Origin of the sequence: Sutterella seckii, assembly GCF_009183815.1 — a bacterium.
GTDB lineage: Bacteria > Pseudomonadota > Gammaproteobacteria > Burkholderiales > Burkholderiaceae_F > Sutterella > Sutterella seckii.
Genome location: NZ_WEHX01000011.1, coordinates 1 through 41446 on the forward strand (window position 1 = coordinate 1; position 41446 = coordinate 41446).

Annotated in this window: 33 protein-coding genes and 2 pseudogenes; 15 read left to right on the forward strand and 20 right to left on the reverse strand. The window is 60.2% G+C overall.

Annotated elements, in window-relative coordinates; translation table 11 throughout:
* Positions 1-185: 185 nt before the first annotated feature.
* The 11 genes and pseudogenes from GBM95_RS03335 to GBM95_RS03375 all read right to left on the reverse strand — a co-directional run bounded on the left by GBM95_RS03335 (position 186) and on the right by GBM95_RS03375 (position 9708).
* A complete protein-coding gene (locus GBM95_RS03335; RefSeq protein ID WP_152157786.1) occupies positions 186-623 on the reverse strand; it encodes a MarR family winged helix-turn-helix transcriptional regulator in 438 nt (145 codons plus the stop codon).
* Between the two features lie 204 nt (positions 624-827).
* Positions 828-1373, reverse strand: a complete 546-nt coding sequence (rbr, locus tag GBM95_RS03340) for a rubrerythrin (protein ID WP_152157787.1) — start codon at positions 1371-1373, stop codon at positions 828-830.
* Positions 1374-1616: 243 nt separating this feature from the next.
* A complete protein-coding gene (locus GBM95_RS03345; protein WP_152157788.1) occupies positions 1617-2504 on the reverse strand; it encodes an AraC family transcriptional regulator in 888 nt (295 codons plus the stop codon).
* Between the two features lie 49 nt (positions 2505-2553).
* Entirely contained in the window at positions 2554-3126 is a 573-nt protein-coding gene (locus GBM95_RS12540) for an MFS transporter (RefSeq protein ID WP_226963135.1), read from the reverse strand.
* Between the two features lie 43 nt (positions 3127-3169).
* The gene (locus tag GBM95_RS12545) at positions 3170-3772 is read right to left on the reverse strand and encodes an MFS transporter (RefSeq protein WP_226963136.1); all 603 of its coding nucleotides are present in this window, start codon (positions 3770-3772) and stop codon (positions 3170-3172) included.
* 607 nt (positions 3773-4379) lie between these two features.
* Positions 4380-6044, reverse strand: a complete 1665-nt coding sequence (fadK, locus tag GBM95_RS03355; RefSeq protein ID WP_152157789.1) for a medium-chain fatty-acid--CoA ligase — start codon at positions 6042-6044, stop codon at positions 4380-4382.
* A 158-nt stretch (positions 6045-6202) separates the two neighbouring features.
* A complete protein-coding gene (locus GBM95_RS03360) occupies positions 6203-6514 on the reverse strand; it encodes a 4Fe-4S dicluster domain-containing protein (protein WP_152157790.1) in 312 nt (103 codons plus the stop codon).
* Positions 6511-7806 (reverse strand): FAD-dependent oxidoreductase, encoded by a 1296-nt coding sequence (locus GBM95_RS03365; protein WP_152157791.1) that lies wholly within the window; start codon positions 7804-7806, stop codon positions 6511-6513. Before GBM95_RS03365 ends, GBM95_RS03360 begins: the two co-directional genes overlap by 4 nt.
* Before the next feature lie 181 nt (positions 7807-7987).
* Positions 7988-8452 (reverse strand): FAD-binding protein, encoded by a 465-nt coding sequence (locus GBM95_RS13140; RefSeq protein ID WP_226963138.1) that lies wholly within the window; start codon positions 8450-8452, stop codon positions 7988-7990.
* A gap of 26 nt (positions 8453-8478) precedes the next feature.
* Positions 8479-8916 (reverse strand): annotated as a pseudogene (locus tag GBM95_RS13145) (electron transfer flavoprotein subunit alpha); the annotation flags it as partial.
* Positions 8917-8943: 27 nt separating this feature from the next.
* Complete coding sequence (locus GBM95_RS03375; RefSeq protein WP_152157792.1) at positions 8944-9708, reverse strand: electron transfer flavoprotein; 765 nt, start codon at positions 9706-9708, stop codon at positions 8944-8946.
* Between the two features lie 1486 nt (positions 9709-11194).
* On the opposite strand from GBM95_RS03375, the gene GBM95_RS03380 reads away from it, so the two are divergent.
* The 6 genes from GBM95_RS03380 (at position 11195) to GBM95_RS03405 (ending at position 18077) form a co-directional block, all read left to right on the forward strand.
* Entirely contained in the window at positions 11195-12442 is a 1248-nt protein-coding gene (locus GBM95_RS03380; protein WP_152157793.1) for an MFS transporter, read from the forward strand.
* A 173-nt stretch (positions 12443-12615) separates the two neighbouring features.
* Positions 12616-13479, forward strand: coding sequence for a quinate/shikimate dehydrogenase (ydiB, locus tag GBM95_RS03385; protein WP_152157794.1), 864 nt, complete (start codon positions 12616-12618; stop codon positions 13477-13479).
* A gap of 108 nt (positions 13480-13587) precedes the next feature.
* Positions 13588-14346 carry a type I 3-dehydroquinate dehydratase gene (aroD, locus tag GBM95_RS03390; protein WP_152157795.1) on the forward strand — a complete coding sequence of 253 codons (759 nt, stop codon included), beginning with the start codon at positions 13588-13590 and terminating at the stop codon, positions 14344-14346.
* Between the two features lie 253 nt (positions 14347-14599).
* Complete coding sequence (locus tag GBM95_RS03395) at positions 14600-16192, forward strand: acyl CoA:acetate/3-ketoacid CoA transferase (protein WP_152157796.1); 1593 nt, start codon at positions 14600-14602, stop codon at positions 16190-16192.
* 47 nt (positions 16193-16239) lie between these two features.
* Positions 16240-17394, forward strand: coding sequence for an acyl-CoA dehydrogenase (locus GBM95_RS03400; RefSeq protein ID WP_226963137.1), 1155 nt, complete (start codon positions 16240-16242; stop codon positions 17392-17394).
* 266 nt (positions 17395-17660) lie between these two features.
* Positions 17661-18077, forward strand: a complete 417-nt coding sequence (locus GBM95_RS03405; protein WP_152157797.1) for a DoxX family protein — start codon at positions 17661-17663, stop codon at positions 18075-18077.
* Between the two features lie 138 nt (positions 18078-18215).
* On the opposite strand, the gene GBM95_RS03410 is transcribed toward GBM95_RS03405, so the two are convergent.
* Positions 18216-20081, reverse strand: coding sequence for a C69 family dipeptidase (locus GBM95_RS03410; RefSeq protein ID WP_152157798.1), 1866 nt, complete (start codon positions 20079-20081; stop codon positions 18216-18218).
* Positions 20082-20614: 533 nt separating this feature from the next.
* Between GBM95_RS03410 and GBM95_RS03415 the strand changes: the two genes are divergently transcribed.
* The 5 genes from GBM95_RS03415 to GBM95_RS12950 all read left to right on the forward strand — a co-directional run bounded on the left by GBM95_RS03415 (position 20615) and on the right by GBM95_RS12950 (position 26930).
* Positions 20615-22765 (forward strand): sensor histidine kinase, encoded by a 2151-nt coding sequence (locus tag GBM95_RS03415; RefSeq protein ID WP_152157799.1) that lies wholly within the window; start codon positions 20615-20617, stop codon positions 22763-22765.
* Between the two features lie 45 nt (positions 22766-22810).
* Complete coding sequence (locus tag GBM95_RS03420; protein ID WP_152157800.1) at positions 22811-23557, forward strand: response regulator transcription factor; 747 nt, start codon at positions 22811-22813, stop codon at positions 23555-23557.
* Positions 23558-23815: 258 nt separating this feature from the next.
* Positions 23816-25219, forward strand: coding sequence for an FAD-dependent oxidoreductase (locus GBM95_RS03425; protein ID WP_264298070.1), 1404 nt, complete (start codon positions 23816-23818; stop codon positions 25217-25219).
* A 294-nt stretch (positions 25220-25513) separates the two neighbouring features.
* Positions 25514-26773, forward strand: a complete 1260-nt coding sequence (locus GBM95_RS03430) for a hypothetical protein (protein ID WP_152157802.1) — start codon at positions 25514-25516, stop codon at positions 26771-26773.
* Between the two features lie 34 nt (positions 26774-26807).
* Positions 26808-26930, forward strand: a complete 123-nt coding sequence (locus tag GBM95_RS12950; RefSeq protein ID WP_264298071.1) for a hypothetical protein — start codon at positions 26808-26810, stop codon at positions 26928-26930.
* Positions 26931-27112: 182 nt separating this feature from the next.
* Here GBM95_RS12950 and GBM95_RS03435 read toward each other — a convergent pair whose 3' ends face one another.
* The 6 genes and pseudogenes from GBM95_RS03435 to GBM95_RS03455 form a co-directional block, all read right to left on the reverse strand.
* Complete coding sequence (locus tag GBM95_RS03435) at positions 27113-28912, reverse strand: FAD-dependent oxidoreductase (RefSeq protein ID WP_152157803.1); 1800 nt, start codon at positions 28910-28912, stop codon at positions 27113-27115.
* Positions 28913-28991: 79 nt separating this feature from the next.
* On the reverse strand, positions 28992-29912 hold the full coding sequence (gene aroD / locus GBM95_RS03440) for a type I 3-dehydroquinate dehydratase (protein ID WP_152157804.1): 921 nt from the start codon (positions 29910-29912) through the stop codon (positions 28992-28994).
* Between the two features lie 170 nt (positions 29913-30082).
* Positions 30083-31552 (reverse strand): FAD-dependent oxidoreductase, encoded by a 1470-nt coding sequence (locus tag GBM95_RS03445; protein WP_152157805.1) that lies wholly within the window; start codon positions 31550-31552, stop codon positions 30083-30085.
* A complete protein-coding gene (locus GBM95_RS12955) occupies positions 31545-31724 on the reverse strand; it encodes a response regulator transcription factor (protein ID WP_319643761.1) in 180 nt (59 codons plus the stop codon). The genes GBM95_RS03445 and GBM95_RS12955 overlap by 8 nt, the downstream gene beginning before the upstream one ends.
* A 161-nt stretch (positions 31725-31885) precedes the next feature.
* Positions 31886-32173 (reverse strand): annotated as a pseudogene (locus GBM95_RS12960) (response regulator transcription factor); the annotation flags it as partial.
* A 14-nt stretch (positions 32174-32187) separates the two neighbouring features.
* Positions 32188-34140 carry a sensor histidine kinase gene (locus GBM95_RS03455; protein WP_193222559.1) on the reverse strand — a complete coding sequence of 651 codons (1953 nt, stop codon included), beginning with the start codon at positions 34138-34140 and terminating at the stop codon, positions 32188-32190.
* Between the two features lie 220 nt (positions 34141-34360).
* Between GBM95_RS03455 and GBM95_RS03460 the strand changes: the two genes are divergently transcribed.
* The 3 genes from GBM95_RS03460 to GBM95_RS03470 are packed head-to-tail and all read left to right on the forward strand — an operon-like array spanning position 34361 to position 37326.
* Complete coding sequence (locus GBM95_RS03460) at positions 34361-35215, forward strand: aldo/keto reductase (RefSeq protein ID WP_152157807.1); 855 nt, start codon at positions 34361-34363, stop codon at positions 35213-35215.
* Between the two features lie 36 nt (positions 35216-35251).
* Complete coding sequence (locus GBM95_RS03465) at positions 35252-36241, forward strand: AraC family transcriptional regulator (RefSeq protein WP_152157808.1); 990 nt, start codon at positions 35252-35254, stop codon at positions 36239-36241.
* A 14-nt stretch (positions 36242-36255) separates the two neighbouring features.
* The gene (locus GBM95_RS03470; RefSeq protein WP_152157809.1) at positions 36256-37326 is read left to right on the forward strand and encodes an alpha/beta hydrolase; all 1071 of its coding nucleotides are present in this window, start codon (positions 36256-36258) and stop codon (positions 37324-37326) included.
* A 127-nt stretch (positions 37327-37453) separates the two neighbouring features.
* Here the strand turns inward: GBM95_RS03470 and GBM95_RS03475 are convergent, their stop codons facing one another.
* Both GBM95_RS03475 and GBM95_RS03480 read right to left on the reverse strand, forming a co-directional pair.
* Complete coding sequence (locus GBM95_RS03475) at positions 37454-38614, reverse strand: porin (protein ID WP_152157810.1); 1161 nt, start codon at positions 38612-38614, stop codon at positions 37454-37456.
* Positions 38615-39020: 406 nt separating this feature from the next.
* The gene (locus tag GBM95_RS03480) at positions 39021-39569 is read right to left on the reverse strand and encodes a hypothetical protein (RefSeq protein WP_152157811.1); all 549 of its coding nucleotides are present in this window, start codon (positions 39567-39569) and stop codon (positions 39021-39023) included.
* A gap of 198 nt (positions 39570-39767) precedes the next feature.
* Here GBM95_RS03480 and GBM95_RS03485 point away from each other — a divergent pair, with 198 nt between their 5' ends.
* A complete protein-coding gene (locus GBM95_RS03485) occupies positions 39768-41291 on the forward strand; it encodes an FAD-dependent oxidoreductase (protein WP_152157812.1) in 1524 nt (507 codons plus the stop codon).
* Positions 41292-41446 lie beyond the last annotated feature (155 nt).

Here is a 41446-nt window from a genome sequence, read left to right on the forward strand (position 1 = left end):
ATAAACTGCCAATTTTTAGACTGTAAACAACCGAATTTATGTGTTGGGTCCGGATTTTCCGGTTGCAGTCATAAAAATTGGCACTTGCTCAGACCTTCCCTAGAAAAAATTCCGGGATGCTTTCAGAAAAAAACATGCCGGGCAAGCAGCACCCGGGGCCGGTTCCCTGCTTTGTCAAAACAAAGCTAGTCCGCGGCCGTACGCATGCCGGCCGCGCACTTTCTGAGGAGCTTCTCGAGCGCGTCGGCTTCCTCATCCGTGAGGCCGGCGCAGATGTCGTCGGTAAGCTTCTCGGAAATCTCCATCATCATGGGCTTGAGCGCCCTGCCCTTTGGCGTGAGGCAGATGACGCTCGCGCGGGCATCGTCGGGACAAACCTGCTTCACAATGTAGCCCTGCTTCTCGAGGCGGTCCGCCATGACGCTCGTCGTCGACTTCGTGCGGCGGATTTTCTGCGCAATCGCCGTGAGGCTCTGACCTTCCTCGGCAAAGAGCACCATGAAGATGTCGCCGCAGCTCGTCGTCAGCTCATCGAGCCCTTCGGCCTTCATGCGCTGAAGGAGATTCCTGCGTCCTTCTTCATGAATGCGGGCGGCAAGGGAAAGAATGGCTCTCTGATGCATTTCTAAAAATATCCTTCGAAGGAACACTGCGGCGCGGAGTGCTTCCCGCCCAATCACGAAATCAATCTTCCTTTATAGCAAAAAGAATTCCGAATTCGTGTGAGACTTTTCCCGGGCTTGAGGCTTTGCGGCCTCGGCGGGCAGGGAAACGAAAGGAAATCGTCTGCGCCCGCCGGGAAGATCCGCGCTCAGCTTTAAAGCGGATTAATAGTTTTCCGCACGGACCTGCTGATAGGACTGCGGATGCGCGCAGACCGGGCAGACTTCAGGCGCCTTTTTGCCCATCACGAGGTGGCCGCAGACGCGGCACTGCCACATCACTTCCTCGCTCTTCTCGAAGACCTGCTGCATCTCGATGTTTTTGAGGAGCTTGAGGAACCGCGCCTCGTGGGCCTTTTCAATCGCGCCAACGGCACGGAACTGGTAGGCGAGCGCGGGGAAGCCGTCGGCCTCGGCCTGCTTCGCAAAGGTCTCGTACATGTCGCTCCACTCGTAGTTCTCGCCCTCGGCCGCTGCCTTGAGGTTTTCCGTCGTCGTGCCGACGCCGTCGTTCAGATGCTTGAACCAGAGCTTCGCATGCTGCTTCTCGTTTTCCGCCGTTTCCTCAAAGATCTCGGCGATCTGCTGGAAGCCTTCCTTGCGGGCGACGGCCGCAAAGTACGTGTACTTGTTGCGGGCCATGGACTCGCCGGCGAAGGCGGCTTCGAGGTTCTTTTCGGTCTGGGTGCCGGAGAATTTCGTCTTGGTCATTCGGGGTCTCGTAGATGAATGATTGAGAACCGCCGACCGTCTGGAGACGGAGAGCGGTTTTTCCTGGGATCTGCGGTCGAAGCGGACTTGAAGTCTCTTTTTTCGGACCGCAGCCGAATGATAGATGCAAACTGGCGTCCGATCACAGGACGGAAACGGCAGTTTATTGCCGGACCGAAGCCATGAATGGACGATATTGAGCATCTCCCCGATGAACTAGGCCTGCGGGCACTGGCCGGCCGCTTATTCCTCCTTCGCCCCGTCCTCTTCGTCGTGCTGGTGGTTGAACTTCTTCCGGTACTCCGTGGGCGAGCAGCCGACGTGCCTGAGGAAAAGCTTCGAGAAGTGGTAGGTGTTCTCGTAGCCTACCTTCCAGGCGATCTGATTCAGGCTTTCCGAGGTCGTCGTGAGCGCGAACTTCGCTTCCGTAATGCGCCGCTGAATCACGTAGTTGATGGGCGAGATCCCGTATTCCTTCGCAAACTCATGCGCGATGTAGCTTACGCTCGCGCGGAACTTCTTCGAAAGCGACTCAAGCGTGATCTTTTCCTTGTAGTTCTCGTTGAGATACACGAGCACTTCGCGGATCAAGAGGTTCCTTAATTTCTTGTCTTTCGAGAATTGATTGGCGAGCCGGAAGTTCTCGTAAAAGAGGACGGTAAGCACCGTCGCAAAGGCATTGGCCACTTCCGGAACAAGGACGCTTTCGGCAGAGAGAAGCGCATCCATTTCGCGGAAGATGGCGCCGATCGTGGCGGCGCCCTCCGTCACCTTCGCAACGGGGAGCATGCCCGGAAGCAGCACATGGTCGAGCTCGTCGCGCTCGCGGAATTTGAAGCCGTAGACCGCGCAGGTGTACGTGGTCGCCGGATCCGAATCATCCGAAGCGACCATATGAAAGTTTCCCTTCTCGAGCGCAATGATGTCGCCCGCATGCGCCGTGTACTTGTTGGCATTGACCATGAGCTGCACGGTGCCCTTCTCGACCCACACGAGCTCGGTTTCGTTGTCGTGCATGTGGTAGCCCGACGCCCAGTGCGGGTCGTCGCTCAGCACGTAGCGGGATATTTTCGGAAGCTTGTCTCCCTCGAAGTGCAGGTGTTCTGATGGTTCGAAGTACTTTTGAAACATATCGATATCCTGTCTGAAAGAGAGAGTGTGAAGCTCCGAAGATTGAGCGTCAGGCGGCCTCGCTTTCAATGAGCGCTTCCGCCCGGCGGCTTCGCCAGGCAATGAAGCAGGCAAGCACGACGCCGACTGCGGCTATGACGACATCAAAGCGGAAGATGGAGAGAATGGAATCGTTTCTCGCAATCCAGGCCGTGATCAGCGGAATCGTGAAGTTGGAAATGCTGCCCGCACTATAGTAGATGCCCGTGGCTTTCCCCTTGGCAGACGGAAACTGAGCGGCCAGAAGCGTGAGGCCGAGCTGCAGGACGCCGCCCGCCGCAAAGAATCCGAAGACGAAGGCGAAAATCGTGACAAAGAGTGAAGTGGGCCAGAGCGTCACGACAAGAAACGAGAGGAAGCTCATGAACGTGCAGATGAGGAGCATCTCGCGGGGCTTCAGGAACGTCTTGAGGGCGAGCGACGAGAGAAAGACGCCGCAGATCGAGCCCGTCGTATAGATGGAAAGAAGCTGGAGCGACGATTCGAAATTCATGCCGGCAACCTGTTCGCCGTACTGCGCGAGCCACTGGCTCACGAGGTAGAAGGTCGCCATGGCGACGTAGCCGAAAAGCGTATAGCTCACGAAATCGGGGATCGCAATGCTTTCGGACCCATCCTTCGCGTCGTCATTCTTCCCGCCCGCGGCATGGGCCCTCTTCCGGAGCCCCGCCGGCTGCGAGGGGCGCCATGCGGAAGAGAATGATGAAGTTGACGGCGAGCACTGCCGCCGCAGCGATGAAGGACCAGCCGTACCAGAGGTTCAAAGCAGCAAGAACGCTCACGACGAGCGGCAGCACGAACTGGCCGGAGGCCACGAAGGCCTTGATGAGAATGACCGCAAGCCCGGGCGAGTCGGGAAAGAGCTCCATGAGCTTCGGGTAGGTGCCGGCGTCGAGAAGGCTGTTGGCGCAGCCCGCGAGGAAGCCGAAAACGTAGGCAATCGTGAGGTCGCGCGTGAAGAGATGCCCGATGAAGAAGGCCATGTAGACGGCGATGCCCCCGAGCACGAAGGGCTTTCTGCCCCAGCGGTCAGAGAGCGTTCCCGCGATGTAGAGAAGCGCGAAGCGGCCGAGGCCGAGAGATGAAATGACCACCGAAACGCCCGCCGCATCGGTACTCCACTGCACCTCGAGCGAATGCATGTTGAGGCTGATGATCAGCACGCCGATGCCGTGCACCATGTAGTTGAGGTACAGGCAAAAAGCGGTGAAGTACCGGCTGACTGGCATTCCTTACTCCCTAATTCATCCTTGGAGATTTCCTGGGGGGCCTCTCTTTCCATCGGATGCAGGAAGCGCTCGCGTCTTCAGAATTCCGGTCGAACGAAGCAGAATAGTTATGAAGGAGAAATACGCATGCTCTAAGTCAGACGCATCTCGTCCCAGCCAGATAATTCTCGGGAATTAAGCCCTTTCCCAACACCTCCGACCTTGCAAATCCGAAAAATTATTCTGCACAAAAATACCTACTTCGGAATGCATGAAAAATGTTGCCGGCTCGCCATTAATGAGTGATAAAAATTAGGGAAAATGAATTAGTTAAAAAGAACGACCTGAAGCCTCTCCGGGCGTTTCCCGGAAATGGTGCGCGATTATCGTGCAGGGACCCGGGACAATTCGGCTTTACGCCCCAAGCAGTCTGCACAACCCATGCATGGGCTTTGCATCCGGCGCCTTTTTTTGCTCCCGGGCGAATCGGAACCATAGAAAAAAACAGGCACCCGATGCGCCTCAAAGGAGTGAAAAGACGCAGCGGGTGCCTCAGACGATCCCGGAAGCATTCCGGTTTCAGGAGAGAAAAGAATCGGTACTTATTTGCTCGGAGCGGCGCTCCCGCTCAGTCGGAAGCCATGCCTTTACTGAGGCGCGCAATGATGTCGCGCTTTAATTCAAACTTGCGCACCTTGCCCGAGGCGGTGCGCGGGAGTTCCGGGACGACGACGAGATATTCCGGGAACTTGTATTTGGCGACGCGGCGGGCGTCGAAGAAGGCGACGATGTCCCGGAGCGCGAGCTTCAGGGCGCCGGGCTTTTCCACCACATAGGCGCAGGTGCGCTCGCCCAAACGGTCGTCGGGCATCGCCACCACTGCCGCCGCTTTGATCGACGGATGCTCCATCAGGATGTCCTCGACCTCGCGGCTCGAGATGTTCTCGCCGCCCCGCACGATGATGTCCTTCCGGCGGCCGGTGATCTTGATGTAGCTTCCGGTATCGTCCGTGCGGCAGAGGTCGCCCGAGTAGTACCAGCCGTCGGCGTCGAGCGCCCGGGCGGTGATTTCGGGCTCGCCCAGGTACCCCACGAACACATTGGGGCCGCGCGAAGCCTCCTCGCCCTCTGCTCCCGCCGGCACCTCATGGTGCTCGGCGTCGACCACGCGGATTTCAACCCCCGGCACGGCGCAGCCGTCGGTAAGTTCCGTGTGCGCGCGCGTGTCGTCGGGCTTCACGACCGAATGGGGAGAACTTTCGGTGGAGCCGTAAACCGAGAAGAGCCGGATGCCTAATGTCCTGCATTCGCTGAAGATTTTGGGCGGGATCGTCGTTCCGCCGCAGAGGAAGAAGCGAAGCGACGAAAGATCGCGCGGCTCCTTCCTGATTTCGGCAAGGATGTCGTAGACGAAGGGCGTGGCGCCGAGAACGCAGGTAATCCGCTCGCCCTCGATGAGGTCGAGGCATGCGTCCGCCTTGAAGATGTCGAGGAGCACGGATTCGCCGCCGAGAATGAAGGGCAGCGTCACGCCGTGAAGAAACCCCGTGGCGTGCCCCAGCGGCGCGGGCATGAGGAAGCTGTCGAGCCAGGAAAGCCCGAGCCTCGCGGCATAGGCGCGCTCGCTCGCGAGAATGTTGTTGTGGGTGAGCATGACGCCCTTCGGGAGTCCCTCGGTCCCGGAGGTAAAGAGCACGGCGGCGAGATCGTCGCCCGAGGTCTTCGCCTCCTCGTCGAGCGGTTCGCTCTTTTCGAGGATTTCCGAGAGGACTGCAACCTTTTCGTCGCCCCCGAGCCCCTCAGGGAGGCCTTCGAGCTTGTCGACCGCGACCACGGCCGCGAGCTGCGGGAGCGTCTTCGCGAGCCGCGCCATCATTTCAACGGGCTTCACTTTCTTGAAGGCGGTGGGCGTGAAGACCGCGCGGATCTCGCACTTTTCAAGCGCCCAGGAGAGCTCCGCCTCGCGCCACGAGGGAAGAATCGGCACCGTCACGGCGCCGAGCTTGAGGCAGGCAATGTAGGCCGCCGTGAATTCGCACCAGCCCGGAAGATCAATCGCCACGCCGTCGCCCCGGCCGATCCCCTTTGCCTTAAGCCAAGCGGCAAGGCGGGACGCCTGGTCGTCAAACTCCCGGTAGGTGAATGCCGCGCCGTGGTTGTCGCGGACCGCGCGGCGGTCCGGGCAAGCCAGAACCGCGTGCCGCCACCAGTCGGCAAGCGAGGCGTCGCCCCAGAATCCTTCCTTGCGGTAAAGCTCGCGCCTTTCCGGGCTGATGTGATACTGAGCATGCATGACCGGACTCTCTTCTTGATGCGTATGAGGGTTGAGAATGAAATATCGGGAGGGGAAAAAGAGGAGAGACCTCCTCAAAAGCGCTGCCGCAGGCAGGGTTTTCGAAGGACTGTCTCTCCTTGATCAGGGCAGGGAATGAATCGTCGCTGCTTTCGGCATCAGCCGAAGCGGAACTCAACCCCGAAGGTGCCCTGCGGGAATTCCCACTTCTTCAGAATGGTTTCGCCGCAAAGCACGCGGCAGGTGCCGCATTCGAGACAGCCCGCGCAGTCGAACTGCAGGTTCCCTTCGGCGTCCTCCTTGTAGAGGTTCGCCGGGCAGGCCTTGACGAGCTTTCTGAATTCGCGCCGATCCTCTTCGGTGACGATGTCCTTCAACACAATGTGCGCGTTCCCTTCGTCGACGAAGAATTTGTCCGTCGAGAGCTTCGCGTCGACATTGACCGGAGCCGTTTCTTTCTCTTGCGTCATAGCGCTTTCCCCCAGCCGTAGCCGTCCTTGATGAGATTCCAGGCGCCCGCCTGCTTGACGTGCTTCCAGAGCATGGAGCGCACGGGCGGCACGGGGCTCCCGTCGATGCGGAAGAGGTCGCGCATGATGCCGGCGACGAGTTCCGGATAAACCGTAAAGAGCCGCGGATTTTCAATGAGATGCGGCACGTCCTGGTACTGCTTCATGTCGCGGATGACGAAGCTCTTTTCGAGTTCCGTCTGGTAGGAGGCGAGGCCCGCAGCGGAGAAGTCGCCCTTTTCCTTGGCGGCGATGACCGCCCGGCCCGCGAGTTCGCCCGACGTCACGGCAAGGTCCATGCCGCGAACGATGAAGCCTAAGTTGATGCAGAGGCCCGCAGCGTCGCCCGTGATCATCACGCCGTCGCCGGCGAGCTTCTTCGGGACCATCGCGTAGCCGCCTTCGGGAACCATGTGCCCGGAGTATTCGACGATCTTTCCGCCCTCAATGAGAGGCTTCACGGAAGGATGGTTCTTGAGGTCCTCGAGCATCTGCGGAACGGTCTTTCCGGCCTTTTCGATTTCGCCGAGACCGCAGACGATGCCGAGGGACACCGTGTCCTCGTTCGTGTAGATGATGCCGCCGCCCATGAGGCCGTCGGAGCAGGAGCCCGCGAAGAGCCAGGCGACGCCTTCGTCGCCCGTGAGGCCGAAGCGGTCCTCAATCACCTTCTTCGGAAGCTCGATCACTTCCTTCGCGCTCACCGCGTACTGATGCGGCGTGTATTCGGGGAGCATGCCGATCGACTTCGCGAGGAGCGAATTGACGCCGTCGGCGAGAATCACGACGTTCGCCTCAAGCTCGTCCTCGCCCGCCTGCACGCCCGTGATGCGGCCCGATTCATCCTGAAGGAGGCGGTCGACGCGGATGCCGGGAATGAACTGGGCGCCCGCTTCCTCGGCCTTCGACGCAAGCCACTGGTCGAACTTGCCGCGGAGCACCGTATAGGACTCGGCTTCAGGGGTTTTGGGAGCTGCAGAGTGATAGTCGAGCGTAACCGTATCTTCCTCCGTCATGAAGGAGATTTTCTCGCGGGTCACGCGGCGCTCGACCGGGGCTTCCTTGGCAAAGCCCGGGATCACGCGCTCGAGGCTGTGCGCATAGAGGCGCCCGCCCGTCATGTTCTTGCTGCCGGGGTAGTTGCCGCGCTCAATGACGAGAACATCGAGCCCGGCTTTGGCCATGACGTAGGCGGCGGTGGAGCCGGCGATGCCGGCGCCGACCACGATGGCGTCAAATTTTTCTTCGGACATGGTTCTTCTGGAGGGGACCCGGGGTACTGCGGCGGGCTGAGCCGAAAGGAGCAATGTGCCCGAGCCCGCCGCACGTTTGGGCCCTACTCGAGGGAAAGGAGGAGTAAAGGGGAAAAGCGGCTGCGTCCGGCCGGATCCGAGGAGAAAGCCCCGGCCGGACGCTCTACTTCAGTGAGACGCCTCAGGAGAGCGCCTTGGTGAGTTCGGGGAGAACCTTGTAGATGTCGCCCACGATGCCGTAGTCGCAGTAGTTGAAGATCGGCGCGTTCTTGTCCTTGTTGACCGCAATGATCGTGCCGCAGTCGTTGACGCCGACCATGTGCTGAATCTGACCGGAGATGCCGAGCGCAACGTAGACGTCGCCCTTGAGGAGCACGCCCGAAACGCCGATGTAGCGTTCGCGCTCCATCCAGTGTTCGCCTTCGGCGATCGGACGCGAGCACCCGACTTCGGCGCCGATCGCCTTCGCGAGCGCGTCGGCAAGCGCGAGATCCGCTTCCTTGGCGATGCCGCGGCCGACGCCGACACGCGCTTCGCCTTCGTGAGGTCGACGGCGCTCTGGGCCTTGGCGCGGCGTTCCTTCACCACGAGGGCGTTGGCGGGCGCGACGTAGGCAACCTTCGTGACGGCGAGGTCGGCGGAGGATTCGGCAGCTTCAGGCGCAAAGACGCCGCCCGAAACCGTGACCACCGCATTGGCGGAGAGAACCTTTTCGGTGCCGACCGCGAGGCCGCCGTAGGTGCAGAACGTAACGCGCAGGCCGTCGGCGGCAGGATTCAGGGAAAGCGCGTCGTTGACGAGGGCGGCGCCGAGCTTCTGAGAAAGCGCGGCGGCAAAGGCCTTGGAGCGCTTCGTCACGTCGAGAAGAACGAGATTGCCTTCGCCCGCAATGACGGCGGCGAGGCTCGCGGCGTAGTTTTCAACGCAGCTCTCGGCGGCGACGTCGAGGTTGTAGACCGCATCCGGGCCGGAGGCGCGCAACGCCTGGACGCCCGCTTCGGAAACGACGACGGCATTCACCTTCGCGCCCGTCTTCTTCGCGCCGGTAATGAGATCGGCATAACGGTCAGCCGCATCAGCGAAGACCCAAACAGTATTGATCTGCTTCATGATGTTTTTCTCCTGCGATGCGCTGGATTAGTTGAAAAGGCCCTTGATCTTCTGAGCGAACTCGGCGACGACTTCAGGCGAATCGCCTTCGACGACGTCGTGAGCGCGCTGCTTCGTCGGCGGAACGACGACCGATTCGAGCTCTGCGACCGGAGCCGGAGCGCTCCAGGAGACATCGGCCGCGCCGAGCGCCTTCGTGGGCTTCCTGCCGGCGCCGAGAATGGCCTTCATGGTCGGGATGCGCGGCGTATTGATGTCGCTCGTCACGCAGACGGCTGCGGGGAGCGGGAGCTCGATCACCTCGACTTCGTTTTCAAGCGAACGTTCAACGAGAACCTTGTCGCCCGCCTTTTCAATCTTGCTCACGGCATTGACGCAGGGGATGCCGAGAAGGCCCGCGGTGAGAAGACCCACCTGCTGGGCGTAAAGGTCGCCCGAGCCTTCGCCGAAGACGAGGAGATCAAAGCCGGTCGTCTTCACGGCAGCGGCGATCGCGGAGGCCGTGACGTCGGGGAGCGCCCCTTCAAAGGCCGCGTCCTTCACGAGAACGAGTTCGGAGGGACCGCGGGAAAGGACGTCCTTTCTGAGCTTCGTATTCTCAAGATACTTGCCGCCCACGGAGAGGGCGGTGACCGTGTCGCCGTCGGCGGCGAGGACAACGCCGGCTTCGATGCCGTTCAGGTCGAACTGACTGATCTTCGCTTCGGCGCGATCAAAATTCAGCTTGCTGTCGGGCGTCACGACGATGTCTTGCTCTTCCGGCACAACCTTGAAGCAAGTAACGATATGCATAATGACTCCTTCGTTATTTGATGTGTGCATGAGGGCCGGCTGGGTATATATCTGAAAATATGTCAGAGACCTTTTCAGCGGTCATGCGGAATATCAGGAATAAAGATCTGGAATGAGCGCTTTTATTCGTTCTTTCGAATTAAGTCCCTCAAGCTGTGCACATATTGCCGGCTTAATTAAAAAGCCGCGAGATGGTTACTTGCTTTTCATTTAAATAATTATGCAGAGCCCGGCGGGGTCCATATATAACCCTGGGCCGATAAATCTTTCCTCAGCCCTTATTCCGCATGGGATTAAGGCGCTTTTTCGAGGGGCATGCTGAAGGTCTCCTTTGTCTGCCAGATCGTTCAGAAGACTTTCGCCGCTATTCGGCGCCTCAAAAAGCCCGGCGAATCGCCCCGGGAGATCAGATGAATCGATGATTATTCATAAAATTCATGTCATTGCCATCCATGCGGAGGACTCCTCACCCTCCCCGGCGACGCCATTCCGAGGCGTCCGCATCCCCTGCATTTCCGGTTCCGGGAAGCGCCCGCAGCAAGATTGATCACCCTGCCTGCAGGATTATTGAAGGCCCGCGGGAGCCTTTCGGGATGCGTACGGCAAGGAGATTTCAGAACACAATTCAATGTTTTATAAGAAATAATTGATCTGCTCCGCGAGGAAGCCCACTGAGATTTCCGCTTCCCGGCCCATGTGCGGCGCTCTTTTGGAAAGCTTTCTCTGCTTTTCCGGATGCCGCTATCGACCCCGGAACGCTTTTTTCCCCGCTCCCCGGACAATGAGATGCAGCTTTGTTGAAAACACCCTTTTCGAGGGCAGGGAGGCTCGCCCGGATTCTCCGGCGGCGGCTCCCCTTATATATAGGGCGGCGCCCGGACCGCATCTTCTTGAGCGGCCCTTCAGGCGCCGTCATCAACGATCATTCTCTATTTTTCAATGAATTAGGCCAATGTGAGCGATCGCTCGCCTCTGCGCGGAAAGCGCACCGGCCGGCGTCCGCGCCCCTGGTTCAGCACCCTCATTTCCGCCCTTCCGGAAGCCCCTCAAAAAGGCCTTCCGACCCAGCTTCCGGGGTCGGGGAAAGCGAAAAATTCTGCAGCCCATGCAGGATTGTCCCGGCGGAGAAGCAAAAAACCACTGTTCAGTCATCCGGGCTTTTTGAGTTTCCCGAAAGCATTTTCCCCAATCATCAGAGAGATATCGCTTTTAGGCACCAAACGAAAAGCGTCGGGTCCCTGCATCATTCTTGAGAATTAAAACACCAAATTGCATTCGTTTTCATTCGCCCGCTTTCGATAATGACTCTCGTCCAATGGAACTAAATCGATAGTTGCAGACAGCAAAATAAATCAGTCAAGTTCCTGCCGGAGAAAGTTTCTAATTCAGAAATATTTTTATTTCTCCTGACAGCTGCTTCACGATTAAAAGCAAATATTAAAAAAGATTTTTTAATGCCTGCAGCTTTCTCAACCGGAGAAAACCCATGAGTCAATCACCAGCCGGGCCGTCGAAAGGCACGTCCTTCATGCTCGCAGCGATAGGCATTTACCTGAGCTACTTCCTGCACGGCGCGAGCGTCATCGCGCTTGCGCAGAACATGACTTCTCTTGCCGAGAAGTTCGCCACCGACAGCGCAGGCATCGCCTACCTGATTTCGGGCATCGGCCTCGGCCGCCTCGTCACGATCCTCTTCTTCGGCGCGCTCTCGGACAAGTTCGGCCGCCGCGCGATGATTCTCCTCGGAATCATCCTCTACATGATCTTCTTCTTCGGGATCCCCTACAGCCCCAACCTGATGGTCGCCTTCTGCCTCGCCTTTGCGGTGGGCGCAGCCAACTCCGCGATCGACACGGGCGGCTATCCGGCCCTGATTGAATGCTTCCCGAAGGCCTCGAGCTCGGCCGTGATTCTGCTCAAAGCCATGGTTTCCTTCGGCCAGATGCTCTATCCGATGGCGGTGAGCTTCCTCATGGTCTCGAGCCTCTGGTACGGCTACGCCTTCATTGTGCCCGGCATCATCTTCGTCCTCATCACGCTTCTCGTCCTCAAGTGCCGCTTCCCGAGCCAGGCCGTCGACGCCGCGGTCCTCAAGGATCTGCCGCAGATGCGCCAGCAGCCCTCCTACTGGGGCGAAGGCCTCATGGCCGTGATCTTCGGCGTCGCCGCATTCTCGACCTTCTACGTGATTGCCGTCTGGATGCCGCGCTACGCCATGGCCTTCGGCGGGATGTCGGAATCGGAATCCCTCACGACGATCTCCTACTACAGCATCGGTTCGCTCGTCTGCGTCTTCGCTTTCGCCTACCTCCTGAAGTCGAAGGTCCGTCCGGTCTGGGCAATGGTTCTCAACAGCCTCATCGCCTGCATCGCCTCGCTCGTTCTCTTCCTCTACCCGACGCCGCTCATCTGCAAGGCGGGCGCCTTCCTGATCGGCTTCTCCGCCGCGGGCGGCATCCTGCAGCTCGGCGTTGCGGTGATGGCTGAGTTCTTCCCGAAGAGCAAGGCGAAGGTGACCTCGGTCTACATGATGATGGGAGGCCTCGCAAACTTCGTGATCCCGCTCGCCACCGGCTACCTCTCGCAGATCAGCATCAAGTACATCATCCTCCTCGATTTTGGCCTGGCTGTTCTCACGCTCCTCACGTCGCTCTACCTCTTCCGCCGCTACTACGCGATCTTCTCGATCCCGGCGAAGGACGTCCGCTTCGGCGAAGCGCGCTTCATCAAATAAACCGTTTTCCTTAATCAACCCAACAGGCTTTTGCGGAAAGAGAGGGGAACCTTCCCCGCTCTTCCCCGGGAGCCAGAAATCCCCGGGCGCTCCGCCTCCTCGACCCGATTCCAGGGGCCGGACACCCGATCTCCAAATCTTCCGCATTTCCTAGATATTTGAAGGAGTCAAAAATGGAAGTCACCGCTAAGTACGAGCTCATCGGCCTCATGGCTTACCCGATCCGTCACAGCCTCTCGCCGACGATGCAGAACCGCGCTCTCGACAAGCTCGGCCTTCCCTACTGCTACATGGCCTTCGAGGTCGACAACGCCTCCTTCCCGGATGCCATCAAGGGCCTTCGCGCTCTGAAGATGCGCGGCTCGGGCGTCTCGATGCCGAACAAGCAGCTCGCCATCCAGTTCATGGACGAACTCGCCCCGGCCGCCAAGCTCGCCGGCGCCATCAACACGATCGTGAACGACAACGGCTACCTGAAGGGCTACAACACCGACGGCACGGGCCACATCCGCGCCATTAAGGAAACCGGCTTCGACGTCAAGGGCAAGACCATGGTCCTCGTCGGTGCGGGCGGCGCCGCCACCGCCATCGGCGCCCAGGCTGCCGTTGAAGGCTTCAAGGAAATCAAGCTCTTCAACCGCAAGGACGAATTCTGGGAAGGCGCCCACGCCTTTACGAAGCGCGTGAACGACAACTCCGACTGCCGCGTCACGGTCTGCGACCTCGACGATGAGAAGCTCTTCGGCGACGCCATCGCCGGCGCCGACGTTCTCACGAACGCCACCAAGGTCGGCATGAAGCCGCTCCACGAGCTCTCCGTCATCAAGGACGTCTCGATGCTCCGCCCGGACCTCCTCGTTTCCGAATGCGTCTACAACCCGCACATCACGAAGCTCCTCGAGCAGGCTCAGGCTGCGGGCTGCAAGACCGTCGACGGCTACGGCATGCTCCTCTGGCAGGGCTATGAACAGTTCAAGCTCTGGACCGGCGAAGACTTCCCGATCGAATACATCCGCGAATCGATGGGCTTCAAGTAATCCGCCGACTCTCCTGCCGGGCGGCAACTTCTCCAGCTCCGCCCGGCGGGGAGCGCGGTTTCCCGCCAAGCATCGTATTCTTAGTTTCTCCTCTCTCCGGATTCAGAAATGCAGACTGTTCAGATTAAAAACGTTACCCTGGGCGAAGGCGCCCCGAAGATCATCGTCTCCCTGATGGCGAAGGACATTGCCGCCGTCAAGAGCGAAGCCCTCGCCTACCGCTCCGCCGACTTCGACATCCTCGAATGGCGCGGCGACCACTTCACGGCCATCGCCGACACGGCCGCGGCGCTTGACGCCCTGCGCGAACTCCGCGCGGTCTTCCCCGACAAGCCCATCCTCTTCACGTTCCGCAGCAAGAAGGAAGGCGGCGAACAGGAAATCGCTCCCGAAGCCTACATTGCGCTCAACATCGCCATGGCTGAAAGCGGCCTCGTCGACGCGATCGACCTCGAGCTCTTCACGGGCGACGCCCTCGTCTCCCAGACCATCGCCCGCGCGCATGCGAAGGGCGTGAAGGTCATCATGTCGAACCACGACTTCCACAAGACCCCGGCGAAGGAAGAGATCGTCAAGCGCCTCACGAAGATGCAGGAACTCGGCGCCGACGTGCCCAAGATCGCGCTCATGCCCGAATCCAAGGCCGACGTCCTCACGGTTCTCGCCGCCACCCTCGAAGTTTCCGAGAAGATTGCCGACCGTCCGATCATCACGATGTCGATGTCTAAGACCGGCGTCATCTCCCGCCTCGCCGGCGAAGTCTTCGGTTCCGCCGCCACCTTCGGCGCCGTCCAGAAGGCCTCCGCCCCCGGCCAGATCTCCGTGACCGACCTCCGCACGGTCCTCTCGATCATTCACGCGGCTTAATTTCAGCCCGCCCCGCGCTCCCCGGCGTTCTTGTCGCCGGGACGCGGACCGCGCCCGCAGGAGGGAAGTTCTTCCCCGCGGGCCCGCCTGATCGATTTTTGAAAACCTCCAGCACTCTGCAGCGCCCTCAAAAGCGCCGCAGCCGGGTCCCCTCGCGCCCGAAAAAGGCCGGGACGGATCCGAACACCCAAAATTTTCGAGCAAAGCGTCCGCAGGGTTCTCCCGGTGCGGGCAGCTCAATCCGGAGAATTCCATGCAGATTGCAAAACCCAAGCGCATCAACGGCCGCGTGCCCGTCATGTCCGCCGAAGAGGCCGTGACCTACATTCCTGATGAAGCCACGCTCTGCGTTCTCGGCGCCGGCGGCGGCATTCTTGAAGCGACGAAGCTCATCGAAGCCCTCGCCGAACGCTACAAGACCACGCAGACCCCGAAGAACCTCGGCATCATCAGCCCGACGGGCCTCGGCGACCGCGCCGAGCGCGGCATCAGCCCGATCGCTCAGGAAGGCCTCGTCAAGTGGGCGCTCTGCGGCCACTGGGGACAGTCGCCCCGCATTTCCGAGCTCGCCGAGCAGAACAAGATCTCTGCCTGGAACTATCCGCAGGGCGTCCTCACGCAGATGCTCCGCGCATCGGCCGCCCACCAACCCGGCATCATCTCGGAAATCGGCCTCGGCACCTTCGTCGATCCGCGCAACCAGGGCGGCAAATTGAACGACGTGACGAAGGAAGACCTGATCAAGCTCGTCAACATCGAAGACAAGGAATACCTCTACTACAAGTCGGTTCCGCCCAATGTCGCCTTCATCCGCGCCACGACCTGCGACAGCGAAGGCTATGCGACCTTTGAGGACGAGGTGATGTACCTCGACGCCCTCGTCATCGCCGAAGCCGTTCACAACAACGGCGGCATCGTGATGATGCAGGTTCAGAAGATGGTGAAGAAGGCGATCCTTCATCCGAAGAACGTCCGCATCCCGGGCTACCTCGTCGACATCGTCGTCGTCGACCCGCAGCAGACGCAGCTCTACGGCGGCGCGCCGGTGAACCGCTTCATCTCGGGCGACTTCACGCTCGACGATTCCGAACGCGTCAAGATTCCGCTCAACCAGCGCAAGGTCGTCGCCCGCCGCGCTCTCTATGAAATGAAGAAGCAGGCGATCGGCAACGTCGGCGTCGGCATTGCCGACGGCATCGGCCTCGTCGCCCGCGAGGAAGGCTGCGACGAAGACTTCGTCCTCACCGTTGAGACGGGCCCGATCGGCGGCATCACGACGCAGGGCGTCGCCTTCGGCGCGAACGTCAACACCCGCGCCATTCTCGACATGACCGCGCAGTTCGACTTCTACCACGGCGGCGGCCTCGACGTCTGCTACCTCTCCTTTGCCGAAGTCGACAAGGAAGGCAACGTCAACGTCCACAAGTTCAACGGCAAGATCATGGGCACGGGCGGCTTCATCGACATCAGCGCCACCTCGAAGAAGATCGTCTTCTGCGGCACGCTCACCGCGGGCGGCCTCAGGACCGAAGTCGGCGACGGCAAGCTCACGATCACCCAGGAAGGGCGCGTCACGAAGTTCGTCGACCATCTCCCGGAAATCACGTTCTCGGGCAAGGTCGCCCTCGAACGCGGCCTCGACGTCCGCTACGTCACCGAACGCGCGGTCTTCACGCTCAAGGCTGACGGCCTCCACCTCGTCGAAGTTGCTCCGGGCGTCGACATCGAGCGCGACATCGTCGCGAAGATGGGCTTCAAGCCCGTGATCGACAAGAATCTGAAGCAAATGGACGCCTGCATCTTCACCGATGCCGTCATGGGCTTCAAGCTCCCCGACGCTGAATAACCCCTTTCCAAATTCCCAAACCTTTCCCACTTCAAGGAAAAGAGAAAATGGCTATCGATTTTTCGCTCACCGAAGAGCAGGAGCTGCTCCTTGCCTCCATCCGCGAACTCATCACGACCGAGTTCCCTGAAGAGTACTGGCGCACCCACGACGAAACGAGCACCTACCCGCGCGAATTCATGAAGGCGCTCGCCGAAAACGGCATCTCGATGCTCGGCGTCCCTGAAGAATTCGGCGGCATCCCCGCCGACTACGTGACGCAGATGCTCGCCCTCATGGAAGTCGCCAAGTGCGGCGCCCCGGCGTTCCTCCTCACGAACGGCCAGTGCATCCACTCGATGCTCCGCTTCGGCTCGCCCGAGCAGCTGAAGAAAACCGCTGAAAGCACGGCTGCCACGGGCGACCCCGCCTACTCGCTCGCCCTCACGGAACCGGGCGCCGGCAGCGACAGCAACGCCACCGCCACGACCTTCACGCGCCGCGACGGCAAGATCTACCTCAACGGCCAGAAGACCTTCATCACGGGCGCTGCCGAATATCCGTACATGCTCGTCATCGCCCGCGATCCCGAGCAGCAGGATCCGAAGAAGGCCTTCTCCCTCTTCTGGGTCGACGCGAAGAAGCCCGGCATCAAGGTGAATCCCCTTCACAAGATCGGCTGGCACCTCGTGAGCACCTGCGAGGTGTACCTCGACAACGTCGAGGTTGAGGAATCCGACATGGTGGGCGAGGAAGGCAAAGGCTTCCTCAACGTCATGTACAACTTCGAAATGGAGCGCCTCATCAACGCCGCCCGCTGCACGGGCTTTGCGGAATGCGCCTTCGAGGACGCCGCCCGCTACGCCAACCAGCGCATCGCGTTCGGTCAGCCGATCGGCTTCAACCAGATGATCCAGGAAAAGCTCGCCCTCATGGCCGTCAAGTGCAAGAACATGCGCAACATGGTTCTGCAGACTGCCTGGCAGGCGGACCGCAAGGAGTCGCTGCGCGTGACGTCGTCGCTCGCGAAGCTCTACTGCGCCCGCACGGCGCTTGAAGTGATCGACGATGCGATCCAGATCATGGGCGGCCTCGGCTACACGAACGACGCCCGCGTCTCCCGCCTCTGGCGCGACGTCCGCTGCGAACGCATCGGCGGCGGCACGGACGAAATCATGATCTACATCGCCGGCCGTCAGATCCTGAAGGCCTACCGCGAATAATCCTGATGTTCTGAACCTTCAGAACTGCGCTTTGCGCTCCGGAATCGTCCTGACAACGGTTCCGGAGCGTTTTTCATTTAGGAAGCGGCAGTATTGACAGATTCCGGACTTCAGTTCGACACTGAGCTCTAAAGTAAATTCCTTAATCCGGAATAACTATTTCCATTTCTAAATGCAACTTCAGGGTTTTTACCAGTATTCAGACGGTAAGATGTCTTCATTCGTTCTTTGTCGAACATTTCCCCATTTTTGAAGGTTCATCCGCAATGTCCCGTCTTTTCACGAACTCCGCCCTTTCCACCTCCTTCGGCCTCCTCTTTCTCCGCATCGCGCTTGCAGGGAGCCTCCTCACGCACGGCATCGCCAAAATCGAGAATTTCTCGGCGCTATCCAACTCCTTCCCGGATCCCTTCGGGACGGAGCATCTGACAGCGCTTCTTCTTGCCATCTTCGCCGAAGTCGTCTGCTCGATCTTCGTCCTCATCGGTCTCTGGACGCGCGCCGCGCTCATTCCGCTCATCTGCACCTTCCTCACGATTGCCTTCGTGGTGCTCGCCGGAAAGGACTTCGGCGCTCGCGAAATGCCGCTCCTCTATCTCTTCGGCTTCGCGACGCTCTTCTTCACGGGCGCGGGCAGCTTCTCGCTCTCTGGGCTCACCAGGGCTGCTGCCAGGAAAGCCTGATTTCCTCCCGCGTAATACGCAAGAGAAGCGCCGCAGGTTCTCATTCCTGCGGCGCTTCTCTTCTTTTGGTTTTCAGGAAGCAGCCTCATCCTATGCCGGGTTTGAGGCGGGTTCCTTTCAAGCGACCTCTGAGCGCAATCAGCGGTCGTGGGTCTCGCTCTTCGCCTTCACGGGCTTGTAGCCGTCGGGCTCAATGAGAGCGGTGTCGAAGCCCGCAACGCGCTTCTTCCCGTCCATCGTGTAGAGCCAGATGTCGTAGGTTGCGCCCGGAATCATGTTCTGAGCGATTTCCTTGGCCTTGAAGGTGAGGACCATGTCCTTCCTGCCGTCGCCGTTCATGTCCTTAACCTCGTGCTTCACGGGCTTCGCGAGCGCGCTCACGACGCCCGTGGTGCCGATCGAGGAGCGGCCGACGCCCGCGTGGGTGCGCGAGAGATCGATCTTCGAGGCGTCGAGCTTCGCATCCGAATAGAGCACCACGTCGACCGTCTTCTCGGACTTCGGATTGATCGTGTCGGCAAGCACCGCGACTTCGTGCGGCATGAGCTTTCTCGCCTCTTCCCCGACCGCATACTGGGCCTTGTCGAAGACTTCGGCATTGAAGGCGTGGAGATAGGCGCGAGCCTTTTCTTCGGAGAACCCAAGGAGCGCTGCGGCCTGAGTCTTCGCGGCGGCAGCATCCTTCATCCAGGCCTTCTCAAGGCCGTTCACGAACTTCGTGTTGTCCTTAAAGGCGTCGCGGTTGTAGTCGACGATGTTGGCGAGCTCGACGAAGCGGAAGGACTGCCAGTCGGGGTCGAAGCTGAAGAGTTCCGGCGTGCCCTTGAAGTGCTCGGCCGTTGCCTTATCCCAGCTCATGAAGGCAGCCGCCTTCGCGGGAGCTGCGAGCGGGAAGAAGGGAACATAGGGCGTTTCGCAGGGGCGCGCCATCGTGCGGTAGCCCGTGATGAGAAGCGGGTTCTTATCGAGCACGTAGACGCCCGATTCATGCGTGGTCGGACGGCAGAGGCCGATGCCCTGATGGTGGTACCAGCCCGGATCGTCGCCGATCTGCGGTTCATGCGTGCGAAGGAGATTCTCGACCTCCTCGACGCCCATCTTCTTCGCCTGAGTGGTGCTGTACGGGAACTTTTCCGGATCCGTGATGTCCTGACCGATCAGCTTCTTCCAGGCGAGGTTGTTGCGCGAAAGGCTGTAGCCCGCAGCGCGGCGCTCTGCGGGCGCGACGGCCACGCGGAAGTTGAAGTCGTTGTAGACGCCGGGAACGGCGGGCTTGTAGCGGCCGTTCTTAATCGCGCGCTCAATCATGCCGGGCGCCACGATGACGTTTTCCGTATCGGTGGCGTCGACGTGATTCATCATGAAATTGTTCGGGATGTAGACGACCTCATTGTCCTTCACGCGGCGAGCAACCCAGGTGTTGCCCTGATGAATGGCGATCTGCCAGGCTTCCTTGCTGTCCGCGACCGTGTAGGTGCGGCCTTCGGAGAAGTAGCCGTACTTCCCGAGAAGATCGATCGCAATGTCGATGGCGTGGCGGGCGCTCGTAGCGCGCTCGGCCATCAGGCGGCGGATGCCGTAGCCGATGCCGCCGTCCTTGGTCGGCATGACGTCGTCCTCGTAGATGCCGGTGCAGGCGTTCGTCACGATCACGACGCCGTTCTCATTGACGAAGCCGTCCGAGAAGGAGGCGCCGTTCGGGTCGAAGGTCTGGGACCAGTAAAAGCCGAAGGTGTGCTTCACCTGCGGGATCGAGGCGGCAGCGGGCTCGAACTTGATCATTTCGCCATCCGCATGGTCCTGCGGCGGCACCCAGTACTGCGGATTCAGAATGCGTCCGCCGTTGTCTTCGTTGTGGCCGATGATGATCGTGCCCGTCTTGCTCGCGTCCTTGCCGACGATGACGGTCGAGCAGCCGATCGCATTGAAGGTGAGCGCGCTCAGCGCGATGCCGACGGCTGCGGCGACTGCCTTGAACTTCATGGACATAGTAATTCTCTCCATTTGGTGGTATTTCTGTTTTCAGCTCTTTTGGACGCTTTCAAAGCGCCTCCCGGCTGTGGAGAGGAGTTTAAGACATTTACCCTAGATCTCTATTCGGAAAAGTCCCAACTTCAGTTCATGCTCACGGCGTGATTTTTGTGGTTCATAGGTTTACAGCCGCTTCCTGGAAAATCTAAAGCACAACTTCTTATTGTTTTATATGGAATAAGTGTTAGTAAATGGCCAATGCAACAAATATTCTCATGAGGAATAATCACTATTCCTGACATTCCGACGGTTTAAAGATCGACCAGTGCGCGGATCCGAACAGGTTTGCTTCCGGCAGATCCCGCCCGCTTCTTGATTTTTGTATTTCGCTTTCAATGAAGGAAGCCTCCCTCGGGCGAGGCATGCATACCGCATCTCTTATGTCAGCGGGCGAAAGCACTGCAATGGCAGCCCTCTGATTACAAACGCTTTAATTCCGCTCGTACACCTGTGGTAATTTCGAGGAACCGATCCTTTTCTCTTATCTTTCTTCTCCCGACGAACTCATGCAGTTTCGCAAAGCGCTCACTGCCGCCACGGCCGCCGTAGCCATCATTCCCATCGTCGTGCTTGCCGCCTTCGAGTGGCGGAACGTCCTCAGCGAAATGGATGCGCTCGAAAAGAGGCAGAGAATGACGGCCGAGCGCATTGCAGAAGCGATCAATGCGAGACTCTCCTCTGCTCTCGAACTCATGCTCCTCGCAGCCTCGGAACTGCCGGAACTATCCTCTGCCGAAGCAAGAAACAGGACTCTTGCCCATATCGCCCGCGCCGAGCCGGCGTTTCTCAATCTGCATTTCGACACGCCCGAAGGCATCTCAAGCGGCTTCCATCCGCTTCTCAATCCGGCGGGCGTTCCCAACAACGGCGTTGATCACCGCGGGCGCAGGCACTGGAAGGAACGGCGAACCGATGCGCCTTACTGGATCTCAGCGAGCTTTGAGGCAACCGGCGCTGCCGATGAACGCATCGTCAACATCGGCGCTCAGGCGAGAACCCGGTCCGGTGAACTGGCCGGCTTCGCCGTCTGCGCGCTCGACCTCAAGAAGTTTGCTGCGATCGCCGCTGAGTACGAAAATCCCGGCGACGCAATCTGGATTACCGACAGTAAAGGCGGAATTCTCTATGCTTCCCGCGGGATTGAGGCAGCGCCCATCAGTGCTTTTGAGGCGCTCATTCCGGAGGGAAGCCCGACCGCTCCCGGACCGATTCCATTCAAGGCCTCTCAGGGCCAGAAAGTCCTCGAGGGGTGGTTTGCCGAAACCGGCCTCAGCGGAGACTGGCGCGTGATGGCTGCCAAACCCAATGCGCTCCGCCAGATGGAACTCACCGGAATTGTTCTCCGGAGCCTCTTCCTCATTCTCTTTGTTCTTGGAGCCTCCGGTTTAGCGGGCATGCTAGCCCGACGACCGATTGAAAAGGCGCTCTTCAAGCTTCAAAGCCAGGTAGCGGCGGCGAGACCCGAGCCGCTCCCTGACGAGCGCATACATTCGCTCTCCGAGTTCGAAGCGCTTCAGGCTGAATTCGGCCGCCTGATGAAGCGGCTCTCCATCGCCCGCGAGGAAATCGAGTCGGTCAACCGCCATCTCGCCGACGAAGTCGCCCGACAGACACAAGCGCTCCGAACCCAGATGGAAATGCTCTCCAGAATTTTTGAGAGCCTTGCTGACGGGCTTCTTCTGCTCGACCAGGAGGGCGCCATTGTCTGGGCCAATCAACGCGCGGAGCGCCTCTTCACAGCATCCGCTTCCGGAAAGATCCTCGGCTCAGCTGCCGGAACGCTTTTTGCCCAATGCCTGCAGTCGGGCAATGCGTCTCCTGCCCCGGAGGCCGTGCTCTCCGGCGGCACGCACCGGTTTCAGCTCAGATCCTCTTCCGGCGAACGGTTTCTCGACGTAACGGCCTTTCCCATTGAGGGAGGCGACCGCTTCGCACGCGGCATTCTCCTTCATGACGCTACGGACGCCGCCAGAATGGAAAGCCTCAAAGAGAATCTCATCGGCGTTGTGGCGCATGAGCTCAAAACGCCGCTCGCGGCCATTGCGCTCTCAGCAGAAACGCTGGCCCGTCAGGATGCCGGCTGGAGCGAAGAATTCCAGAACGATCTTCTTCAGGGAATGCGCCGGGAAGTCGGGGCGCTCCAGCAGCTGATTTCCGACTGGCTCGATGTGGCGCGCATTGACGGCGGCACCTTCATCATTCAAAAGCGGATCGTGCAGCTGAAGCCCATCATCCTGCGCGCGCAGAAGCGCGTCCGGGCGCTCGGACCGGCTCAGATCCGAATCACGATTGAGCCGGACGCAGAGTGCGTCAACGTTGACCCGGACCGGTTCCTCCAGCTTCTCACAAATCTCCTCTCAAACAGCGTCCGCTACCGGGCCCTGGAGCGCGAGTGCATCATTGACGTTCATGCGGAAAAGAAGCACTCCGAGCTTCTCCTCTCCGTCACTGACAACGGCATCGGCATTCCCGAAGGCGAGGAAAGGAGAATCTTCGACCGCTTTTATCAGGTCAACATGGGAATGCGCCGAAGAAGCGGCGGCACCGGTCTCGGCCTCGTCATTTCGCTTGCGATCGTTCGCGCTCACGGCGGAACGATTGAAGTCGCGAGCACGCCCGGCGTCGGCAGCACGTTCACTGTCAGAATTCCCTATTGAATGGATTCACGCCCATCCTCCCTGCCGCATTTCTCAAAATCAGCCATGACAACTTCCAGTCCCGACGCCGCCCGCCCGCTCATTCTCATCATCGACGACGAAAGCAGAATCCGCCGTCTCGTCGCAGCGAATCTCGAAACGCTCGGCTACGACACGGCCCAGGCCGCTGACGGCGAAATCGGGTTTGACATCTGGAAGCGCCTTGAACCGAAGCCGCAGCTCATCGTGCTCGACCTGATGATGCCCGGCATGGACGGCTTCGCCTTCCTTCAGAAGATTCGGGAGGAAAGCGAGGTGCCCGTCATTCTGCTCACGGCCCGTTCGGAACTCTCCGACAAAACCAAATGCCTGAGCGCCGGTGCCGACGACTACCTTGTGAAGCCCTTTGCCATGGAGGAGCTTGCCGCGCGCATTGCGGCAGTATTGAGAAGAACTTCCGTCAGGGCCTCTGCGGCGGCAGGTGCGCCCCGCGCGGAAGAATTCGTCAACGGTCCGCTCATCCTGGTCCCGGAAAAACGCGAATGCCGGTGGGGAGCCGCTCCTATACGGCTTTCCGACACGGAATTCCGGCTCCTTCTGGCGCTCGTGAAGCACCCGGGCGCCGTCATTGCGCATGACGCCCTGATCCGGGAGGTCTGGGGCGCCGAACACCTCGGCGAACTTTCGCTCCTTCGCGTCGCCTTCGCCCGCATCCGCCGAAAACTCTCGGAAGCCGGCGCCGACGGCTCCGTCATCTCTTCCTACTCCGGCGTGGGCTACGTCATCACCGACCTCTCGGAATCCTTTGATTGAAATCTTTTTGCAACCTTCGTCGACGCCATTGATGCGGGTATGAAATCTTCTCCTTCTAAGCTTTCCAATAACTCACGGGAGCCCTGACCGGCTCCCTTTTGAAAGATCAGAAGGAGACGAAAAAATGAACCGCAGTCCCGCCGCCAGTTTCTTACCCGTTCCGCCGGAGCCGCTCTCGGCGCCGCCGCTCTCGCGCCTTTTGCCGCGCAATCCGCGCACGCCGCGCCGGCCGACCGCAAATGGGATGAAGAAGTCGACGTGATCGTGGTCGGCACGGGCATCGCCGGGACGATTGCCGCCATTGCCGCAGCTGAAAAAGGCTCCAAAGTCCTGATGCTCGAGAAAATGTCCTTCCCCGGCGGCACGTCTCTCGTGTCCGGTCTCGACTTTGCCTGCGTCGGCTCTCCGCTTCAGAAGGAAAAAGGCGTCAAGGACGCTCCCGAACTCCTCGCCGGCGACATGGCGAAGGTTTCGGGCGGCTTCGGAAGCTATGAACGCGCTCTCCTGATGGCAAAGACCACCGCCCGCGTGGAATCTTTCCTCACCGCTCACGGCGTCAAGTGGGACGGGCGTCTCCTCAAGCTCGGCGGCCACAGCGTTGCGCGCGGCCTTTCCGCACAAGGGGGCGGCGCCGGCATGCTTTCCGCGCTCTGGAACTGGATGAAGGCGCATTCAGACATTCAGATCCGCACGAAGTGCCGCGCCGAGGAAGTGCTTTTCAATGAAAAGGGTGAAGCCTCCGGCCTCCGGGTTCGCGAAGGCTATGTGTTCTCGCGCAATGCAGACGACGACTGGGCGAATGCAACCGGCGTCATGAAGACGATCCGCGCCCGCCAGGCGGTGGTTTTCGCAACCGGCGGCTATGCCCAGGACAAGGCCTTCCGCTCGTCCGAGGTTCCCTTCCTCGCGGGCGTTGTATCGACCACCAATGCGGGCGCCACGGCCGGTTCCCTGAAGACGCTCGAAGCGGCCGGCGCTCAGGCCGTGCAGCTTTCGCTTTTCCGCTTTGCCTATCCGCTCCCGACCGAAGACATGATCTGGGGCATGCTCATTGACCCGGCCACCGGACGCCGCTTCATGAGCGAAGGCGAAACGCGCAATACGCTCGCGAGCGCCGTCCTTCAGCATCGTCTGCGCAACGGGGACCGCAAGCCCTTCATCGTCTGGGACGAAAAGGCGCTCAAAAAATTCCACAACATGAAGCGTCTCGAGCAGAGTCTTGCCGACAAGAACGGCATCGACGGCGCGATTCTCAAATTCGCATCGCTCGATGAACTTGCGAAGCACTACAGCACCGACGGCAAGGCGCTCCAGGAAAGCCTCGTCAAGTACAACGAGCTGATTGCCGGCGGCAGGGACACGGAGTTCAATAAGCCCATGGAGCGCTCCGGGCGCAAGGTGGAGCCGCTTTCCGCGGAAGGCCCCTTCTACACGATGGTCGTGACGCCCCGCCTCAACTACACGCCGGGCGGCATCCGCACCAATGAAAAGGCTCAGGCAATCCGCCTTCGCGACGGCGCGCCGATTCCGAGACTCTATGTTGCGGGCGAAGCTTCGGGCGGCCTTCACGGGCAGGAGCGCCTCACGGCCTGCTCCATGCCGGACTGCTCATCCTTCGGCCTGATTGCAGGGGAAAACGCGGCTGCTGAAACGCGCATCTGAGCGACTGCCGGTTACGTCCCCACAAGAAAACGTCCGCTTCTTCCTCACGCCTGGAGCCTGAGGGAGAAACGGCCGGCGTGAAGCCTCTTCCAGGACAACTCTGCCATTCCTGGAAGAGGCTTTTTTTTTATCTGCCATCTCATCCAGATCAGCCGCTCAGAGAGCGACAAAATGTGCAATAGTCCGACATTGTTGACATTCAGGAGGCCGGACGGGCCTTTTATCATGGAAGCTTCAGCCGTCAAAATTCTCGAAAATCCCAAGCGTCTTCGTTAGATTCGCGATCAGATGGTCGTGCGCGACGTATCGCTCGACAGCGACGACACGGTTTATCCCGCGCTTACCGCGCTGATTGCCCGGACGCTCGAAGAGACCGGACTCGTAGAAGACATGGCCCAGGCGCTCGGATACAACCCGGCGCTCACGCTCCATCTCCTCAATGCCGCTGTCGGCTCGACCGCCTCCTCTCTCCTCACGGAGAGCTTCAGACGGAAGGACCTCTCCGACCTCACCGACCGGGCCGTCGTCTCGCGTCCGAGCAAGCTTTTCGGTTCGGGTGCTCTGAGCGAAATGGAGATGAACGACCTCTTCCGCGAAATCAGCCGTAGCCCCAACCTCCTCCCGCGCTTCAACGTTGCCCGCATCCGGCGCTCGGGCGCGAAGCGCCTCGCCGTTTCCATCGGCATGGAACCGATCGTCCGCTGCAGCCCGAGCTTCGCGAAATCTTCGATTTCCATTTTGGACTTCACTGAGCCCTATGACCCCAGGATTCTGGGCGGCTTCCCGTCGAAAGCAAATTATCCGGACTGTGCCAAGGCGGCGTTCGAAGCCGTTCAATGCCTCCTTGACCGCACGGGCGCCCTGAAGGAAGGCTACGACGTCACCGTAGTCGACTGGATTACCTCGCTTTCCGACTTCCGGTCGCTTGCCAAGCTCGAAAAGAAAGGCTTCAAGTTCTTTGCTCAATCGATCATCGATCTTGAACCTGCTGAAGGAATCGCCCGGAAGCTCGTGAAAAAGGATGCGGACGATAATCCGGAATGGAAGAAGACGGGCAGCTCCGCTGAAACCATTTCCGGTCTGGAACTCCCTCGTTTTGAGAAACCGGTCTCGGCCGTGTTTCTGCATGAAAAATCCTATGAAGACGCAGCGGCCGAAGACCTCGAATGGATACTGAACGACGGGGGCCTCACGCAGGAAGAATTTCAAAAGAAAAGAGAAATCTGCGGCTTCCAGGCGTTCTTTACCAACAATGCCGGGCTCGATCTCATGAATGTCGAGGGAATCTGGTACCAGAACTTCGACGCGATCCCGCATGATGCAAAGACCATCGCCGACTGCATGGACGCTTACAACGGCACCAGCTTTGAGGGCGCTTCGCCTCAGGGACGGTTCTTCATGACGTACGTCGTCATCGCGGTCATTGACGCGCTGTACGCGAAATATCTGAAGAAGGTCGGCGTCGACGACGAATACGACGAGATTGACGGCTACCCGGACAACTTCATCGCCTCGCTTGTGAGGCTCCAGACGCTCGGCGTCGTGCAGGACTAGGGTGCAGCCGAAATGCGCTTTGCCGCGCCCGAGCATGAACTTCAGGCGTGCCGCGATGCCGCCCGCGGAGGACCTCCTCGAGTCGGCGCAGAAGGCCTGGGACGGGACCTCCGTCAATCCGGTGCTCGCACGCATCCGCGCTGCATCGAAGTCGTAAGTTCGCGAAAGCGCCCTTCCGCTTTCCATCATCCGGAGCAGGAATCCGCAGCCTGATTCCCGCCCAATAAAGAGCCGCCGGGACCCTGAAAGTTCCGGCGGCTCTCTTTCGCTTCATCCCCGGCGGCGCTCCAGACGCTGCGCCGCCTTAGGAAAGAAACGATCGGTTAAGACCCAGGGAAATTACTTCCCGGCCTTGATGGCTTCCGCGATGCTGTCGGCAGCAACGCGGCCCGACGTAAGGGCCCAGCCCACGTTGGCGCCGGCAGGCGAGTCGTCGCCCATCACGCCGCCCACGATTTCACCCGCACCGTAGAGGTTCGGGATGACCGAACCGTCCTTCTTCACGAGGTTGAGCTTGTCGTCCGTGCAGACGCCGCCCATCGTGGTCGCAAAGCGCGGCTTCTGCTCGACGATGTAGTAGGGGCCTTCGGCCGAAATTTCAGCCTTCATGTACTGAACCGGACGGTCGAAGTCCGCATCCTTCTTGGCCTTGACGAACCCGTTGTACTTGGCAACGGTCGCCTTCAGGTTTTCGGCATTGATGCCCGCCAATTTCGCGACGCCTTCGATCGTATCGGCCTTCACGAAGAGCGGCGGGGTCTTGCCGCCGTTGGCGAGATACTTGTCGGCATCCTCATGCGAAACGCCCGTTTCGGGGAGGCGCTTGTAGAAGCCTTCCCAGGACTTCTGGTCCATGAAGACGTAGGCCTGGCCGTTGGGGTTCTTGAGCATCGGCTCGAGAATGTGGCGGTTCGACGCCTTTTCATTCACGAAACGGACGCCATTCACGTTGACGAGAATGCCCGCCTGGTCAAAGGCGCCGACATTGGCGTAAATCGTGGACTTGGCCTTGCCCGGAGCGACTTCGATGCCGTTCGGATAGCGCTTGCCGTACTGGAGGAGCTGGGTCTTGACGCCCAACTTCTCGGCCATCTGGAGGCCGTCGCCCGTCGAGGAAACCGGACCGTAGTAGAGGACCTTCTGCATTTCGGGCGTGAGGAGCGACTTGTTGTTGCCGTAGCCGCCCGTCGTGAGAAGGGTCTTCTTCGCCTTGATGGTGTAGGTCGTGCCGCTGTTGAGGTCCACAGCCTTCACGCCCGTGACCTTGCCGTCCTCGACGATGAGGTCTTCAACGCGGGTGTTGTAGAAGACCTTGGCGCCGTTCTGGGCGATCACTTCGCGCAGGTGCTGCGCCATGGTGCCCGCGCCCCCCTGGAATTCAAGCGCGCGGCGGTGCGAATACTCGGCGAGGTAGGGAAGATCGTTCGGAATGAACTTGACGCCCACCTTTTCATTCAACCAGTCGATCGTGGGGCCGACGTTCTTTGCGTAGAGCGTGAGCTTCGAGAGATCGTTCTTGCCGGCGCCGTTCTTCAGGAAGTCCTTCACCATCGAATCGACGGAGTCGTCCTTGGAGCCGAAGGCCTTCTGGAGCTTCGAACCCTGGGCGACGACCTGGCCGCCCGAAATCGAAGCCGCACCGCCGATGAAGGGCATCTTCTCGACGAGGATCACGTTGAGGCCGTTCATGCGGCTGCGGATGGTCGCAGACATGCCCGCGCCGCCGCCGCCCACGATGACGACGTCAGTGGCGAGGTCTTCGTTTTTGGCAACTTTCTTAAGCACCACCGGAACGAGCGCTTCCGGATCGGCGCCCGCCTGCTTCACGCAGTCGGCAACGGCCTTCCTGATGGCGTCCGAAGTAATCGTGGCGCCCGAGACCCCGTCAACCTTCGGCGACTGGGCGTCGACGATCTTCTGCGGGAGCTGGTCGACGGCGAGCGTGCCGATGCCCTGGGTTTCGGTCTGCTTCACGACCTTGACGGCGGAAATCTTGTCGGCCGTGAAGGTCACTTCAACGGTGACGGCGCCGTGAATGCCGGGGGCGGAAGCCGTGTAGGTTCCCGCCTTGAAGGTGGCGGCGGAAGCGGCGGTCGCAAAGAGCGCGGCAACCGCAAGAGCAGCAAAAGTCTTCTTCATGGGTGAAATTCCTCGTGGAATCAGTCAATCAAAAAACAAATTTATTCTAGGCAATCATTGAGCATGAGACGCATCCGCATTACGGATTCATCGCGCGATGGAGCGTTTCGAGCACCGAGAGGCATTCCTCGGCCGGAATCTGGCCGGGCGCGCTCGCCTTTCCGCCCACGGACGCAAAGGTGAGGTCGGAGCCGAAGCCTTCCCCCGTAATGCGCGTAAGCACGCCCCACTTTCCCATCGCCATCGTGAGCATCGGACGGTCGCTGTAGTAGTGGCGCATCTTCGCGGTCGCGGTCATCACGGTGAGCGCGTCTTCAGGCGAGAACGCCATGACGGCGAGCTTCAGAATGTCGGCGCCGAATTCCTGCTCGAGGAGGAGCCTCCTGATGATTTCGCCTTCATCAGGCGTGAACTTGAATTCATGGGCGCTGATGATGACTTTGATGCCTTTGGCGTGCGCCGCCTTGACGAGGGAGCGGATCATGTCCGCATCGCGGAAGAGCTCAAGGTCAATGATGTCGGCTTTGCCGGACTCAATGACGGCGCGGTAAACCTCGCCGTAGTACTTGTCTTCGGCAATGAAGGGGCCGCCGTCGGTGCCGTTTCTGAGCGTGACGAGGACGATCTTGTCGCCCGCCGCCTGATAGGCCTTCCGGGTCACCTCGGCAAACTCAGCCGGAGCGAGTTTTCCGAGATAATCGATGCGGACCTCGACCATGTCGAGGGCCTTCATGCCGGCAAACTTCTCGAGCGTCTGATAGAGGTCGGCAGCATTCTTGCTCGTCGTCGGGGCGATCAGCTTCGGGCGCCCTTCGCCGATCCGGCGGCCCTTGACCTCGAGGGGCTTCACGGCGCCGACGCCCCAGCCGGGAGCGCGGTTTTCCGTATCGATCGGGCGCATCTTCTCGCCGAAATGGTCCGAAACGCTCGCTTCCGCAACCGGAACCACAACCGCTGCAGCGGCTCCGAGCGCGGAACCGAACAGATGACGACGCTGCATTCTCAATCTCCTTTCCTTTGATTTTTCGTGCCGTCGCCGGACATTCAAGGCCGGTCTGAAGCCTTTGAATCTTTTGCCCGGGACATGCCCGTCATTTTCCGGGAGGGTTCATTTCTCAACTACCCCCACCCGGGTGTAGTGGAGCGAGAAAAGAAGGAAAAAAGAGAAAATCAGAAGAGCGCAGCGTTCCTCCCGGCAGCGCGCCCCATCACGAGGCAGTTGGAAATGCCGGCGCCTCCGAGGCGGTCGCGGCCGAAAATGCCGCCTGCGAATTCGCCCGCAGCGTAGAGCCCCGGAATGGGAATTCCGCGCTCATCAATGACTCTCGCCTCGCGGTCGGTTGCGATCCCGTCGAAGGACGTGTGAACGAAGATCCGCTCCCGCCCCCAGTAGTAGGGCGGGTGATCGAGCGTCTGCGTGAAGATGGTCTTCCCGAACTCCGGGTCGAACCCGGTGCGCGCCGCACGGTTGTATGTGTCGAGCGTTTCCTTCAGGACCGCTGCCGGAATGCCCATGCCTGCCGCCATCTCCTCCACCGTGTCCGACTTCTTGACGAAGCCGTTCGCGATCTTGAGGCCGAGGGTTGCGCTCTTTCTTGAGGCGCTGTCGGTGATCACCCAAATTTCCTTCTCGGGCTGCCGGAGAACGGCCGCAGAAATCTTGTTCCAGGCGAGGCCTTCGTCGATGAAGCGCCGGCCCCGGAGCGTGATGAAGATATCTCCGCCCGCGTAGTCGATGAGCCTTCCGCCCCAGTAGGGCAGCAACTGAAGCCCAAAGCCTTCTTTCCAGAAGCCGCCCGCGTTCCTTGCGAGCTCCGCGGCCGTCGCCTCACGGTTTTCCCAGAGCGTGCCGAAAGGATTGGCCGACGTCTGCATCTGCGGATCGAGCTCCGGCATCACCTTCATCCGCATTTCGCGGCACGCGCCGAAGCCCCCTGCCGCGAGAACAACCGCGCGGGCGCGGAGGTACTGAAGAACCGGGAGATCGGAAAGTCTCACGCCGAGACGCCATCCGCTGTCGTCGGGGACGCGATCGAGCGCCCGGAGATCGGCTTCAAGGAGAACGTCGACGCCGAGCGCATCTGCTCGCGTCATGAGAGCGAGCACGTAGCTTCTGCCCGCGGAATTCCCGTAGCTCGATACGCACCGAGGCCGCGTTTCGGCTCTCGCCGTGAAGAGGCCGCCGAACCGCACGCCCATGGAAGAGAGCCATCGAAGCGCAGATTCCGACTCTGCTCCGATTCTTTCCAGAATTTCAAGGTCCCCGCAGTTGTCGCCGAAGGCGTAGGAATCCCTGGCAAAAATCTCCGGCGAATCCTGAAATCCCTTCGGCCCCTGGAGCTTCCGCGATACAACGCTGATGCTCCCGCTCGAATAAATGCTGTGACCGCCCGCGAGCGGCCCCTTTTCAAGAAGAAGCACGCGCTTAGCGCCCGCTTCCCTTGCGGCGACGGCTGCAGAGAGCCCGGCAATCCCTGACCCCACAACGACGACGTCGGCTTCCGCGGGGAGCCTTTCCGCCTTTTCGGAAGCAAAAGAGAAGCCTCCGAAGGTAAGGCCGCCCGCAGCAAGAGCCGACGCAAAAGCACCCCCGAGCAGTCCGCGCCGCGTCCATCGCTTTTGTGCGCTTTCGTCAGTCACCCTGCGTCTCCTTTTCCTTCTCCGCCTTCACCCATTGAAAGGCTTCAAGCGCGCTCTTGATTCCAAGCTTCCCGTAGGCGTGGGACCGGTGCATCTTGACGGTTTCCTGAGAGAGGCCGAGCTTTTCAGCGGCCTCGCGGTTCGAGAGCCCCTCGGCCACGAGTTCGAGCACCTCGCGCTCGCGGGGCGAAAGCGCCTCGAACTTCTTCGACTCCCTCGCCTTCGCCTCCCGCTCGCGGCGTCCGCCGCAGAACGCTCGCAGGCCGCGCGCACCGTCTCGTAGACCACCATGGGGTCCGCCTTCTTTTCGAGAAAGTCGACGGCCCCGAGCTTCATCGCGCGCACGGCGGCGCCGATGTCGCCGTGGCCCGTGAGCAGAATGACGGGCGTGAGTACTTTCTGCGCGTGCAGGTGCTCGACCACCTCCATGCCGGTCATTCCGGGCATGCGGAGATCAAGCACGATGCAGCCCGGGCGCTCGAGGTCGTCGTCATCGAGAAACTCCCGGGCGCTTCCGTACTCCCGCACTTCCATGCCGAGGGTCATCAGAAGAAGCCGCTGGCTCTGACGGAAATCCGGATCGTCGTCGACGAGCCGCACGACTGGGTTCAAATTCTTCATGCCTTATCTCCTTCTCATTCTTTCCGGGCCGCTTCCGGAAAGCTCAGCACCACCACGACGCCTCCGGCCTCGCGGCGCGCGAACTTCATGGATGCGCCGTGCCCTTCGGCAATGCCTCTGCAGATCCCGAGACCGATCCCGAGTCCCTGAGGGCTCGGAACGATGGCGTCGCCGAGCTTCGCGAGCCGCGCCATTGCCGCGTCGTCGAGCTTCGCGCCTGAATTCTCGATCACGACCTCAATGCGGCTCTCGCCCGGGGCGGGTCGCGGGTCCAACTCATTCCCCGACGATTCCTCCGGGCGCTCCGCCGCAACGCGGTTGATCATGACGGAAACGAAGGGCGGCTCGCTCTGAGATCCGAAAGCTGCGCTTGCGGCGTTCCTCACGAGGTTCAGAAAGAGCACCTCGAGCTCGAGGGCGTCGCCGAGAACCACGGGCTCAAGCCCGTTGGCATGAAGCTTCACGGAGAGCCGCTCGCGCTTTTCTTCCGAGAGCTCGCTTCGCGCCGACCGGATCCCGCGCTCGATCACCCTGAGAAGCGGCACCTCCGCATGTTCGGTTCTGCCGGTCCTCGCATACTGCCGCACGCGGTCGACGATGCCGGCGACCTTCTCGGCCTCGTGCTCGACGCCCTTCAGAGCCACGGCAATCCGCTCCTCCTTCTTTTCATCATTCCGAAGAAGAATCCGCAGAACGGCGCAATAGGCTCGGATCGCGCCCACCGGCGCATTAATCTCGTGCGCCACCATGCCGGACATCTGGGAGACGACCGAGCGCCGCTCGAGCCCGGCCGCCTGCTGGCGGGCTTCCGCGGCTTCGGCTTCGCTCCTGATATTCCGCTCGAGCGCTTCGCTCAACGCCTGCGTGCGCTTTTTGAAGAGCACATGGAGCCGGATTTCGTTCAGGATCAGAAGAACGAGGATCCCGAGGAAGAAGAGGATCTCCTCCCGGTAGCGGAGGAATATTGCTCCAGGACTCATGTCCCTCAGATGCGCCCACGGGCCGACGCGAAGGTCCTGAAAGAGCTTCAGCACGGGAGCGTCCGAAACGTTCGCGAACCATTCGTAGCCGTCGATGTCCTTAAGCGACAAAAGGGCCCCGAGCACATCCCTCACCTTTTCCTCATCGGTGTCGCCGAGCGCCACGAGGCTGAGCCCTGGATAGAGGTCCGTGGAATGGAGGCACCGCAGCCCCTCGGTCTTCGCGTTGATGACGCGGAGACCCTCCGTTCTGGCGAGCTTCTTTTCCGCCACTGCCTCTAGAAGGCATGCGGGGAGTATCCCCACGTCCGTTCCGCCCGAGAGGACTTCAGAAATCACGTCCGGATACGCGTTGCTCTTTACGACGAGTTCAGAGAAGAAATGGTCCGGGTCGAACCCTGCGCGCTCGATTTCGCCCGCGGCCGCGAGCCACCCTTCGACCGTCGTCTGGAGTCCCGACGCCGCCCGCAGGCCTTCGATGTCCCTGAGCGTCCGCCAGGGGCGCTCCGCCCGGACGATGAAGACCGAACCCACGGAATGGTCCGCGCGGTCTGCAAGGACCGTGCGGCGCGTGGCGATTCTCACCGCGGAAACGCGCGAGGAGAGCTGGGCGTAGGCCGCGAAGCCCGAGGGCGCGAGGAGAAAGTCGGGCTTATTTGAAAGAAGCGACTCCTCGGCGTCCGCCGCCGGGATGACCATCTGCCGCCAGCGGTACTGCGGAAGCCGGTCGGAGAGCTGCTCGAGCGTGCGCTCGAGCGCGAGCGCATCAAACGGATTTATGAGCGTGTCGACGACGCTGATCGAAAGGAGCGGCCGGAAGTCGCCCTGCTTTCCCGCAGGGGCCTCAATCGTCACGCCCGAAATGGGGAGCGCCTCGGCGCCCGTCGCAGCGCGTGCGGACAGTACGGGCAGTGCGGCGCCTGCCGCTCCGGTGATGAGGGCGGCAAGGAGGAATAAAGAGGAAATCCGGGAGGCAAGAAGCTTCATGGCGTCAATGATGCGGGATTTCTGCGCTTCCGTCCAACACCCGAAGAGGTGTATGGGCCCGGGGCTCCTCATGAGAAACAACGAAACCGGACGCCGGGCGAAAGACTCTTCCCCGGCTCACGACAATCGAGCAGTTTTGGCAAAGGGGAAGCGCATTTGCGCAATCCTCCCGTAAACGGCGTCCTTAAGATTTCATCCATCAATCAGGGAGGCATTTGCCATGAACCAGACATTCAAAATGACGAACGGCGTCGAACTTCCGGCGTTCTTCTTCGGGGTTTACCAGATCCCCAACACCACTGCCTGCGAGGATGCGGTCAATAACGCCCTCGCTGCGGGCTATCGCGCAATCGACACGGCCGCGTCCTACGGGAACGAAGCCGCGGTCGGGCGCGCTTTGGCCAATTGCGGCGTCGCGAGAAAGGATCTTTTCGTGACGAGCAAGCTCTGGGTTGAGGATGCAAGCGAAGCCGGCGCCGAAAGGTCGGTGAAGCGCTCGCTCGAACTTCTCGGCCTCGACTACCTCGACCTCTACCTCATCCATCAGCCCGTGGGCGACGTCTACGGCGCCTGGCGGGGGCTCGAGAAAATGCTCGCCGACGGCCTCGTGAAGGCCATTGGCGTCAGCAACTTCGCGCCCGACCGCCTCATGGACCTCGCGCTCCATGCAAAGGTCTGTCCGATGGTAAATCAGATCGAGATCAATCCCTTCTGCCAGCAGAGGGACGCCTTCCCCGTGATGAAGGATCTCGGGGTCGTGCCCCAGGCCTGGGCTCCCCTCGCAGAAGGCAGAAACGGCCTCTTCTTCAATTCGACCTTGCGTCTTATCGCTCAGAAGCACGGCGCTTCCGTCGCTCAGGTTGTGCTTGCCTACGTCTCGGAACTCGGCGCCTCAGTTGTGAGCAAGAGCGTGTCGCCAGCCAGAATGAAGGAAAATCTTTCTGCAGCTGATCTCGTCCTTGACGACGAGGACCGGAAGATGATCCGGGCGCTCGACCGCAATGAAAGCCAGTTCTTCTCCCACCGGGATCCGGCCATCATCCGCTGGTTCTCCGAGAGGCGCATTGCGCACTGACGCCTCCGGAGACAACACTGAATTGAGGGCTTCATCATGAAAACGCCTGAGGAATGGTTTAGAAACAGCTCCGCCGACCAGAACTGCACGGTCTGCGAGCACGAGGCCGAGGAATCGCCCTCGAGCCGCGCGCTGAGGCTGAGGCTTGCCGACCGCGTCCGCGAGATTGTTTTGAAGGGCGCCCTGGATCTTCATCCGATCGAAGGGCTCCACCTTTCCTACATCGAGGAGTCCGTTCAGGCGAAGAACTGCTTCTACCGGCTTTCCGTGGGCGTCATCCTCAGGGGCCACAAGCGCCTCATGATCGGCTCCACCGAATACCGCTACGGTCCGGGGTCGGCAATCGTCACGTCGATCGACATGCCGACCTCGTACGAGCTCATGAACGTCTCGAAGGAAGAACCCTTCGTCTCTCTCTCGATTCCGCTCAATACGGCAACGCTCGCCGAACTCATTCAGAACGACGATGCAACGAGCCAGGCAAAAAGCGTTTTCTCGGTAGAACCCTCATCCGAAGAGCTCATGGAGGACTTCTACCGGCTCCTCTCGCTTCTTGAGAAGCCAGCGCAAATTCCGCTCCGGGCTCCGCTCATCATCCGCGACATTCACTGCCTTGCGCTCTCGGGCGCGGGCGGCGACTGCCTGAGAGCGCTCTACGCACCCGATGCCGCCGGAAAGCGCATCCGGCAGGCGATCCGGTGGCTGAGGGACAACTACCGCTCGGAAGTCTCGATCGAGCGGCTCGCCGAAGTCGCGAGCATGGCGCCCTCGACCTTCCATCGACATTTCCGGGAATTCACGTCGTTGACGCCCTTGCAGTACCAGAAGCGCCTGAGGCTCTACGAAGCCCAGCAGCTTCTGCTCAAGGGCAGCACCGACGCCAATTCCGCCGCCTATGCCGTGGGCTACCAGAGCCCTGCACAGTTTTCCCGCGACTACAAGCGCCTTTTCGGCGAACCGCCCGGACGCCACATCAAGGGGAAGCTCGCCCGCATTCAGGATGCCGTAGTCAACAACACCGACTGAAAAAGAATTTGATCATGTTTGCTGCTGCAACCAAACTTTCCGCATCACTCGCCGCCCTGCTCCTTGCCGGAGCCCTTTCTGCCGCACCGCTCTCCATCGAAAAGCAGGGGAGCTTCGCCGCTGGCGGCACCGTCGTTCCGGCCAAAACCGCCTACGATCCCTATCACCCGACCGCTGACGGGCAGGACCTTCACGGCGATCACGCCTTCGTGAGGTACCAGATCCCGACCGATGCGAGAACCTATCCCCTCGTCTTCCTTCACGGTCACGGGGAATTCTCGAAGACCTGGGAAACGACGCCTGACGGCCGCGACGGCTTTCAGAACATCTTCCTCTCACGCGGCTTCAAGGTCTACCTCGTCGACCAGCCGCGCCGCGGAGGCGCCGGGAAGGCGACCGTAAAGGGCGAAATCCCCGCCAAATCCGACGAAGCCTTCTTCTTCGGGCAGTTCCGAATGGGAATGTGGCCCAAGTTCTACGAGAACTCGCAGTTCCCTGAGGATGCGGAGTCCCTCAACCAGTTCTTCCGCCAGATGACCCCCAACACCGCGCCCTATGACGCGAAGGTGAACGCCCGCGCGATGGCGGCCGTGCTTGAGAAGTCGGACGACGCCGTTCTCGTCACGCACTCCCAGGGCGGCGGCATCGGCTGGCTCACCGGCATGATGAGCGACCGCATCAAGGGGATCGCTTCCTATGAACCGGGGAGCAACTTCCCGTTCCCGAAGGGCGAGGTGCCCGCGCCCATCAGGACCTCGAGCTTCTTCGGCGACTTCAAGGCCGACGAAGTTCCGCTCGAAGACTTCAAAAAGCTCACGCGCTATCCGATCGTCATCTACTACGGCGACTACATCCCGAAGGAGCCGTCGACCAATCCTCACCTCGACTACTGGCGCGCCGCCGTCAAAATGGCGCATCTGTGGGCGGATGCCGTCAACCGCCACGGGGGCGACGTTGAGGTGATTGAACTTCCCGAGAAGGGACTGCGCGGGAACACGCACTTCCTCTTCGCAGAGAAGAACAACCTCGAGGTTGCCGACCTCTTCTCCGCGTGGCTCAAGGACAAGAAGCTCGACATCCGCTGAGGCCTGAAACGGCAGCTCATCTGAACCCGTAAGAAAAATCCCCCGCAAACCGTGCAAGTCTGCGGGGGCATCTTTATATCAGCGCGGGAAGACTCTTGCCGGGAAACCCTCGCTGATGAAGATTTCTTTAGAAGCGGTGGATGAGACCAGCCATCACTTCAACCGCGCTCGGGTCGCGGTCTTCCTTGGCCTTGTATTCCAGCTTGTCCTGGAGATAGGTCGCAGCCGTATAGACGGAAGTGCGCTTCGAAAGGTTGTAGTCGTAGCCGACGGAAATGTTCCAGCGGTCGAGCGTGTTGTCGCTTTCAGCCGTGTCTTCCGCAGAAAGGTAGCCGACATGAGCCTTCGCGGTGCCGCCGAACGCCGGGACGCCGACGCCGAGCGCAACGCTGTAGCCTTCAGCGCCTTCGGCAGAGAAGCGCCCGGCCTTTCCGATCGAGCTGTCGTCGCCAATCGCCTTCTGGCCGACCGAGTACGCATTGTCGAAATACTGGAAGGCGGCGTAGGTCTTCATAAAGCCGAAGTCGTAGTTGCCGCCCAGGGTGACCGTGATCGAATCGTCAAGATCCGAGCCCCTGACGGTCTGCTGCGAACCGTAATTGACGGAGTCGACGATGCCGACGAGATAAAGATTCTCAACCTTGTAGTTGGCGCCGATTGCATAGTAGCGGTCGGCGGAGGCCTTGCCTTCATCCCAGGAAATCTTGGCCGACCCGGTCTCGCCGTTGTCGTCCGAGTTGCCGAACGAGAACTGGGCGAAAGCCGTAAAGCCCGCAAAGGTCGGGGTCTTGTAGGTGACCATGTTGTCGTAGCGCGTGTGGCCCGCAGCCTGCACGAACTTCATGCCGGTAAGGTCGCCCCAGCCCGTCGAGAAGGGACTCGTCTGTCCGAGGAGCCCGTAGGAGCCGAGCGCGCTCGCGAGCTGTCCCATGCGGCCGAAGGCGATTTCGCCGAAAGCGCCCGTCAAATGGAGCGAAGCTTCGCGGCCGAAGATCCTGTCGTCGCCGTTCGAATCGAACGTGCCGTCATCGGCATCAAACCCGTTTTCAAGGACGAAGCCCACCTTTAGGCCGTTTCCGAGGTCTTCCGTACCCTTCAAGCCGAAGCGGGAGCCGGAGTTCATGCCGGACTTCATGGTGAAGCTGTCCTCGGCATCAGCCTGAGCGTCGCCGTCGGAATGCTGGTACGAAAAGCCGTAGTCGACGAGACCGTAGAGCGTAACGTCGGCAGCAAGCGCCGAACCTGCAAATGCGCCCAATACCGCGAGCGCAGCCAGAGTCTTTTTCATTTAAATACCTCTTAAGCAATAAGAATGAAGTTCGCATCCTTGCTGCGAACTCATGTTTAGTGTCGCAGGTTTGTCTTTCAAATTCAAACTTGAACAAGCGTTCATCAATCTAAATTCCATGTTTACCTTCATATTTTAAATTGTAAGTCGGCTAACAAATTGTAAGCGCTAAACGCAATTCAAACATTGAAGTACATTTGCATAGTCAGCTATTAAATTAGATGGAATTTAGGAAAATCAATGCCATTTACGAGAGACCGCAAGCCCTCTCAAAATGAATCTGCAGGACTCACGGACGCCGGACGAATTCCCGCTTGTCAGGACTCAAGGCTCACCCAGGCTGGATGGCTTTCAGTCTTCAAAACCTGCCGCGCTGTAATCGAGGAGGATCTGACGCAGAGAGCTTTCAGTCGCGGAAAAGCCCGGCGGCAAAGCCTTGAGCAAAATGCTCTGCCTTCTTTTGCGCCCCATCGGCAAAGATCGCGAAGAGCCCGCCCATCGGCACGGATGCGCCGAGCTTTGCCCGGAGGACCTGGTTGCGGGCTTCGTCCAGAACGGCCTTCGCCGGATCCGCGCCGATTCTTTCCGCTTTTGCGGCGGCTGCCAAAAAGCCCGGGAGACTTCCGTAAAGCGCTGCCCTCGCCTCGAGGCGCTCCTCGAGCACCCTGCGGGCGGCATCGAAGTCGTCCTCGGAAATTTCTCCTGAATCCTTCAGAGTTCTGAGCTTCTCCCCGCAGGCAGCGGAAAAGAGCGCGAGCTCGATCGCGAGGAGCTCCTCCATGATCCTTGCCTTCTTCTTTTCCTTGAAGAAGAACATCGGCTCCCCGATTTCAAAGGCTACGAGAAAGGCCGTGCGGATCTCGCCCTTCACCTCCGCGTCAATCGAAAGCTGATCCATCGCGCGATCGCATTGAAGAGCGGCGTCGCGTCCGCGAATCTGGAGTTCCTGAGCCATTGAGATTTCCGGTGATGAAAGATGAGGAAGGTGCCCGGAATTATAGGCCGCAGGGGCTTTCTCCCTTTTTCGAAGCCTCTCGTCCCAGGCCGCCTCCTGACCCAGGTCAGGACAATCGGGTCAGGAGAAGCGCTTCGCATTTTTGGCTCATACTCGATGTAAAGCAAAATCAAATTGCTTCCCAAAAGGAGAGAAGAGATGAAAGTATGGGCCTATACCGCTGCTGCCTTTGCCGTCATGACCATGGCGGGAGGCGTTCTCGCAGCAGAGCGCACGATCACGACGGACGTGGTCGTTGTGGGCGCCGGTGCCGGCGGCCTCACGGCTGGCGTTGCCGCAACGGATGCCGGCTTGAAGACGATCGTTCTTGAAAAGAATGCCGTCGTGGGCGGCGGCGGAAACTACATGGAAGGCACCTTCTTTGTGGGCTCCGCCCTTCAGAAGGCCGACAACATCGGCGTGAACCCTGAGCGCCAGTTCAAGCGCGTCATGGACTTCCATCACTGGCGCATCAACGCCCGGGCGCTCAACAGCTGGTTGAAGCAAACCGCAGGCGTCTACGACTGGCTCGCCGACCATGGCGTCCATTACGAAGCTGTAAAGACCGCCTTCATTGACGGGAACCGCACCTGGCACATGTACAAGGGCGGCCACGGCACGGTGCTCGTGCAGGAATTCTCGACCCGCATCAAAGCAAAAGGCGGCGAGATTATGACCTCCACCCCTGCGCAGTCCCTCATCATTGAGGACGGCGTTGTGAAGGGCGTTAAGGCCGTTGCCAAGAACGGCGACACCCTCACGATCCGCGCTGGCAACACCATCATCGCGACGGGCGGGTTCTCCGGCAACAAGGAGATGGTTAAGAAGTACCTCCCCTATGCGGGCTACGAGAGCGCCGGGTCTCCGGGCCGCACGGGCGACGGCGTGCAGATGCTTGAAAGCGCGGGCGCGAAGCTCGTCAACATGAATGTCTGCATGCAGGCGGGCCTCTGGCTCAAGGGCGTGCCGACGGACCTCCAGTTCGGCAAGGACGGCGTTACGAAGGCGGAATACGTGCGGCTCCTCGCAGCGCTTTTCCAGCCCTACCTCAAGACCTCGCTTCAGGGCGAACGCGTTGCGGACGAAACGCTGCCGCTTGAATACATCTCGAACGCCTTTGAGGAAGTGGGCGGCGAAGGCTTTGCCGTCTTCGACGACAAGACGCGCGAAGAGATGATTAAGGAAGGGCTCCCGCGCGGCTACTTTGGGATGGTGACGCCGGGGACGAAGTTCACGAACTTCGACGCTCTCTTCGAGCGCGGCGTCAAGGACGGTTTCTGCTACAAGGCCGATACCCTTGAAGACCTTGCAAAGATGACCGGCATGGATCCCGCGCGCCTTGCCGCCACCGCGAACCGCATGAACAAGCTCGTGAAGATCGGCAAGGACGAGGACTTCTACAAGGATTCCGAGTGGCTCCGCGAAGTGAAGACCGGTCCCTTCTATGCGATCAAGGGCAGCCTCAGAACCTACGCCACCACGGGCGGCGCGAGCGTCAACGAGTACTTCCAGCCGCTTGACGAGAAGGGAAACGTCATCAAGGGCATCTACGCGATCGGCCAGGATGGTGGCGGCCTCTACTCCGACTCCTACGACATGCATATTGCCGAAGGCACGGCGAGCTCCTGGGCCATCTGCGGCGGCAAGCTCGCGGTGGACCACATCGTGAAGACCGCAAAGTAAATCCTGAATACGTGATGCACGTGAGAAAGCCCGGCGGAGACGCCGGGTTTTCTTTTTCGTGTGCCCGGCATGGGCGATTTCTATAGGGTGAAAGTCCCGATGAGCAGGAGGTAGTGCCAAGCTCACAGCCAGAGGCAAGGGTGTCCGTCGTGAGG

Excerpts from the sequence above, each read along its gene's own strand:
- GBM95_RS03335 (WP_152157786.1), bottom strand. The coding sequence starts at position 623 with ATGCATCAGAGAGCCATTCTTTCCCTTGCCGCCCGCATTCATGAAGAA.
- rbr (WP_152157787.1), bottom strand. The coding sequence starts at position 1,373 with ATGACCAAGACGAAATTCTCCGGCACCCAGACCGAAAAGAACCTCGAA.
- GBM95_RS03345 (WP_152157788.1), bottom strand. The coding sequence starts at position 2,504 with ATGTTTCAAAAGTACTTCGAACCATCAGAACACCTGCACTTCGAGGGA.
- GBM95_RS12545 (WP_226963136.1), bottom strand. The coding sequence starts at position 3,772 with ATGCCAGTCAGCCGGTACTTCACCGCTTTTTGCCTGTACCTCAACTAC.
- fadK (WP_152157789.1), bottom strand. The coding sequence starts at position 6,044 with ATGCATGCTCAGTATCACATCAGCCCGGAAAGGCGCGAGCTTTACCGC.
- GBM95_RS03360 (WP_152157790.1), bottom strand. The coding sequence starts at position 6,514 with ATGACGCAAGAGAAAGAAACGGCTCCGGTCAATGTCGACGCGAAGCTC.
- GBM95_RS03365 (WP_152157791.1), bottom strand. The coding sequence starts at position 7,806 with ATGTCCGAAGAAAAATTTGACGCCATCGTGGTCGGCGCCGGCATCGCC.
- GBM95_RS03375 (WP_152157792.1), bottom strand. The coding sequence starts at position 9,708 with ATGCATATCGTTACTTGCTTCAAGGTTGTGCCGGAAGAGCAAGACATC.
- GBM95_RS03380 (WP_152157793.1), top strand. The coding sequence starts at position 11,195 with ATGAGTCAATCACCAGCCGGGCCGTCGAAAGGCACGTCCTTCATGCTC.
- ydiB (WP_152157794.1), top strand. The coding sequence starts at position 12,616 with ATGGAAGTCACCGCTAAGTACGAGCTCATCGGCCTCATGGCTTACCCG.
- aroD (WP_152157795.1), top strand. The coding sequence starts at position 13,588 with ATGCAGACTGTTCAGATTAAAAACGTTACCCTGGGCGAAGGCGCCCCG.
- GBM95_RS03395 (WP_152157796.1), top strand. The coding sequence starts at position 14,600 with ATGCAGATTGCAAAACCCAAGCGCATCAACGGCCGCGTGCCCGTCATG.
- GBM95_RS03400 (WP_226963137.1), top strand. The coding sequence starts at position 16,240 with ATGGCTATCGATTTTTCGCTCACCGAAGAGCAGGAGCTGCTCCTTGCC.
- GBM95_RS03405 (WP_152157797.1), top strand. The coding sequence starts at position 17,661 with ATGTCCCGTCTTTTCACGAACTCCGCCCTTTCCACCTCCTTCGGCCTC.
- GBM95_RS03410 (WP_152157798.1), bottom strand. The coding sequence starts at position 20,081 with ATGGAGAGAATTACTATGTCCATGAAGTTCAAGGCAGTCGCCGCAGCC.
- GBM95_RS03415 (WP_152157799.1), top strand. The coding sequence starts at position 20,615 with ATGCAGTTTCGCAAAGCGCTCACTGCCGCCACGGCCGCCGTAGCCATC.
- GBM95_RS03420 (WP_152157800.1), top strand. The coding sequence starts at position 22,811 with ATGACAACTTCCAGTCCCGACGCCGCCCGCCCGCTCATTCTCATCATC.
- GBM95_RS12950 (WP_264298071.1), top strand. The coding sequence starts at position 26,808 with ATGAACTTCAGGCGTGCCGCGATGCCGCCCGCGGAGGACCTCCTCGAG.
- GBM95_RS03435 (WP_152157803.1), bottom strand. The coding sequence starts at position 28,912 with ATGAAGAAGACTTTTGCTGCTCTTGCGGTTGCCGCGCTCTTTGCGACC.
- aroD (WP_152157804.1), bottom strand. The coding sequence starts at position 29,912 with ATGCAGCGTCGTCATCTGTTCGGTTCCGCGCTCGGAGCCGCTGCAGCG.
- GBM95_RS03455 (WP_193222559.1), bottom strand. The coding sequence starts at position 34,140 with ATGAAGCTTCTTGCCTCCCGGATTTCCTCTTTATTCCTCCTTGCCGCC.
- GBM95_RS03460 (WP_152157807.1), top strand. The coding sequence starts at position 34,361 with ATGAACCAGACATTCAAAATGACGAACGGCGTCGAACTTCCGGCGTTC.
- GBM95_RS03465 (WP_152157808.1), top strand. The coding sequence starts at position 35,252 with ATGAAAACGCCTGAGGAATGGTTTAGAAACAGCTCCGCCGACCAGAAC.
- GBM95_RS03470 (WP_152157809.1), top strand. The coding sequence starts at position 36,256 with ATGTTTGCTGCTGCAACCAAACTTTCCGCATCACTCGCCGCCCTGCTC.
- GBM95_RS03475 (WP_152157810.1), bottom strand. The coding sequence starts at position 38,614 with ATGAAAAAGACTCTGGCTGCGCTCGCGGTATTGGGCGCATTTGCAGGT.
- GBM95_RS03480 (WP_152157811.1), bottom strand. The coding sequence starts at position 39,569 with ATGGCTCAGGAACTCCAGATTCGCGGACGCGACGCCGCTCTTCAATGC.
- GBM95_RS03485 (WP_152157812.1), top strand. The coding sequence starts at position 39,768 with ATGAAAGTATGGGCCTATACCGCTGCTGCCTTTGCCGTCATGACCATG.